Source organism: Streptosporangium sp. NPDC049248 (assembly GCF_040678965.1).
GTDB classification, from domain to species: Bacteria; Actinomycetota; Actinomycetes; order Streptosporangiales; family Streptosporangiaceae; genus Streptosporangium; species Streptosporangium fukuiense.
The window spans coordinates 1-53,101 of sequence record NZ_JBFAQY010000034.1 but is presented as its reverse complement, the minus strand read 5'-3'; the positions used below and the strand labels follow the sequence as shown (position 1 = coordinate 53,101).

At 69.3% G+C, this 53,101-nt stretch carries 65 protein-coding genes and 2 pseudogenes (1 of these 67 cut by a window edge); 40 read left to right on the top strand and 27 right to left on the bottom strand.

Going from position 1 to position 53,101, the window contains the following annotated elements:
• Window positions 1-191, bottom strand: the 5' portion of a protein-coding gene (locus AB0K21_RS38770; protein WP_343982597.1) for a hypothetical protein. Its footprint begins 7 nt before the window's first position; 191 of the gene's 198 nt are visible here — the first part of the coding sequence; the start codon lies at window positions 189-191; its stop codon lies beyond the left edge, outside the window.
• Between the two features lie 10 nt (window positions 192-201).
• On the opposite strand from AB0K21_RS38770, the gene AB0K21_RS38765 reads away from it, so the two are divergent.
• Entirely contained in the window at window positions 202-843 is a 642-nt protein-coding gene (locus tag AB0K21_RS38765; RefSeq protein ID WP_343982595.1) for a MarR family transcriptional regulator, read from the top strand.
• Window positions 844-943: 100 nt separating this feature from the next.
• Window positions 944-1,099 (top strand): annotated as a pseudogene (locus AB0K21_RS38760) (WD40 repeat domain-containing protein); the annotation flags it as partial.
• A 114-nt stretch (window positions 1,100-1,213) separates the two neighbouring features.
• Here the strand turns inward: AB0K21_RS38760 and AB0K21_RS38755 are convergent.
• Together AB0K21_RS38755 and groL are read right to left on the bottom strand one after the other, a co-directional pair.
• A complete protein-coding gene (locus AB0K21_RS38755; RefSeq protein ID WP_343982593.1) occupies window positions 1,214-2,263 on the bottom strand; it encodes a hypothetical protein in 1,050 nt (349 codons plus the stop codon).
• A 53-nt stretch (window positions 2,264-2,316) separates the two neighbouring features.
• The gene (gene groL, locus AB0K21_RS38750; protein WP_343982591.1) at window positions 2,317-3,942 is read right to left on the bottom strand and encodes a chaperonin GroEL; all 1,626 of its coding nucleotides are present in this window, start codon (window positions 3,940-3,942) and stop codon (window positions 2,317-2,319) included.
• 218 nt (window positions 3,943-4,160) lie between these two features.
• On the opposite strand from groL, the gene AB0K21_RS38745 reads away from it, so the two are divergent.
• The 9 genes from AB0K21_RS38745 (at window position 4,161) to AB0K21_RS38705 (ending at window position 10,181) form a co-directional block, all read left to right on the top strand.
• Window positions 4,161-4,766 (top strand): TetR family transcriptional regulator, encoded by a 606-nt coding sequence (locus AB0K21_RS38745; protein ID WP_343982588.1) that lies wholly within the window; start codon window positions 4,161-4,163, stop codon window positions 4,764-4,766.
• Window positions 4,767-5,212: 446 nt separating this feature from the next.
• Window positions 5,213-5,539 (top strand): PadR family transcriptional regulator, encoded by a 327-nt coding sequence (locus AB0K21_RS38740; RefSeq protein WP_155350237.1) that lies wholly within the window; start codon window positions 5,213-5,215, stop codon window positions 5,537-5,539.
• Window positions 5,536-5,892 (top strand): DUF1048 domain-containing protein, encoded by a 357-nt coding sequence (locus tag AB0K21_RS38735; RefSeq protein WP_343982577.1) that lies wholly within the window; start codon window positions 5,536-5,538, stop codon window positions 5,890-5,892. The genes AB0K21_RS38740 and AB0K21_RS38735 overlap by 4 nt, the downstream gene beginning before the upstream one ends.
• A 1-nt stretch (window position 5,893) precedes the next feature.
• Window positions 5,894-6,220, top strand: coding sequence for a DUF1048 domain-containing protein (locus tag AB0K21_RS38730; RefSeq protein WP_343982574.1), 327 nt, complete (start codon window positions 5,894-5,896; stop codon window positions 6,218-6,220).
• Window positions 6,221-6,656: 436 nt separating this feature from the next.
• Window positions 6,657-6,992 carry a PadR family transcriptional regulator gene (locus AB0K21_RS38725; RefSeq protein ID WP_343982571.1) on the top strand — a complete coding sequence of 112 codons (336 nt, stop codon included), beginning with the start codon at window positions 6,657-6,659 and terminating at the stop codon, window positions 6,990-6,992.
• Window positions 6,989-7,402 carry a DUF1048 domain-containing protein gene (locus AB0K21_RS38720; protein ID WP_343982567.1) on the top strand — a complete coding sequence of 138 codons (414 nt, stop codon included), beginning with the start codon at window positions 6,989-6,991 and terminating at the stop codon, window positions 7,400-7,402. The genes AB0K21_RS38725 and AB0K21_RS38720 overlap by 4 nt, the downstream gene beginning before the upstream one ends.
• Window positions 7,402-8,166 carry an ATP-binding cassette domain-containing protein gene (locus tag AB0K21_RS38715; RefSeq protein WP_343982563.1) on the top strand — a complete coding sequence of 255 codons (765 nt, stop codon included), beginning with the start codon at window positions 7,402-7,404 and terminating at the stop codon, window positions 8,164-8,166. The genes AB0K21_RS38720 and AB0K21_RS38715 overlap by 1 nt, the downstream gene beginning before the upstream one ends.
• Before the next feature lie 9 nt (window positions 8,167-8,175).
• Entirely contained in the window at window positions 8,176-8,937 is a 762-nt protein-coding gene (locus AB0K21_RS38710; protein ID WP_343982560.1) for an ABC transporter permease, read from the top strand.
• Between the two features lie 35 nt (window positions 8,938-8,972).
• The gene (locus tag AB0K21_RS38705; RefSeq protein ID WP_364157256.1) at window positions 8,973-10,181 is read left to right on the top strand and encodes a cytochrome P450; all 1,209 of its coding nucleotides are present in this window, start codon (window positions 8,973-8,975) and stop codon (window positions 10,179-10,181) included.
• Between the two features lie 276 nt (window positions 10,182-10,457).
• On the opposite strand, the gene AB0K21_RS38700 is transcribed toward AB0K21_RS38705, so the two are convergent.
• A complete protein-coding gene (locus AB0K21_RS38700; RefSeq protein ID WP_343973923.1) occupies window positions 10,458-11,444 on the bottom strand; it encodes an AraC family transcriptional regulator in 987 nt (328 codons plus the stop codon).
• Window positions 11,445-11,574: 130 nt separating this feature from the next.
• Here AB0K21_RS38700 and AB0K21_RS38695 point away from each other — a divergent pair, with 130 nt between their 5' ends.
• Window positions 11,575-13,329, top strand: coding sequence for an NmrA family NAD(P)-binding protein (locus tag AB0K21_RS38695; protein ID WP_364157253.1), 1,755 nt, complete (start codon window positions 11,575-11,577; stop codon window positions 13,327-13,329).
• A gap of 249 nt (window positions 13,330-13,578) precedes the next feature.
• Window positions 13,579-14,181 carry a TetR/AcrR family transcriptional regulator gene (locus AB0K21_RS38690; protein WP_343973929.1) on the top strand — a complete coding sequence of 201 codons (603 nt, stop codon included), beginning with the start codon at window positions 13,579-13,581 and terminating at the stop codon, window positions 14,179-14,181.
• A gap of 16 nt (window positions 14,182-14,197) precedes the next feature.
• Here AB0K21_RS38690 and AB0K21_RS38685 read toward each other — a convergent pair whose 3' ends face one another.
• Window positions 14,198-14,338, bottom strand: coding sequence for a hypothetical protein (locus AB0K21_RS38685; RefSeq protein WP_364157250.1), 141 nt, complete (start codon window positions 14,336-14,338; stop codon window positions 14,198-14,200).
• Window positions 14,339-14,491: 153 nt separating this feature from the next.
• Here AB0K21_RS38685 and AB0K21_RS38680 point away from each other — a divergent pair, with 153 nt between their 5' ends.
• Window positions 14,492-15,262, top strand: coding sequence for a hypothetical protein (locus AB0K21_RS38680; RefSeq protein ID WP_364157247.1), 771 nt, complete (start codon window positions 14,492-14,494; stop codon window positions 15,260-15,262).
• A 197-nt stretch (window positions 15,263-15,459) separates the two neighbouring features.
• Here AB0K21_RS38680 and AB0K21_RS38675 read toward each other — a convergent pair whose 3' ends face one another.
• From AB0K21_RS38675 to AB0K21_RS38665, 3 genes are all read right to left on the bottom strand, one after another.
• Window positions 15,460-15,609, bottom strand: a complete 150-nt coding sequence (locus AB0K21_RS38675) for a hypothetical protein (protein WP_343973938.1) — start codon at window positions 15,607-15,609, stop codon at window positions 15,460-15,462.
• Complete coding sequence (locus tag AB0K21_RS38670; protein WP_343974031.1) at window positions 15,606-15,932, bottom strand: hypothetical protein; 327 nt, start codon at window positions 15,930-15,932, stop codon at window positions 15,606-15,608. The genes AB0K21_RS38675 and AB0K21_RS38670 overlap by 4 nt, the downstream gene beginning before the upstream one ends.
• A gap of 690 nt (window positions 15,933-16,622) precedes the next feature.
• Window positions 16,623-17,966, bottom strand: coding sequence for a HAMP domain-containing sensor histidine kinase (locus AB0K21_RS38665; RefSeq protein ID WP_343974025.1), 1,344 nt, complete (start codon window positions 17,964-17,966; stop codon window positions 16,623-16,625).
• A 484-nt stretch (window positions 17,967-18,450) separates the two neighbouring features.
• Here AB0K21_RS38665 and AB0K21_RS38660 point away from each other — a divergent pair, with 484 nt between their 5' ends.
• On the top strand, window positions 18,451-18,834 hold the full coding sequence (locus tag AB0K21_RS38660) for a VOC family protein (RefSeq protein ID WP_364157244.1): 384 nt from the start codon (window positions 18,451-18,453) through the stop codon (window positions 18,832-18,834).
• Between the two features lie 86 nt (window positions 18,835-18,920).
• On the opposite strand, the gene AB0K21_RS38655 is transcribed toward AB0K21_RS38660, so the two are convergent.
• On the bottom strand, window positions 18,921-19,379 hold the full coding sequence (locus AB0K21_RS38655; protein WP_343973946.1) for a MarR family transcriptional regulator: 459 nt from the start codon (window positions 19,377-19,379) through the stop codon (window positions 18,921-18,923).
• Between the two features lie 297 nt (window positions 19,380-19,676).
• Here AB0K21_RS38655 and AB0K21_RS38650 point away from each other — a divergent pair, with 297 nt between their 5' ends.
• The 4 genes from AB0K21_RS38650 (at window position 19,677) to AB0K21_RS38635 (ending at window position 23,331) form a co-directional block, all read left to right on the top strand.
• Window positions 19,677-20,120: a hypothetical protein gene (locus AB0K21_RS38650; RefSeq protein ID WP_364157240.1), complete on the top strand. Its 444-nt coding sequence runs from the start codon at window positions 19,677-19,679 to the stop codon at window positions 20,118-20,120.
• 18 nt (window positions 20,121-20,138) lie between these two features.
• Complete coding sequence (locus AB0K21_RS38645; RefSeq protein ID WP_343973952.1) at window positions 20,139-21,284, top strand: FAD-dependent oxidoreductase; 1,146 nt, start codon at window positions 20,139-20,141, stop codon at window positions 21,282-21,284.
• 354 nt (window positions 21,285-21,638) lie between these two features.
• A complete protein-coding gene (locus AB0K21_RS38640; protein ID WP_343973955.1) occupies window positions 21,639-22,559 on the top strand; it encodes an ABC transporter ATP-binding protein in 921 nt (306 codons plus the stop codon).
• Window positions 22,552-23,331: an ABC transporter permease gene (locus AB0K21_RS38635; RefSeq protein ID WP_343973958.1), complete on the top strand. Its 780-nt coding sequence runs from the start codon at window positions 22,552-22,554 to the stop codon at window positions 23,329-23,331. Before AB0K21_RS38640 ends, AB0K21_RS38635 begins: the two co-directional genes overlap by 8 nt.
• A 163-nt stretch (window positions 23,332-23,494) precedes the next feature.
• On the opposite strand, the gene AB0K21_RS38630 is transcribed toward AB0K21_RS38635, so the two are convergent.
• Window positions 23,495-23,620, bottom strand: coding sequence for a hypothetical protein (locus tag AB0K21_RS38630; RefSeq protein WP_343973960.1), 126 nt, complete (start codon window positions 23,618-23,620; stop codon window positions 23,495-23,497).
• 90 nt (window positions 23,621-23,710) lie between these two features.
• On the opposite strand from AB0K21_RS38630, the gene AB0K21_RS38625 reads away from it, so the two are divergent.
• Together AB0K21_RS38625 and AB0K21_RS38620 are read left to right on the top strand one after the other, a co-directional pair.
• The gene (locus tag AB0K21_RS38625) at window positions 23,711-24,868 is read left to right on the top strand and encodes an erythromycin esterase family protein (RefSeq protein WP_364157235.1); all 1,158 of its coding nucleotides are present in this window, start codon (window positions 23,711-23,713) and stop codon (window positions 24,866-24,868) included.
• Window positions 24,869-24,914: 46 nt separating this feature from the next.
• Window positions 24,915-25,106, top strand: a complete 192-nt coding sequence (locus AB0K21_RS38620) for a hypothetical protein (RefSeq protein ID WP_343973965.1) — start codon at window positions 24,915-24,917, stop codon at window positions 25,104-25,106.
• Here the strand turns inward: AB0K21_RS38620 and AB0K21_RS38615 are convergent.
• A complete protein-coding gene (locus AB0K21_RS38615) occupies window positions 25,093-25,563 on the bottom strand; it encodes a GNAT family N-acetyltransferase (protein ID WP_364157232.1) in 471 nt (156 codons plus the stop codon). The two genes, AB0K21_RS38620 and AB0K21_RS38615, sit on opposite strands and share 14 nt — an antisense overlap.
• A 651-nt stretch (window positions 25,564-26,214) precedes the next feature.
• Here AB0K21_RS38615 and AB0K21_RS38610 point away from each other — a divergent pair.
• Window positions 26,215-26,883 carry a HEAT repeat domain-containing protein gene (locus AB0K21_RS38610; protein ID WP_343973971.1) on the top strand — a complete coding sequence of 223 codons (669 nt, stop codon included), beginning with the start codon at window positions 26,215-26,217 and terminating at the stop codon, window positions 26,881-26,883.
• A 6-nt stretch (window positions 26,884-26,889) separates the two neighbouring features.
• A complete protein-coding gene (locus tag AB0K21_RS38605) occupies window positions 26,890-27,894 on the top strand; it encodes a MerR family transcriptional regulator (RefSeq protein ID WP_343973974.1) in 1,005 nt (334 codons plus the stop codon).
• A 132-nt stretch (window positions 27,895-28,026) separates the two neighbouring features.
• Here AB0K21_RS38605 and AB0K21_RS38600 read toward each other — a convergent pair whose 3' ends face one another.
• Entirely contained in the window at window positions 28,027-28,470 is a 444-nt protein-coding gene (locus AB0K21_RS38600) for a hypothetical protein (RefSeq protein ID WP_343973977.1), read from the bottom strand.
• 92 nt (window positions 28,471-28,562) lie between these two features.
• Here AB0K21_RS38600 and AB0K21_RS38595 point away from each other — a divergent pair, with 92 nt between their 5' ends.
• Window positions 28,563-28,928, top strand: coding sequence for a MerR family transcriptional regulator (locus AB0K21_RS38595; protein WP_343973980.1), 366 nt, complete (start codon window positions 28,563-28,565; stop codon window positions 28,926-28,928).
• A gap of 409 nt (window positions 28,929-29,337) precedes the next feature.
• Window positions 29,338-29,511, top strand: a complete 174-nt coding sequence (locus AB0K21_RS38590; protein ID WP_343973983.1) for a hypothetical protein — start codon at window positions 29,338-29,340, stop codon at window positions 29,509-29,511.
• 134 nt (window positions 29,512-29,645) lie between these two features.
• Here AB0K21_RS38590 and AB0K21_RS38585 read toward each other — a convergent pair whose 3' ends face one another.
• On the bottom strand, window positions 29,646-31,286 hold the full coding sequence (locus tag AB0K21_RS38585) for a family 43 glycosylhydrolase (RefSeq protein WP_343973986.1): 1,641 nt from the start codon (window positions 31,284-31,286) through the stop codon (window positions 29,646-29,648).
• Window positions 31,287-31,578: 292 nt separating this feature from the next.
• The gene (locus tag AB0K21_RS38580; protein ID WP_364157225.1) at window positions 31,579-32,016 is read right to left on the bottom strand and encodes a MarR family transcriptional regulator; all 438 of its coding nucleotides are present in this window, start codon (window positions 32,014-32,016) and stop codon (window positions 31,579-31,581) included.
• A 175-nt stretch (window positions 32,017-32,191) separates the two neighbouring features.
• On the opposite strand from AB0K21_RS38580, the gene AB0K21_RS38575 reads away from it, so the two are divergent.
• From AB0K21_RS38575 to AB0K21_RS38560, 4 genes are all read left to right on the top strand, one after another.
• On the top strand, window positions 32,192-32,629 hold the full coding sequence (locus tag AB0K21_RS38575) for a PPOX class F420-dependent oxidoreductase (protein ID WP_364157222.1): 438 nt from the start codon (window positions 32,192-32,194) through the stop codon (window positions 32,627-32,629).
• 101 nt (window positions 32,630-32,730) lie between these two features.
• On the top strand, window positions 32,731-33,366 hold the full coding sequence (locus AB0K21_RS38570) for an NAD(P)H-dependent oxidoreductase (RefSeq protein WP_343973995.1): 636 nt from the start codon (window positions 32,731-32,733) through the stop codon (window positions 33,364-33,366).
• A gap of 71 nt (window positions 33,367-33,437) precedes the next feature.
• Window positions 33,438-33,902 carry a nitroreductase/quinone reductase family protein gene (locus AB0K21_RS38565; protein WP_343973998.1) on the top strand — a complete coding sequence of 155 codons (465 nt, stop codon included), beginning with the start codon at window positions 33,438-33,440 and terminating at the stop codon, window positions 33,900-33,902.
• 66 nt (window positions 33,903-33,968) lie between these two features.
• Window positions 33,969-34,136: a DUF6069 family protein gene (locus AB0K21_RS38560; RefSeq protein WP_364157218.1), complete on the top strand. Its 168-nt coding sequence runs from the start codon at window positions 33,969-33,971 to the stop codon at window positions 34,134-34,136.
• Here AB0K21_RS38560 and AB0K21_RS38555 read toward each other — a convergent pair.
• Window positions 34,102-34,446: a hypothetical protein gene (locus tag AB0K21_RS38555; protein ID WP_364157215.1), complete on the bottom strand. Its 345-nt coding sequence runs from the start codon at window positions 34,444-34,446 to the stop codon at window positions 34,102-34,104. The genes AB0K21_RS38560 and AB0K21_RS38555 overlap by 35 nt on opposite strands.
• A gap of 579 nt (window positions 34,447-35,025) precedes the next feature.
• On the opposite strand from AB0K21_RS38555, the gene AB0K21_RS38550 reads away from it, so the two are divergent.
• The 3 genes from AB0K21_RS38550 (at window position 35,026) to AB0K21_RS38540 (ending at window position 37,088) form a co-directional block, all read left to right on the top strand.
• Window positions 35,026-35,460 (top strand): nuclear transport factor 2 family protein, encoded by a 435-nt coding sequence (locus AB0K21_RS38550; protein ID WP_343974007.1) that lies wholly within the window; start codon window positions 35,026-35,028, stop codon window positions 35,458-35,460.
• Between the two features lie 212 nt (window positions 35,461-35,672).
• Window positions 35,673-36,068 carry a hypothetical protein gene (locus tag AB0K21_RS38545; RefSeq protein WP_343974010.1) on the top strand — a complete coding sequence of 132 codons (396 nt, stop codon included), beginning with the start codon at window positions 35,673-35,675 and terminating at the stop codon, window positions 36,066-36,068.
• Between the two features lie 867 nt (window positions 36,069-36,935).
• Window positions 36,936-37,088, top strand: a complete 153-nt coding sequence (locus AB0K21_RS38540; protein ID WP_343974028.1) for a hypothetical protein — start codon at window positions 36,936-36,938, stop codon at window positions 37,086-37,088.
• A gap of 232 nt (window positions 37,089-37,320) precedes the next feature.
• Here AB0K21_RS38540 and rox read toward each other — a convergent pair whose 3' ends face one another.
• Window positions 37,321-38,748, bottom strand: a complete 1,428-nt coding sequence (gene rox, locus AB0K21_RS38535) for a rifampin monooxygenase (protein WP_343974013.1) — start codon at window positions 38,746-38,748, stop codon at window positions 37,321-37,323.
• A 489-nt stretch (window positions 38,749-39,237) separates the two neighbouring features.
• Between rox and AB0K21_RS38530 the strand changes: the two genes are divergently transcribed.
• Entirely contained in the window at window positions 39,238-39,885 is a 648-nt protein-coding gene (locus AB0K21_RS38530; protein ID WP_364157211.1) for a hypothetical protein, read from the top strand.
• A gap of 100 nt (window positions 39,886-39,985) precedes the next feature.
• On the opposite strand, the gene AB0K21_RS38525 is transcribed toward AB0K21_RS38530, so the two are convergent.
• Window positions 39,986-40,756 carry a hypothetical protein gene (locus AB0K21_RS38525; protein WP_343974019.1) on the bottom strand — a complete coding sequence of 257 codons (771 nt, stop codon included), beginning with the start codon at window positions 40,754-40,756 and terminating at the stop codon, window positions 39,986-39,988.
• 574 nt (window positions 40,757-41,330) lie between these two features.
• On the opposite strand from AB0K21_RS38525, the gene AB0K21_RS38520 reads away from it, so the two are divergent.
• Window positions 41,331-42,125, top strand: a complete 795-nt coding sequence (locus AB0K21_RS38520) for an MOSC N-terminal beta barrel domain-containing protein (protein ID WP_343974022.1) — start codon at window positions 41,331-41,333, stop codon at window positions 42,123-42,125.
• A 66-nt stretch (window positions 42,126-42,191) separates the two neighbouring features.
• Here the strand turns inward: AB0K21_RS38520 and AB0K21_RS38515 are convergent, their stop codons facing one another.
• Together AB0K21_RS38515 and AB0K21_RS38510 are read right to left on the bottom strand one after the other, a co-directional pair.
• Window positions 42,192-43,112, bottom strand: a complete 921-nt coding sequence (locus AB0K21_RS38515) for an aminoglycoside phosphotransferase family protein (RefSeq protein WP_364157207.1) — start codon at window positions 43,110-43,112, stop codon at window positions 42,192-42,194.
• Between the two features lie 79 nt (window positions 43,113-43,191).
• On the bottom strand, window positions 43,192-43,899 hold the full coding sequence (locus tag AB0K21_RS38510; RefSeq protein WP_364157204.1) for a MerR family transcriptional regulator: 708 nt from the start codon (window positions 43,897-43,899) through the stop codon (window positions 43,192-43,194).
• An 87-nt stretch (window positions 43,900-43,986) separates the two neighbouring features.
• Between AB0K21_RS38510 and AB0K21_RS38505 the strand changes: the two genes are divergently transcribed.
• Window positions 43,987-44,463: a DUF6194 family protein gene (locus tag AB0K21_RS38505; protein ID WP_364157201.1), complete on the top strand. Its 477-nt coding sequence runs from the start codon at window positions 43,987-43,989 to the stop codon at window positions 44,461-44,463.
• 159 nt (window positions 44,464-44,622) lie between these two features.
• On the opposite strand, the pseudogene AB0K21_RS38500 reads toward AB0K21_RS38505, so the two are convergent.
• A pseudogene (locus AB0K21_RS38500) lies at window positions 44,623-45,570 on the bottom strand (WYL domain-containing protein); the annotation flags it as partial.
• Window positions 45,571-45,733: 163 nt separating this feature from the next.
• Window positions 45,734-45,985 carry a hypothetical protein gene (locus tag AB0K21_RS38495; protein WP_343981540.1) on the bottom strand — a complete coding sequence of 84 codons (252 nt, stop codon included), beginning with the start codon at window positions 45,983-45,985 and terminating at the stop codon, window positions 45,734-45,736.
• Window positions 45,986-46,008: 23 nt separating this feature from the next.
• On the opposite strand from AB0K21_RS38495, the gene AB0K21_RS38490 reads away from it, so the two are divergent.
• Window positions 46,009-46,194, top strand: a complete 186-nt coding sequence (locus tag AB0K21_RS38490) for a hypothetical protein (protein WP_343981537.1) — start codon at window positions 46,009-46,011, stop codon at window positions 46,192-46,194.
• A 244-nt stretch (window positions 46,195-46,438) separates the two neighbouring features.
• Here the strand turns inward: AB0K21_RS38490 and AB0K21_RS38485 are convergent, their stop codons facing one another.
• The 3 genes from AB0K21_RS38485 to AB0K21_RS38475 form a co-directional block, all read right to left on the bottom strand.
• On the bottom strand, window positions 46,439-46,921 hold the full coding sequence (locus tag AB0K21_RS38485; RefSeq protein WP_343981534.1) for an ArsI/CadI family heavy metal resistance metalloenzyme: 483 nt from the start codon (window positions 46,919-46,921) through the stop codon (window positions 46,439-46,441).
• 60 nt (window positions 46,922-46,981) lie between these two features.
• Window positions 46,982-47,920, bottom strand: a complete 939-nt coding sequence (locus AB0K21_RS38480; protein WP_364157196.1) for an EamA family transporter — start codon at window positions 47,918-47,920, stop codon at window positions 46,982-46,984.
• 252 nt (window positions 47,921-48,172) lie between these two features.
• The gene (locus AB0K21_RS38475; RefSeq protein WP_343981528.1) at window positions 48,173-48,718 is read right to left on the bottom strand and encodes a LysR family substrate-binding domain-containing protein; all 546 of its coding nucleotides are present in this window, start codon (window positions 48,716-48,718) and stop codon (window positions 48,173-48,175) included.
• 22 nt (window positions 48,719-48,740) lie between these two features.
• Between AB0K21_RS38475 and AB0K21_RS38470 the strand changes: the two genes are divergently transcribed.
• On the top strand, window positions 48,741-49,634 hold the full coding sequence (locus AB0K21_RS38470; RefSeq protein ID WP_343981524.1) for an MBL fold metallo-hydrolase: 894 nt from the start codon (window positions 48,741-48,743) through the stop codon (window positions 49,632-49,634).
• 215 nt (window positions 49,635-49,849) lie between these two features.
• Here the strand turns inward: AB0K21_RS38470 and AB0K21_RS38465 are convergent, their stop codons facing one another.
• Window positions 49,850-50,239 carry a RidA family protein gene (locus AB0K21_RS38465; RefSeq protein ID WP_343981521.1) on the bottom strand — a complete coding sequence of 130 codons (390 nt, stop codon included), beginning with the start codon at window positions 50,237-50,239 and terminating at the stop codon, window positions 49,850-49,852.
• Between the two features lie 68 nt (window positions 50,240-50,307).
• On the opposite strand from AB0K21_RS38465, the gene AB0K21_RS38460 reads away from it, so the two are divergent.
• On the top strand, window positions 50,308-50,910 hold the full coding sequence (locus AB0K21_RS38460; RefSeq protein ID WP_343981519.1) for a CGNR zinc finger domain-containing protein: 603 nt from the start codon (window positions 50,308-50,310) through the stop codon (window positions 50,908-50,910).
• Window positions 50,911-51,252: 342 nt separating this feature from the next.
• Here AB0K21_RS38460 and AB0K21_RS38455 read toward each other — a convergent pair whose 3' ends face one another.
• Complete coding sequence (locus tag AB0K21_RS38455; protein ID WP_343981517.1) at window positions 51,253-51,471, bottom strand: hypothetical protein; 219 nt, start codon at window positions 51,469-51,471, stop codon at window positions 51,253-51,255.
• A gap of 48 nt (window positions 51,472-51,519) precedes the next feature.
• Entirely contained in the window at window positions 51,520-52,206 is a 687-nt protein-coding gene (locus AB0K21_RS38450; RefSeq protein WP_364157189.1) for a TioE family transcriptional regulator, read from the bottom strand.
• A gap of 276 nt (window positions 52,207-52,482) precedes the next feature.
• Between AB0K21_RS38450 and AB0K21_RS38445 the strand changes: the two genes are divergently transcribed.
• Complete coding sequence (locus AB0K21_RS38445) at window positions 52,483-52,932, top strand: helix-turn-helix transcriptional regulator (RefSeq protein ID WP_343981511.1); 450 nt, start codon at window positions 52,483-52,485, stop codon at window positions 52,930-52,932.
• 5 nt (window positions 52,933-52,937) lie between these two features.
• Window positions 52,938-53,101: VOC family protein (locus tag AB0K21_RS38440; RefSeq protein ID WP_364157348.1), on the top strand; the 164-nt coding region annotated here is incomplete at its 3' end.

The window sequence follows — 53,101 nt, the reverse complement described above, 5'->3', positions numbered from 1 at the left end:
CTGCGGGCGACGATGTCGCCATAGGCGGTGGTCGCGTGGATGTCGAGCTGGGCGGCGGCGCCTTCGGTGTTCTTGAGCGCGTTGCGGATCCGGCCGTAGGAGGTGCCGGCGTCCAGGGAGGCCGAGACTCCGGTGGCGGCGCCGACCGACACCTCGCCGGCCTCGGTGCGCAGCACGACCGTGCCGCGCACGGCCTCGGCGATGCGGATGTCGCCCTTGCCGGTGCTGATCTCCGCCTACCGCGCCGACCTGGCCCACCGCGCCACCGAACGCCGCACCCACCGGCGCAGGCAGGCCGCGCCCCCGGGGCAGGGGGCGCCCTCTCAGCCCTACGGACGCGACGCCGAGGCCGTGCGCGAGTACGAAGAGACGTTCACCACCGTCCTCATGCAATCGGGCCTGCCCAAGATGATGTCCCGGGTGCTGGGCTGCCTCTACACCACCGACGCCGGCAGCCTCACCACGGCCGAACTCGTCCAGCGCCTCCAGGTAAGCCCGGCGTCCATTTCCAAGGCGATCGCGTTCCTGGAGAGCCAGGACCTCGTGCGCCGGGAACGCGACGAACGCCGCCGCGAGCGCTACGTCGTCGACGACGAACTCTGGTACCAGGCGATGATCGCCAGCGCCCGATCCAACGCCCAGCTCGTCGAGACCGCACGGCAGGGCGTCGGCATCCTCGGTCCTGACACCCCGGCCGCCACCCGCCTCGAAAATATCGCTCGCTTCCTCGACTTCGTCGGCGAGAGCCTCACCCGCGCCGCGGAGCAGGCTCGCGAGGTCCTCCATACCAAGCCCGAAGCGACCTCGGGCGGCACCGTCAAGCCAGGTCCGGATCGCGGATAGACGGCCGTCTCGATGGTCACAGCCATTCCCGCCAGACAGCCGTCTACAGCCAATCTCTCCCCGGCGATCCGGTGACCTCAGCGCGGCTTGCCGCGGCGGCGTGGGCCGTCTCCCCGATCGACGATGCGCGAGCGAGCATGGCCGACCTGCTCAGCCGGCCCGCACGTGCTGTTTGACCGGGCACGACGGTCCGGTGAACTCGGTGGCCCTCAGCCAGGACGGCTCACGTCTGGCCTCAGGCACCTACCAGACGGTGCGGTTGTGGAATGTGGCCTTGCCACATGATCTCCCGCGAGCGGTCTGTGGCATCGCGCGCCGAGGATTCACTTCCCAGGAATCGACAAAGCTGCCCCCAGTAGGAATGCCACGTTCACGTCATGGTCCTCTTTTCGGTCTCGGCCGTCCTGGCGCGTCCGTATTCGGCCAGGGTGTGGAAGGCGGCTTTGGGTTCCCACGGCAGCCCCGGATAGGTCGTCCCTGTGCGGCCGTGCTCCAGGATCTTGACGATGCCGAAGCTGGCGGTGTCGAAGTCCCGTCCGGGCTCGGAGGCCGTCGGCAGGTCACGGCGGGCGAACGTGTTGACGAACACCGTGTCCGTGCCCTCCTCGTCGTAGATGTCGAGGAGTTCGCGCACGTATTCGGCTTGTTCTTCTTCGTCCCGCATGACGGTTGTGATCAGGCGAGGGCGGGCGTGTTCGTCCCATTCGACGATGGAGTCGCCGCGTGCGCCCAGTTCGGCGGCTCCGCGGTGGGTGGTGCAGCCGAACTCGGTGACGGCGAACGGCTTGCTCTGCGAGGTCTGCGCACGCAGGCCCTCACGGAAACCGTGCGCGGTGGTCGCGTCGCGATATCCGGCGTCGGTGGCGACGATGTCGAACGGAGCCCAGTCCACGCCTTCGAAGGGCAGGGAGGCGTAGCTGATCGGACCGCCGAACCGTTCGCGCACCGCCGCGGCGGCTCGGGTGAGGAAGGTGTTGACCCGGGCGGGCACTTCGGGGAGTGCGGCGCGCAGCCGCGCGGGCTCGGCCATCAGACCAAGCCGCTCCTTCAGGCTGTCACCGGGCAGAAATCCACTGGTGAACAGGCTGATCTCGGAGCCGGTGAGGAATACGACGGGAGTTTCCTCCTGGCGTAGGCGTTCGGCCCGTTCGGCACCGTCGACGATGAACGTCATCAGCTCCTCTTGGGTGAGGCCGTTGGTGAACGGCGAATACCAGACCTCCAAGCCCGCGCGGGCGGCATGGCGTGCGGCGGTCTCAAGACGGTCCGGGTCTCCTCCGGTGATGCGGACCGCGTCGCAGTGCAGCTCATCACGGATGATCTGCATCTCGCGGCGTACCGCGTCAGGGTCGAAGGGCTCGTGGGTGGTGGTTCCGGCAGATAGGAAGCCGGTGTCGTAGGTGACACCGTAGGCACGCATCAGGAGCCTCCGTGTGTGTTCGTGCGGGTGAGGAGATACGAGAAAGAGACGGGCTAGAAGTCCATGTCCCCGCCGGGCATGCCGGCGGGGGCGGCCGGGGTCCTCTCCGGCTTCTCGGCGATGACGGCCTCGGTGGTGAGGAAGAGCGCCGCGATGGAGGCGGCGTTCCGCAGCGCCGAGCGCGTCACCTTGGCCGGGTCGATGATGCCCGCCTCGAACAGATTGACGTACTCACCCGTGGCCGCGTTGAGGCCCTCCCCCGGGGGCAGGTTGCGGACCCGCTCCACCACGACGCCGCCCTCGAGGCCGGCGTTGACCGCGATCTGCTTGAGCGGTTCCTCCAGAGCCTTGCGCACGATGGCGGCGCCGGTGGCCTCGTCGCCGACGAGTTCGAGCTTGTCGAAGGATTTGGCGCCGGCCTGCAGCAGGGCCACGCCACCGCCGGGGACGACGCCCTCCTCGACGGCCGCCTTCGCGTTGCGAACGGCGTCCTCGATGCGGTGCTTGCGTTCCTTGAGCTCGACCTCGGTCGCCGCGCCCGTCTTGATGACGGCCACGCCACCGGCGAGCTTGGCCAGGCGCTCCTGGAGCTTCTCGCGGTCGTAGTCGGAGTCGGTACGCTCGATCTCGGCGCGGATCTCGCCGACCCGGCCGGAGATGGCCTCGGCGTCACCCGCGCCGTCGACGATCGTGGTCTCGTCCTTGGTCACCACAACCTTGCGGGCCCGGCCCAGCAGGTCGAGAGTGGTGTTCTCCAGCTTGAGACCGACCTCCTCGGCGATGACCTGACCACCGGTCAGGATGGCGATGTCGCCCAGCATGGCCCTGCGGCGGTCACCGAAGCCCGGAGCCTTGACCGCCACCGACCGGAAGACTGCCTTCATCTTGTTGACGATCAAGGTGGCCAGGGCCTCGCCCTCGACGTCCTCGGCGATGACCAGCAGTGGCCTGCCGGACTGCACGACCTTGTCGAGCAGGGGCACCACGTCCCTGTTGGCGGAGACCTTGCCGCTCACGATCAGGACGTATGGATCGTCCAGGACCGCTTCGAGCCGGTCGGAGTCGGTGATGAAGAGCGGGGCGATGTAGCCCTTGTCGAAGCGCATGCCCTCGGTGAGCTCGAGCTCCAGGCCGAAGGTGTTGCTCTCCTCGACGGTGATGACGCCTTCCTTGCCGACCTTGTCCATCGCCTCGGCGATGAGCGCGCCGATCTCAGGGTCGGCGGCGGAGATGGAGGCGGTGGAGGCGATCTGCTCCTTGGTCTCCACTTCCTTGGCGAGCTTGGAGAGCTCCTCGCTGACCTGCTCGACGGCGGCCTCGATGCCCTTCTTCAGGGACATCGGGTTGGCGCCGGCGGCGACGTTGCGCAGGCCCTCGCGTACCAGTGCCTGGGCGAGCACGGTGGCGGTGGTGGTGCCGTCACCGGCGACGTCGTCGGTCCTCTTGGCGACCTCCTTGACCAGCTCGGCGCCGATCTTCTCCCACGGGTCCTGGAGCTCGATCTCCTTGGCGATGGACACGCCGTCGTTGGTGATCGTGGGAGCTCCCCACTTCTTCTCCAGCACGACGTTGCGGCCCTTGGGACCCAGGGTCACCTTGACGGCGTCGGCGAGCTGGTTCATGCCGCGCTCGAGAGCGCGTCGGGCGTCCTCGTCGAACGCGATCATCTTCGAAGTCATTCCTGCTCCTGCTCTTGGTAGGGGGCTGTCCGGGACGGCGCCCGCGACGGACGGTCTGGCGGCGGGCGGCCAACCCGCCGACGGACCTCGCCGCCCCGGCACACACCTTGTGGTCGGCACTCTCCAGGCGTGCGTGCCAGGTGCTCCGTCGCACTCTATCCACAACTTGCGCGTCACGCATATAGTGCGTGGCGCGCAGCGTTGGATAGAGTTGACCCATGAACGACGACGCCATGAACCTCCGGGCACGCAACAGCCAGGCCACCCGAGAGGCGATCAGCCACGCCGCACTGCGCCTGGCCATCGAGCAGGGCCCCAGCGGGCTGGCCCTGGTGCGTGTCCACGACATCGCCACGGCCGCGGGCGTCTCACCTCGCACCTACAACAACTACTTCTCCAGCAGGGCGGAGGCGATCTGCGCCTTCCAGGCCGACCAGTCCAGGCGCGCGGGGCAGGCGCTGCGCTCCCGGCCCGCCGGCGAACCACTCGATCAGGCCGTCATCGCGGCCGTGATCGAGCTCTACACCGACCCCGAACCCGACAAGGCCGGCCTACGCATGATCATGTCAACGCCCGAGTTGGAAGGCGAGGCGCTGAAGGCGTTCAGCATGGCGGAGGGCCCGCTCGCCGAGGCGATCGCGGCCCGCACCGGCACCGACCCCCAGCGCGACCTGTTCCCCGCCGTCACGGCCGCCGCGATCACCGGCGCCATCCGCGTGGCGGGGCGGCACTGGCTCGAACCCGGCAACCCCGAATCCTTCGCCACCACCCTGCGCCGCGCCCTGACCTGTATCTTTCCCGCCGAGTCATCCAAAGAGGAGTAGCGGTAAGAAACGTGTCGTAAGCCCCAGGCAGCGTTGATCTTGTGGCTCATTGATCCAGGACCGCCGGACTGTCCGATCTCGGCGCCGGCGGGCATCGCGGATTTCGGCGTCTGCGATCTTGTCATCGAGCAGCACGTGCAGCCGTGCGGTCTCGGTGGAGGCGCGGCCGGGGCGGCCGCCGATGGCCTCGACGGCGCCACGGTGGAGCCGGTGATGACCGGTGACCAAGTGCGGGAGAAAAGTGCTTGGGGTCGGCCGGCCAGACCACGACGTCCACGAAGGAGCCGACGCCGCCGGGCCAGATGGCGATGTCGAGCATCCGGTCGCGGGCCGGTGATTCGAATCGCTTCCGCGGTCTGCGCTCGCCGGACATTGGTTCACTACTCCGTGATACCGTGTAGTGGTACTCGGTAGTACAAAGTACCAGGAGATCGAAGAGGACCACGATGGACGACCTGACGGAGATGCTGAAGGGCACCCTTGAGGGCTGCGTGCTTGAAATCATCGGCAGCGAGGAGACCTACGGGTACGCCATCACGCGCCGGCTGAACGAACTCGGCTTCGCCGACGTCGTCGAGGGGACGGTTTACACCATCCTGCTGCGGCTGGAGAAGAACGGGCTCGTCCAGGCGACGAAACGACCGTCCGGGCTGGGCCCCCCGCGCAAGTTCTATGCGCTCAACGACGCGGGGCGCGAAGAACTCGCAACGTTCTGGGCTAAATGGGAGTACATCACATCACGGATCGACAAGCTCAAGGAGGGCGGGAGATGAACTTCTGGGAGAGCATGACAGGCAGCGATCTCACCAGGGAATGGAAGGCATTCGAAGCCCGGGCCGAGGCATTGCCGGCCGACTACCGGGCGGCATGGGAAGAGATCAAGGGTCATCTTTCTCCCTACTCGGACTTCACAGGTCGAAACCTGATGCCGATTCTCGACAATGCTCTGGGGCTGCTCGAAGAGACGGCCTCCGATGGGCAGAGCATTCACGAGGTGCTGGGTGACGACATCGAGGGCTTCTGCGCGGCGCTGGCCGGCGGAGAAGGGGCCCGGAGCCATCGTGACCGGTGGCGCGAGCAGTTGAACAGGAACGTCGCAAAGAAATTGGGCCGGTTAGGAGGCTGACGTGGGCATCCAGGACATCATCGAGGGCAAGAGGCAGTGGCGGGCGCACATGACGCGAGTCAAGGCGCTCCCACCGGACTATCAGATCGTCTACAAGGAGATTCAGAGGTACGTCTTCAAGGTTGGACCGGTCGACTTGCTTGACGGGCCCCTGCTCTCAGGGATCCTCGATTTCTTCGAGGAGGGCGTCGCGGCCGGCAAGGGAGTCCTAGAACTCATCGGCGACGATGTCGCCACCTTCTGCGACGACCTGATCAAGGACTCGCGCACCTACGCGGACATCCATCAGGAGTCCATCAGCAGGAAACCCGGCACGGCCGAGAAGTAACCCCCGTCGACTCCGACCGTGCACAGGGCGTTGGAGTCGACCTGGCAGCAGCCGAGGAAGAAGACGGCTCCGCGTGCGTCGCCGCCGGATCTCCTCAAGCCGGTGATCGATGCGATCCGGTCGAGGCCGCCGACGACAGACGGCTCAACAAGACCACCGCCCGCTGCGGCCGCGTCGACCTGCTCCGCATCGACGAAGCGGGATCCGTCGTCGATCGCGTGGCCGAGGATCTCGCTCAGACTCTCCAGTGAGCCGACGGAGCCCGTCTTCGCCTAAGGGGTGACGGACTCGCTCACGAACAGCGATCAGGCCACCCGCACCCACACGCTCAAGCTTTCGCTTCGCACCTCAGCTATTCGGTGTTGCTAAGTACAGGTAGTCAGCGTTACTTTGTACTGGTAGTCAGCAACACCAAGTAGCTGAAAGGAGGCGTCCCATGGGCAAGCTCGTGACGGAGATGCTCAAGGGAACGCTGGAGGGCATCGTCCTGGCGATCCTGTCCGGCCGCCCCGCGTACGGCTACGAGATCACGGCACAGCTGCGGGATCAGGGCTTCTCCGACATCGCCGAGGGCACCATCTACGCGCTGCTGGTCAGGATCGAGCAGCGCGGCCTGGTCGACGTGGAGAAGGTCCCGTCGGAGAAGGGGCCGCCGCGCAAGGTGTACTCCCTCAACGACCAGGGGCGGGAGTACCTCGAAGAGTTCTGGCGAACCTGGAGCTTCCTGGCCGACCGGCTCGAACAGCTCCGCAAGGGAGGCAAGCAGACATGACCACAGGATCGAACGAGTCGAAGAGCCGCTACCTGCAGTACCTGGAGATCGTCACCGGATCGCTGGAGGAGAAGAAGCGCTACCGGCAGTACAAGGCACGCATCAAGCGGCTGCCCGAGAACTACCGCATCGCGGTCGAAGCCTTGGAGCGCTACCTGATGCACTTCGGGCCGGCCGACGGCGTCGGCGCGATGGCGATGTACGAGGACCTCGCCGACCTGTTCGAGCAGAGCGCGGCCGACGCCACCCCGATCCGCGACCTCTTCGGCGACGACCCCATCGAGTTCGTCGAGACGTTCATGGCCAACTACCCCCTCGGCCAGTACCGGGCCCGCGAACGCAACCGCTTCACCAGCGCCATCGCCCGTGCCGCCGGCGACACCACCCCACCACGAGACAGGACAGAGTGATGACACCCCAGCAAGCCCCGGCGATCCAGGTGCTCGGCCTGGAGAAGTCGTACAAGGAGCTGCGCGTGCTGCGTGGTGTGAACTTCGAGGTGGCGCGGGGCAGCATCTTCGCCCTGCTCGGTTCCAACGGAGCGGGCAAGACCACCGCCGTGAAGATCCTGTCCACGCTGCTCAAGGCCGACGCGGGCACCGCCCGCGTCAACGGCTTCGACGTCGCCACGCAGGCCGCGAACGTGCGCGAGTCGATCAGCCTCACCGGGCAGTTCGCCGCCGTGGACGAGATCCTCAGCGGGCGGGAGAACCTCGTACTGGTCGCTCGGCTGCGGCACCTCAAGAACCCAGGCGAGATCGCCGACGACCTGCTGGAGCGGTTCTCACTGACCGACGCGGGCGGGCGGAAGGCGGCGACGTACTCGGGAGGCATGCGCCGCCGCCTCGATATCGCAATGAGCCTGATCGGCGATCCGCCGGTCATCTTCCTCGACGAGCCGACGACCGGCCTGGACCCCCAGGCCCGCATCGAGGTGTGGCAGGCCGTCAGGGAACTCGCCGACCGGGGCACGACGGTGCTGCTCACCACGCAGTACCTGGACGAGGCCGAACAACTCGCCGACCGGATCGCGATCCTCCACGAGGGCCGGATCATCGTCGACGGCACCCTGGCCGAGCTCAAGCAACTGCTCCCGCCCGCCAGGGTCGAATACGTCGAGAAGCAGCCGACGCTCGAGGACGTCTTCCTCACCCTCGTCGGCACGAAGGCATAAGGAACCACGATGAGCAAGCATTTCTTCGGCGACACCGCCGTCCTGCTGGGACGGTCCCTGCGCCACATCACGCGCAGCCCGGACACCATCATCACGACCGCGATCATGCCGATCGCCATGATGCTGATGTTCGTCTACGTGTTCGGCGGCGCGATCAGAACGGGGTCGGACTCGTATGTGAACTACATGCTGCCCGGCATCCTGCTCATCACGGTCGCCTCGGGCATCGCCTACACCGCGTACCGGCTGTTCATGGACATGAAGGGCGGCATCTTCGAGCGCTTCCAGTCGATGCCGACCGCGCGGTCGTCGGTGCTGTGGGCGCACGTGCTGACCTCGCTGGTCGCCAATCTGATCTCGCTCGTGGTCGTGATGCTCGTGGCCCTGCTCATGGGCTTCCGCTCGGGGGCGGGAGTGCCGGCGTGGCTGTCGGTGGCGGGCATCCTGATCCTGTTCACCCTGGCGTTGACCTGGATCGCCGTCATCCCCGGTCTGTCCGCCAAGACCATGGAAGGTGCGAGCGCGTTCTCCTACCCGCTCATCTTCCTGCCCTTCCTCAGCTCGGCGTTCGTGCCCACCGACACCATGCCCGGCCCGGTGCGCGCCTTCGCCGAGCACCAGCCGGTGACCTCCATCGTCAACGCCATCCGCGCCCTGTTCACCGGGCAGCCGGTCGGCACCGACATCTGGGTCGCCCTCGCCTGGTGTGCCGGCATCCTCGCCGTCGCGTACGTCTTCGCCATGAGGACCTACCGCCGCAAGATCTCCTAGGCCGGCCGCGTGCCTGCACATCGAAAGGAAAGGTCATGAACGATTTTGTCCACACCTTCACGGCGATGCCGACGGCGCGCCCGCCCGGCTGCCCCTTCGACCCGCCCAAGGAACTGCTCGACGCCCGCGAGCACGGCCCGATCAGCCGCTACACCTTCCCCAGCGGTCACCAGGGCCGGCTGGTCACCGGTTACGACCTGGTCAGGTCGATCCTGGCCGACCCTCGGTTCAGCTCCCGCAGGGAGCTGATGCGCCACCACCCGCTGGTCGACTACGGCGACATCGAGGTGCCCCCGGCGCCGCCCGGCGAGTTCCTGCTGATGGACGAGCCACAGCACAGCCGCTACCGCAAACCGCTGGTGGGCAGGTTCACCGTACGGCGGATGCGGCAGCTCACCGAACGCGTCGAGCAGATCACCGCCGAGCACCTGGACGCCATGGAGCAGGCCGGCCCGACGGCCGACCTGGTGACCGCGTTCGCCAAGCCCATCCCCTCCGTCATCATCTGTGAGCTGCTGGGCGTGCCCTACGAGGACCGGGGCCGCTTCCAGGAGAACATCGACACGTTCCTCGGCGGGGAGGCCGGCGACGAGGAAATGTTCGCGGCCTACACCGCGACCCAGGACTACCTCGCCGAACTGGTGGCCGCCAAGCGCGCCGACCCCACCGACGACGTGCTCAGCGACCTGCTCGACAGCGACCTGACCGACGAGGAGCTGAAGGGCATGGCCCTGATCCTGCTCTCAGCCGGGTTCGACACCACCGCGAACATGCTGGCGCTGGGCACCTTCGCGCTGCTGCGGAACCCGGAGCAGTTGGCCGCGCTGCGCGCCGACCCCACGCTCACCGACCGGGCCGTGGAGGAACTGCTGCGGTATCTGAGCGTCGCCAAGCAGTTCCTGAGGGTCGCACTGGAGGACGTCGAGCTGGGCGGCCAGACCATCGAGGCCGGCACGACGGTCATCCTGTCGTACAACACCGCCAACCGCGACCCCGAGCGCTTCGCCGACCCCCACGTGCTCGACCTTGGCAGGCAGGATGGCGGGCACCTGGCCTTCGGCCACGGCATCCACCAGTGCCTGGGCCAGCAACTGGCCCGCGTCGAGATGCGGGTCGCGCTCCCCGCGCTGCTCGACCGCTTCCCCACGCTGCGCCTGGCCGTACCGGCCGAGGAGGTCGCCCTGCGCCCGGAGACCGCGGACATCTACGGGGTGAAGAGCCTCCCGGTCACCTGGGACGTGTAACCACTGATCCGGCCGCACCGCTGTGGCTATTCGCCTGGCACCCGACCGAAGCCGCAAAGCCGGACGCTTCACCGCCTACGCATCACACGCGCGCTGCTGAAAGGTGCAGAGCCCGCTCGGCGGCAGCACACCGGGATACGGTCCAGGCAATGCCGGAAATATGCCCGGACCTCGAGGTCCGCCGAACCGCCTTTGGTCCCTTACGCCGACAGCGCAAGCACTTCGGACATCCGTGCAGGCTACGGGGGTTGAGGAAGAACAGAGCGAAAACCGGCGCTAGGCCATTACGTCGAGTTCACCGCCCTGGGTTTCCGCTCGGCTCTGTCGTCGGTACTTGCCGGGTGCGATGCCGTACTCCCGTTTGAAGGCGGTGGCGAAGGCGAACTCCGAGGTGTAGCCGATCCGGGGGGCCACCTCGCCGAGCGGGGCGTCGGACTCGCGGAGAAGCCGGGCTGCAGTGGTCATACGCCACCAGGTCAGATAGGTGAGGGGCGGCTGGCCGATCAGGGTGGTGAAGCGCCGGGAGAAAGCCGCCCTGGACAGTCCCGCCCGGGTGCCGAGTGTCTCAACCGTCCAGGGGAGTGCGGGGTCACGGTGCAGGGCGTGCAGTGCGGCGCTGATCGCCGGATCGCCCAGTGCCGCCGCCCAACCGGCGGTCGCGCCGCGTTCGGACTGTTCGTCGAACCAGGCGCGCAGGATGTAGAGCAGCAGCATGTCGAGCAGGGCGGGCACGACGGTGTCGGCGCCGAGGCGGGGGTTGTCGAGTTCGCCGCCGAGTAGGTCGACCGCGGCGCGCAGCTCGGGGCGGTGCCCGAGGCGGGCGGGCAGGTGAACGATCTCGGGCAGATCGGCCAGGAGCGGATGGGCTCGGCTGGGGTCGAGCCGGTATCCACCGCAGAGGGTCACGGTGACCGCCTGCGAGCCGTCCTGCCCGGTCTTCCCCACGATCGCGGAGGCATAGCGGTCTTCGAATCGAGGGTCGTTCAGTGGGTCGCAGACGGGTTCGGTCAACGGGGTGCCAGGGCTGTCGGCCAGCGCGTAACCGCTTCCGTGGGGCAGGAACACCACATCGCCGACGTTCAGCGCGATGGGGGCGCCGCCGTCCGGGGGGATCAGCCGGCACGATCCCTGCAGGACCACCTGAAAGCCGGCGGAGCCGCGCACCGTGGGGAACCGCTGCCCCCAGGGGGCGTACCACTGGACGCGCGCCGAGCGAGGTTCCCCGGCGCGCATCGCGGCGATCACATCGCTGAGCACATCCATAGGGAGAGTCTATCTCGACGGCGCTAAGAAGACGTATACATATAAATATTAGATTTTCACACATTGGATGTCTCTTCTCATCCCCATACGGTTAAGTGCACACGAAGTGATCAACCGTTGGGAGTCTTTCATGCCGGGGCAACGCAGGATTCTGGTGACCGGGGCGACCGGCACGGTCGGCCGGCAGGTCGTCGCGCAATTGCTGGAGGCGGGGGCCGGGGTTCGCGCGCTGGCCCGCGATCTTGAAGCGGCCTGCCTACCGGACGGCGTCGAGGTCGTGCGTGGCGACCTGGCCGATCCGGACACCTTGCACGCGCCCCTGGACGGGGTCGAGGCCGTGTTTCTCCTCTGGCCGTTCGCTACGGCCGAAAGCATGCCCGCGGTTCTGGACGTGGTCGCCACGCATGCCCGCCGCGTCGTCTACCTGTCTTCGGCGGCCGTACGCGGCTACGAACAACAGATCGAGCAGCTGGTCGAGCGGTCCGGGCTGGAATGGACGTTCCTTCGGCCGCACGCCTTCGCGGCCAACGCCCTGCGGTGGGCCGGGCAGATCCGCGCCGAGGCAGTCGCGCGCGGGCCTTACGGCACGGCCGCCATGCCCCCGCTGCACGAGCGGGACCTCGCGGCGGTCGCGGTGCGCACACTCGTCGACGACGGGCACAACGGCGCGATCTACGAGCTGACCGGGCCCGAGATACTGACCCAGGCCGAACAGGCGAGCATCATCGGGGAGGTGATCGGCCGCCCGGTGCACTGGGAGGAGACCTCGCCGCAGGTCGCGCGGCAGCAGATGCTCACCCAGGGCTGGCCTCCCGCGGCCGTGAACGGCATCCTCCAGGCCCAGGCCGAGATGGTGACCGCACCAAGAGCGGCCACGACCACGGTGGCAGAGGTCACCGGAGCCCCGGCCCGCACGTTCCGTACCTGGGTGACCGACCACGCGGGCGAGTTTCGCGACACCATGAAGGCCGCCCGCATCCATGAGTACGGCGATGCCTCCGTCATCCGATACGAAGAAGTACCGCGACCCGCCGCCGGGCCGGGCGAGGTCCTGATCCGGGTCGCTGCCACCTCGTTCAATCCTTCGGAAACGGCGCTGCGGTCCGGGGTACTACGAGCCGTGCTGCCGGTGGACCTGCCCTGCGTCCTCGGCTGGGACGTCTCCGGCACGATCGCCGAGGTCGGCGACGACGTGGAGGGCTTGGCCGTGGGCGACCGGGTCATCGGCCGTCTCGACGCGGGCGGCGCCGCGGCCGAGTACGTCGCCGCCCCGGCCGACGTGCTGGCCAAGGCGCCTGCCACCGTCCCCCTCACCGACGCGGCCGCGATCCCCGTCGCCGCGCTCACCGCCTGGCAGGCGCTGTTCGAGCACGCCCACATCACCGCGGGCCGGCGCGTGCTCATCAACGGCGCCGGCGGCGGTGTGGGAATGTTCGCCGTCCAGCTCGCCAGGCACGCCGGTGCGACAGTGGCCGCCACGGCCAGCGGCCGCAGCGCCGCGGCGGTCCGCAGGTACGGTGCCGACCAGATCATCGACTACACGACCACCGCTCTCGCAGATGCGCTGGACGGCCCGGTCGATGCCGTCGTCAACCTCGCTCCGGTCTCCCCCGAGGCCGCGGTGATCCTGGTCTCCCTCCTGCGGCCGGGCGGCGTCATCGCCTCCGTCACCACCCTCGTCGAACTCCCCGCCGACGCCGATGTCACCGCCCTGCACATGGTCGCCCGCAACGACACCAAGCAACTGAGCGAGATCGTCGAACTCCTCGACGCCGGCGTGCTCGTCGTCGACGTCGCCGAATCCCACCCGCTGTCCAACCTCACGCTGGTCCACCGCAGGAGCGAGGCGGGCCGGACCCATGGCAAGATCACCATCTTGCCGTGAACGCAGGTATCCCGGCCCCGGGTGCCGCGGCGTCGGGAGCACGCGGCCAGGGCACGACGGGGAGGCCGTGGCCCGCCGGGTACACGACATCGCCACCAAGCGCCGGCACACCGAGTTCGGGCTGGCGAACCTCAAAGGTTTCGACCTGCCGCATCTGGATGAGGTGATGCCGTACAAGACGGTACGTCTCGTCGAAGTGCGATATCGAGACGGAACGTATCGTCTTGTTAGTGTGGCATGCTCCGGGACATGGCCAAGCAGCCCAATCCCGCCCGCCGCAACGAGCGTTCCCGGCAGGCCATCCTCACCGCCGCCCGCGACCTGGTCTCCGAGGTGGGATACGCCAAGCTGACCATCGAGGCCATCGCGGCCCGGGCCGGCGTCGGGAAACAGACCATCTACCGCTGGTGGCCCTCCAAGGGCGCAGTGATCTTCGACGCCTTCCTCGCGCTCAGCGAGGCAGGCCCGGAGCAGGGCATCGCGTTGCCCGACACCGGCGACCTGGAGGCCGACCTCAAGATGGTGATGCGGGCGACGGCGGCCGAGTTCGCCGACCCTGCGTCCGAGGCGCCGATCCGCGCGCTCAACATCGAGATGATCAACGATCCCGGCCTGGCCGCCCAGTATCGCGAGAAGCTGGCCGATCCGGTGAACGAGGCGAAAAAGGCGCGGCTGCGTAGCGCGCAGCGGGCCGGGCAACTCGCCGCGGACGCCGACCTCGACCTGGCGCTGGAGCTGCTGTACGCGCCCCTCTACCAGCGATGGCTGCTCCGCTCCGGCCCGCTCACCCCGGAATACGCCGACACCCTCGTCGAGGTCTTCCTCAAAGCCATGCGTCCGGAACCCGCGTAGCGACGAACGGCAGACATCAACCCCTCGGGAGTTCAAGCACGAAGGGCTGCTCCGGGCCGGTGCCGGCGTACAGCCCGGTGATGGCGCGGAAGCCGTAGCCGGCGTGGCAGGCGGCTTCCAAGCGACGCAGGACGATGAGCGGTTCCTTAGTCAGCACGAAATACCGGCATGCCTCTCATGTGTGGAGCGGCCCCATCATTACGCGCCAACTCAAAGAAGTTCAGCGGTGCGCTCCATCTCAGCGGCCGACGCCCCGGCCCGCTTGACGAACCCGCTCCGGAATGACGGGCCTGGCCTATACGGTCCCGGCATGAGATCCGCTTCTGCGAACATTTCGGGCCCGTGGCTAGAACAGCTGACCGGCGCCTTTGAGATCCTGCTCGGCCGTCCGCTGGCGAGTTTCGACGCCGACGCCGTCTATGCGACGTTCTTCGGCGGCAACCTCATCAACGAGCTCGGCTTTGCGCAGGACACCGCCTGGGTGAACCCGGCCGCCCTCCGCGGCGCCGAGCCGGTCGTCTGGGACTGCCCGATCTTCGACCTGGAGGAGCCGCTGCTGGAGTTCGACGCGAGCCGGTCGATCTTCGAGTTCGACAAGGCCGGGCTGCCGCCGGAGTTCGAGGCGGATCTCGTGGCGGCGTGCTTCGCGGGCCGGCTCGTCCTGGGCTGCGACCTGGCTCCCCTGCTGGCACGGTACGACCTCGCCGCATCCGATCTGCGCGGCACCTGGACCGTCTGCCACCCGCGGCTGGTCTCGGACGGCACGCTCTTCGACGCGATGCGGGTCGCCACCGCGCTCGGCACGGGCCCCGAAAGCCTCCTTCCCCTCGAGGCGGAGGCGGCCGAGGATTGGCAGGAGGCGCTGGCCGACCTCACGCCGCCCGAGCTGTTCGCCCACCTGAGTTTCTTCTGCACCGAAGGCGAGGAGGGGCTGATGTACCTGCGAACCGAGCGGTCGGGCGGCGACCTGCTCGCCGACGAGGGCTGCACACTGATCGCCAACTGGGAGGAGGGCCAGGGCCAGGTCGAGTTCGCGGTCGTCCAGGCCGGCGAGCTCGTGGCAGGGCCGCGCGCGTCCTGAGAGTCGAGGGCCGGCCCGCCCAACGGAACAGCCGTGACGATGAGCATGACAGGGGCTCCCGGGAGGGTGGCGAGCGGGGTTCCGCAGGGAGGCCGGCTCAGGCGGACGGCGTGGCGGGCGCTACGGGCTTGTCGGCCGACGCGCACGCCCCCGCCAGGCACCGTTCGCCTGCCCCGTCGCAAGACGAGCCGGGTCGTTCAGGGCCTGCGGCCGTGAAAGGTGCGGCGCAGGACGAAGGTGAGGCCGACCGGGGCCTGCACGACCGGGGTGCGGTCGTGGGCGAGGGCCCAGGGGTAGCGGTTGGCGTTGGCGTAGTAACGCATGGATGTGGCGATGGAGTTGTTCACCCAGTAGATCGTGCGTGGGTGAGCAGGTCGTCCTTGGTGAAGACGGACTCGACGTCGCCGCCGTTGTCTCTCCAGGCGTTCCAGCGCTCCAGCAGCCAGGCGAGCAGTCCGGCGGGTGAGTCGCTCAGCCCGTGGGCCAGGGGGGCGCCGTCGAGCATGTGCACGGCGAGGTGGGCCGCCGAGCGGTGGTCCAGCTCGACGATCCGGGCGCGGACGTCGGCGGGCTGGTCGTCGGTGAGGGGCCGATTCCGGGCGAAGTCCCAGGCCCGGGGGCCGGTGAAGAAGTCGAGCGGCAGCCCGGAGCCGATGTGGATGCCGTACAACTCGTCGGCGTATTTGTGGCCGAGCTGACTGGAGACGATCCCGCCGATGTCGCAGCCCCCGGCGGCATACTTCTCATACCCAGGGTCTCGGTCATCAGGGTGTGCCAGAGGTCGGAGACCTTCCAGAAGTTGACGTCCGAAAAGCCGGTGAGCGGGCCGGGGAAACCGAAGCCGGGCCGGGACGGCACGATGACGTCGAACGCGTCGGCGAGGTCACCGCCGAACGCGGCCGGGTCGGCGAGCGGATCGATCACCTTCGACCAGTGCCAGAACGTCCACGGCCAGCCGTGGGTGAGGATCAACGGAATCGGGCGAGGGCCACGGCCGGGCTTGTGCATGAAGTGCACTGGAATACCGGCGACGCTCACCTGGTAGTGCTCGTAGGCAGCGACGCGGCGAGCGCCTGCCGGTCGTGCGGGTCGAGCTGGCCGGCCAGGCGACCGATGCGCTAACCAGGGTCGGTGTGGACCGAATCGCCCCGGCCCGCGAACGTCGGCGCCGAACCGGTCGGACACGTCCGCCTGGGGTACGCGCGCACTTCGACCGCCCGGCAGTCCTTTCGTCGAGGTCGTGAACTCGATCTGGCTTTGTGCCCACCGCAGTAAATCGGCTGCTTGCCACAGCATGGCAGGCTTCCGGCATACCCCCCCTTTTTTTTCCGGGCGCGTTGCCAGTCGCCGGTTCCCGAGGTCACACCTCCGTCGGCAGATGCGCCTGATCCGCGGGGGATGCGGCATGACCGGGCAGGCGCAGCACGAACCGCGCGCCGCGGGGGCTGTCTTCGATGGTGAGGGTGCCGCCGTGGGTTTCGGCGATCTGCCGGGCGATCGGCAGGCCGAGCCCGGTACCGCCGGCGTCCCTGCTGCGGGAGGCCTCCAGGCGGGCGAACCGCTGGAAGATGACCTCCTGCTGGTCGGGGGCGATGCCCTCGCCGTCGTCGCACACCTCCAGCGCCGCCGTACCCGCCTTCAGAGTGAGGCTGATGGTGATGGTGGAGTCGGCGTGGCGTTCGGCGTTGTCCAGCAGGTTGTTCAGCAGCCGGGCCAGGCCGATCCGCTCCCCCTTGATCACCACGCCGGGGGTGAGGTGGCGGATCACCGTGACCCGGCGGGGGCGCCGGTCCAGCTCGGCCGCCACCAGGCCGGTCAGGTCGATGGGATCGTGTCGGCCGCTGATGCCCGCATCCAGCCGGGCGATCTGCAACAGGTCGGCGACCAGGTCCTGAAGCCGTTCCATACTGTCCAGCAGCGCGTTCGCCGTTCGCGGCCAGTCGGTCTCCCGCGGGTAGGCGAGCGCCTCGTCGATCTGCAGGCGCATCGCGGCCAGCGGGCTGCGCAGATCGTGGGAGGCGTCCGAGGCGAACCGCAACTGCTGCTCGACCGCCGACTGTGCCCGGTCCAGGGTCTTGTTCGCGATCTCGGCGAGGTCGCGCAGCTCGCCTTGGTACTTCGGTACCGGCACCCGGTGGCCGAGGTCACTCGCAGTGATCTGGGCGAGTTTGCCGCTGATCGCACGCACCGGCTCCAGGGTCTTGCCCACGGTCCGGTAGGTGCCCGCCGTGGTCGCCCCGACCAGCAGGAGCCAGCCGGCGGCGAGCGGGATCAGCAGCCGGGGGCCCACGTACCAGGGAACATCGGCGACGGCCATGTTGAGCGACCAGACGCCGTCGGCCTTGTGCACAGGGTAGGAGATCACGATCTTGCACTGGCCGGGGAACGCACGCAGATCACACAACCGCGCGATCGTGTAGGAGTCGACATCGGGGCGAAGGTTGGTTATCGGCGGCTCACGCGCCCCGAAGCCCGGGGTGGCGGCGACCGGCGTGCCGGCCGGGTCGAACACCTGAACCGCCTCATTGTGCCCGTCCGACAGCAGGTTGGGGGATACACCGCTGTGGCGTATCTTCTTGGCCATCTCCACGGCGTGGGTGGTGAGCCATTTCGTCCGGTCCTCGACGGCGGCGTCCCGTACCTCCAACAGGGCGAGCACCGCGACAACGGTACAGATCAGCGCCATGACGGCGCCTGCCACCACGGTCAAGCGGATCCTGATGGAACACCGATGCCACGCGCTCACTTGAGCCTCCCCTCACGACCAGACGCACCCCCCATAACGACTCCTTACCGCTCCTGGGAAGACTCACGACCAAAGCCGCGTAAACGTCAGCTGGAACGCGCGGAATGCCCATGTCATGGTGAAAGAGGCAAGCGGCGGCCGCTGTCGCCACCGCGCTGACCGGACGGGCGGTGACCGGCCGGGAGCCCGACACCCGGAGTCGCTCGATTGTCGTGGGCTCGGCGGTGGCGGTGCAGCACTGCGCCAGGTCGCCAACCGGCTCGTCGGCATCTGCACGAGTGCCTCAAAACCGGCACCCTCTACGAGGAGACCACCGCTTGACCACACCACAACGAAACCATTGCCTGACACCTGAGGCCCTGGGACGCCCTTGCGACTCGGCGCAGCTTCGGGAGAACCCGGCCTTCCCGTTGATCACCCTGATCTACGTATAGTGACGGCCATGGCATGCCGAATCAGCGAACTGGTCATCGACGCCGCGGCCCCCGACCGGCTGGCCGCATTCTGGAGCGACGTCCTCGGCTACGTCGAACTCGAGCGGGAGGCCGACGGAAGCATCGAGATCGGTCCGCCCGACGCCGGTTTCGGCGGCCCGCAGCCCACTCTCGTCTTCAGCCCGACCGATACCCCCCGGACGGGAAGGCTTCGGCTGCACATCGATGTCAACGCCACCGACCGCGACCAGGATGCCGAGCTGGAACGACTGCTCGCTCTCGGCGCCAGGCCCGTCGACATCGGCCAGACCGGCACCGAAAGCTGGCACGTCCTGGCCGACCCCGAGGGCAACGAGTTCTGCCTTCTGCGCGCCCGGCTCAAGCCCCTGTGACGATTGCCCTCGTCCCGCTCACCGGCGTGCTCTACATCGAGACCGCGGGCTGAGCTCGGCTACCGCTTCTTGGGTCTTGGGCTGGGTCAGCGGGCCTGCTGGTGCCAGCGGTGCAGCAGGGCAGGGAGCTCGCCGAGCAGGAACTCGTAGAAGGCGTGCATCTGTGCCAGGCGCTGACGGGCGGGATCGCCCTCGTCAGTGGCGGCGATCCCGGCGACCGCGGCCTGGAGCATGGCCTGAATGACGGTGTTCTGGCTGGTGAACAAGGTGGACCAGGCGTCGTCGCGGAGCCGGTAGTGCTCGCGCCGGCTACCGGGCGATGGCAGGCGTTCGATCAGTCCGACCGTCGCCAGGGATTTGATCGCGCCCGAGACCGAGCCTGCGCTGGCCTCCAGCCGGTTGGCGATCTCGCCGGCGGTGACACTGTCCTGGTCGCTGAACAGGAAGACTGCCAGGGTGCGCGCGGCCATGCGCTGCAATCCGCCCTCAATCAGCGTCAGGGCCAGTCGTTCCGCCGCCTGCCACCGCTCATACCGGTCATTCACGCGCTCGCCTCCTTAAGGAGAATAAGGATACCGAACACCTCGACACTTCAGAAATTTCTGAAAAATCGGTATATTCCTCGTATCGGCCTCGCGAGAGGTTCGATGGTGTGCCGGGAAGCCTGGTCGGCGATGTGACCTCTCATCAGCGTCGACAGAAAGGTGACCGGCCATGACCCTGCTCAGCCGGTTGTACGGCGTGCGCCCCGCCCTGCGTCACCGGGTGCGCGTCCGGCGGAACGTGGAGATCCCGGCCGCCGATGGTGCGCGGCCGCCGGCCACGCGGCCGCCGAGGCGCCGTTGCAGTACCTCGACGTCCGCGACCTGGCCGCCTGGATGCTTAAAGCCGCCGACCGCGGCCTGGGCGATGCCTTCACCGTGACCGGCCCACCCGGCGCGATCACCCTCGGCGACCTGCTCACCACGGCACAGCAGGTCACCGGCTTCGACACCGAACTGGTGTGGGCGCCGCCGGAACTGCTGCTGCGGCACGGTCTGCCGCTCGGCATGGAGTTCGGGCTGCGGCTGCCCGACGGCAGCGCGCCACGCGGCATGCACGACGCCGACGTCGGCGCCGCCCTGGCCGAAGGGCTCACCACGCGCCCGCTGCGCGAGACCCTCGCCGACACCTGGGCCTGGCTCCAGGCCGAAGGCGACCCGGCGCCCCACGCCGACGCACCCTCCCCCGACACCTGGCTGGATGCCGCCGCAGAACAGCGGCTGCTCGACCAGCTCTCCCACTAAAGGAAGCACCACCTCACCATGCGCGCCATCATCATCGGAGCCGGCATCGCCGGCCTGGCCACCGCCCTGCGCCTGCACCAGATCGGCTGGGACACCCTCATCGTCGAACGCGCGCCAGAACGCCGCGGCGGCGGCTACGCGGTCACCTTCGGCGGCATCGGCTACGACGCCGCCGAACGCATGGGCCTCCTGCCCGACCTGCGAGCCAGTGCCTTCGACACTCAAGAGCTCGTCTACCACAAGAGCGATGGCTCCCGCCGCTTCGCCCTCGACCGCACCACCATCGCCGCCACCACCGGACCCCGCTCGATCACCATCCTGCGCGGCGACCTCGAAACCGCACTGTACGACAAGGTCGAGGGCCACACCGAGATCCGCTTCGGCGCCACCCTCACCGCCATCGACCAGGACGACCACGCCGTCCGCGTCACCCTGAGCGACGACACCATCGAGGAGGCCGACCTGCTGATCGGCGCCGACGGCCTGCACTCGGCCACCCGCGCCCTGCTGTTCGGCCCAGAGGAGGACTTCCTGCTCGACCTGGAGCACAAGGTCGCCGTCTTCATGCTTGATCGGCGGCCCGCAGCCATCGCGCCCGGCGCGACCGGCACCCTGTCATCGCGCGGCCGCACCGCAGCGATCATCAGCGTCGGCGACGGCCGCAACGTCGCCTTCTTCGGCTACCGCGCCGACCACGCCCGCCCAGACGAGGACGTCACCACCCAGCTGGAACGCGTCTACGGCGACCTCGGCTGGGTCATCCCCGAAGCCCTAGCCGGGCTGGCGCGGGCCGATTCGGTCTACTTCGACACCATCAGCCAGGTCGTGGCATCGCGTTGGAGCAGCGGCCGCGTGCTACTGCTCGGCGATGCCGCCTGGTGCGTCACCCTGTTCGCCGGGTACGGCTCCGCGCTGGCCGTCGGCGGCGCCGACCGGCTCGGCACCGAACTGGCCGCCCACCCCGGCGACATCCCCGCAGCACTGACCGCGTGGGAGGCCGCCATCCGTCCCGAAGCCGAACGCAAACAGAAGCTCGGCCGCCGGGTCAAAGGCGTCTACGCCCCCGCCAACCCCGCACTGCTGTGGCTGAGCCTGCTACCGCTGCGGCTGGCCTCCCTGCCGCCTGTGCGCTGGTATATGACCCGCCGCTTCATCAAGGGCTGAACGTCGTGTGACACCTAGCCGAGCGGGCGGCCAGGTGTTACATTCCAGGCGTCGTAGGAGCGCGCCCCAGCCGGGGCGCGAACGTCGGTGAGCCGGGAAGCCTGGTCGGCCCGCGATCTTCCGGTCGCGGAGCTAGGAGGCTTGCTCCCGATGCGCCCGACCACAACCCTGCTCGGCTGCGGCATCGCCGCCGGCGCCGGACCGCGAGCCTCCACCACCCGTCACACCGACCAAGACCATGCCATACGCCATCCAGGCGTATCCCCGGCCGGCCCGGCACGACATCCTCCTGCAGGACGCGCTGCCCATCTGGGCACTGTTCATGCTCATCACCCAGCAATGAAGGAGCACCTGATGGGCAACGCAGGGGCCCCGGTCATCGAGGTGACCGGCCTGACCAAGCACTACACCGGCGCCCTGGCCGTCGACGACGTCGGCCTGAGTGTGGAAGCGGGCCAGATCTACGCCCTGCTCGGACTCAACGGCGCCGGCAAGACCACGCTGATCCGCATGCTGCTCGGCATGATCGCCCCCACCGCCGGATCGGCACGGGTGCTCGGCGCGGCCGTCTCGGCCGGACAGCGTTCAGCCTGGTCCCGCACCGGCTACCTGGTCGAGGCCCCGGCCGCCTACCCCGAGCTGACAGTGCGCGAAAACCTCCAACTGTACGCCCGCCTGCGCCGGCTGAAACACCCCGGCCGGCACGTGGAAGACATCGTCGAACGGCTGGCCCTGGCCCCCTACGCCGGGCGGCGCGCCCGCACCCTGTCGATGGGCAACCTGCAGCGCCTGGCCCTGGCCAAAGCCCTCATCCACCGCCCCGACCTGCTCATCCTCGACGAGCCCGTCAACGGCCTGGATCCCGCCGGCGTGGTGGAGATCCGTACTCTGCTGACCGGCCTGGCCCGCGAGCACGGCACCACCGTGCTGATCTCCAGCCACCTGCTAGCCGAAGTCGCCCGTCTGAACGGCCGCATCGCCATCCTGCACCAGGGCCGACTGCTGGCCGAACACGACGCCACCAGCCTGGACCGACACCGGCGCCGCCACGTGAACGTTTCCACCCGCGACGACACGACAGCCGACCGGGTACTGCGCGATCACGGCTACCACCCCGACCCCGGCCTGCAACTGAGCGACGAACGCGCCCTGACCCGGCCCGAGGAGGTGGCCACCATCCTGGTCGAGGCCGGCGTGCCACCCACCGAACTCCACCTGGTGGAAGAAGACCTGGAAGCCTACTTCCTGCGCATCGTCGGAGCCGACCATGCGTGAAGCGCTGCGGAGCGAACTGCTCAAGGCACGACGCAGCCGCCTGCCCTGGCTCACCGCGTTCGCCTTCACCATCGTCACCCTCGTCTGCGGCCTGTTCATGTTCATCCTGGCCGACCCCGCCCGCGCCCGCGCGATGGGACTGCTCGGCGACAAGGCACAGTTGTCCGGCGCAAGCGCCGACTGGCCCGGCTACCTGGCCCTGCTGGCTCAAGCGGTCGCCGTCGGTGGCCTGCTCGTCTACAGCATGATCGCCATCTGGCTGTTCGGCCGCGAGTTCAGCGACCGTACCGCCAAAGACCTGCTCGCATTGCCGACGTCCCGCACCACCATCGTGGCCGCCAAGTTCACCCTATCCGCCGGCTGGGCCCTGCTGCTCGCCACTGGCACGACCATACTTGGCCTGCTGCTCGGCGCGCTGCTGGCACTACCCGGCTGGTCGGCGCAGGCGACCGCGGCCGGGGCCGTGAAGATTCTGGTCGCCGCCGCGCTGTCGGCCGCCCTCACCACGCCGCTGGCGCTGGCCGCCAGCATCGGCCGCGGCTACCTGGCCGCGGTCGGCGTGCTGTTCGTGCTGGCCTTCACCGCCCAGATCATCGCCGCGCTCGGCTTCGGCGCCTGGTTCCCCTACTCGATACCCGGCCTGTACGCAGGCATCGCCGGCCCCGGCCACGACCCGCCAGGACCGATCAGCGTCCTGCTCGTCCTGACCACCGGCGCAGCCGGCATGGCAGCAACTCTCGCGTGGTGGCGCAACGCCGACCACGACCGCTGACCCCGAGCCGATGCTGCTGCCAGCCATCTGGTGCCGACGTCCAGGGCAGTCTGCGCCTCACCCGAGACGACCAACTCGCCACCTGTGAAGACGCCCCTTTCGGCGAACCGCCCTGGTGGCGTTGGCCGGGGGCCAGGGGCAGGACCCTGCAAGGTCGGGAAGGTCAGCAGCTCTGCCCCGCCCCGGCAGCGACCCGGATGAAAGCCGCCGACATCGCCCCGTTCGGAGTGGCGATCCCGCTCGCCTGGGTGGACAGGCCATGCTCGCGCACCGGGTCCACTGGCCTCATGGATACATCACCGATTGAAGGCTATCGCGACAAGAGCAGGCATTTCCCTTAAAAAGTTTACACCGAACGTTCAACGATACCGTTAAAGGTATGGATATCAAGGACACAGCCCGTCCGCTGAACGGCGCGAGCGTCTCGGCGTTCCTCCGGTCACTGCCCGCCAAGCCCCTGCTGCTCGGCCTGGGCGAGGCCAGGCACTTCGTGGAGGCGCTGGGCGAGTTGCGCAACGAGATCTTCCAGCACCTGGTCGAGCATGAGGGCTACCGGTCGTTCGCCATCGAAAGCGACTGCCTCATGGGACTCGTGGTGGACGACTACATCACAACGGGCGCGGGCACACTCGACGACGTCATGGAACGCGGCTTCAGCCACAGCTTCGGCGCGTTCCCGGCCAACCGCGAGCTCGTGCGCTGGATGCGCGCGTACAACGAGGCGCATGACGAAAAGCTCCGATTCCACGGCTTCGACGGCCCGCTGGAGTATTGGGCCGCAAGCCCGCGCCAGGCGCTCACCGGCCTGCACCGCCTCCTCGACGGCCCGCTCCCGTGCACGATGGAAACCCTCGACACGCTACTCGGCCCAGACGACCGGTGGACGAACGAGACCACGGTCATGGACCCCTCCCAGTCGATCGGCCAGTCCGCCGACGCCCAGCGGCTGCGACTGCTCGCCGACGACCTGGTGGCTCTGCTCGACACGCAGGCGCCGCGGCTGAGCGCGGAGGACAGAGAAAGAGCGGCACTGTACGGACGCACCGCCGTCGGCCTGCTCCGCTACCACCACTGGATGGCCGACACCTCCCCGGCCCGGATAGCCAGACTGTCGGGTCTGCGGGACGCGATGATGGCCGCCAACCTGCACGCCGTCGCCGAGCACGGTCCGGCCCTGGTCTTCGCCCACAACCTCCACCTGCAGCGGAACAAAAGCTTCATGCCACTCGGCGACCAGCAGTTGGAGTGGTGGAGCGCGGGCGCGATCACCGAAGCACACCTGGGCGACCGGTACGCCTTCCTGGCCTCGGCCCTCGGCACGGTGGGCGAGCACGCCCCACCCCCGGACACCGTCGAGGGCCTGCTGTCCACACTCCCGTGGAACCACTCCCTCATCGACGCCCGCCGCCTGGCCGAGGCCACCACGAAGCCCGCCCCACGCATCTCCCACGATTTCGCCTACTTCCCGCTGGACCCGGCCCAGCTCAACATGATCGACGGCATCGTCTTCCTCAAGCAGACCGTCAAACTGGGTTGACACACAGCAGGACGCCGATCGGCAACCCGTCTCGACCTCGGCGGCGGTGACCACGCTGCGCCGCTTGGTCGACGACGGCGTCTCGGCCACCGAGGCCGCCCGCACGCTCAAGATCGACCGCTCCACCGCCTACACAGCACTCGCGCAACGCTTAGCAGGTGTCTTCGGCCTCCCGTCGGGGGAAATCGCGCTTCAGAGCGAGGCGCACTCCCGCCTGATCCCCGTCAGACGGCGGTGAAAGAAATCCACACATCCGGGGGAACGTCGGGCCGGTCCGAGTCGGGCGCGCGTTCCTCCGTCCACGCGTCACCGGCGATCTCGGTGGCGACGCGCCGCCAAAATGCGCCGGCCGCCATGTTCGAGTCCTGGAAGGCGATCCTCCAGGGGCCGGGGTGCCGGTAGATCACCTCCCGAACGACTCTCATCCCGATCCCGGACCGGCGTGCGCCGCGTACCACGAAGAAGCTGTTCAGCACTCGCGCCGGGCCGGATAGCGCGCGCACAAAGGAGAACCCGACAGGCCGATCCCCGCCGGCGAACAGGTAGGTCGCCCAGTCCTCGTCCTCGAACACCGCGCGGAGCCGGTCGCTGTGATAGGTGGCATCGGGGCTGGGGAGCCCGCCCTGGAATTCCGCCATGTCGTGACGGAACATGAGCCAGAGCCGCTCGACAGTGGGACGGTCCGCGGCACTCACAGGCCGCACGGTTACCTGAAAAGTGGTCACACAAACACCTTTGCAGCACTTGCGCGACGTTGACCAGCAGTTGCCCCACCCGTACGCCAGCCGGTGGCCCACAAGGTCGCGAGCCGTCCCGCACGAACAGCACACGACACCATCGGTTGTCGGCATCCAGCCCTCAGCGGATCGGCCTGACACCGCAGAGGCTCCCGCGGACCGCACCGATGATCTGATCGCCAGAGGTCAGTCCCCCAACCTGCCTTGTGTTTGCAGGTGATGTGTCTTCAGTCCGCTGTAAATGATCTTCAAGCCGAGCGAACGCCTTTACAATGTAGATTTATACGAGATCGCGGCCATAACGATGAGATGACCAGATCTCCCGGATATCCAGCAGCTGATCCTGTACCGACGTGTTGCGCAAGGACATCCGGACCGCGGCCGAGCACACGATCTGCTGAAGATCCCCTCGACCGGGCAAGCCGTCCTGGATCCGATGGCGTGCGCCACTCCCCCGGTCGGTGACCTCATCGGTATGGAGCACCACTCGCCCACGCTGCTGTTCAACCTGGCGCGCGAGTGCCCGGGGGCCTGATGATCTCGCGGCGCGCCCCCGCTTGACCTTGACACGGTGACAAGGTCTTCACTGTTGCCAAGGAGGTGGTCCCGATGACCGCGCAGAGACAGGACACGGATACGATTCGAGCTTTCCAGGGGCTGGAGGACAGCCGCTCGTCAGTGCGGCTGCGGGCGGCGATGGCGGTCGGCACGGCCCCTGACCCGCGATTCATCGACAAGCTCATCGAGCGATGCGCGATCGAACCCGAATTCTATGTGCGCGATATGCTGACGTGGGCACTCACCCGCCACTCAGCATCCATGACGGTTCCAGAGCTTCTCAGGGAACTCCACTCGGAGCGTGCGCAGGCACGAAGCCAGGCGCTGCACACGCTGTCCAAGATCGGGGATCCGCAAGCCTGGCCGGCGATCACACAGGCGCTTCTGTCCGACGCCGACGATGAGGTGGCGCGGAGCGCTTGGCGGGCAGCGGTCGTGCTCGTGCCCGAAGGCGAGGAGCCAGAGCTGGCCGCGACGTTGTCGAGACAGCTCGGGCGCGGCGAACGTGAGACGCGGCTGAGCCTCAGCCGGGCGCTGGTCGCGCTCGGTGAGGTGATCGTGCCCACGCTGCGCGCCGCGATGACGGACCCCGACCCGCGCGTACGCGCGCATGCGATCGCCACGGAACGGCTGTTGCGCGACCCGGATGCCGGATTCGAGTTCGCGATCGAGGAGGCCAAGCGCGCCGTAGCCCTCGGTAGCACCGGCAAGGAGGAGTGACAGGCAGTGTTGATCGGTGATGTGGCACGACGGTCCGGGGTCAGCGCCCGCATGCTCAGGCATTACGACTCGCTTGGCCTGGTGCGGCCAACGGGTCGTAGCGGCGCCGGCTATCGGGAGTACTCCAGCGAGGACGTTCGGCGGATCTTCCATATCGAGAGCCTGCGGTCCTTGGGGTTGTCGCTGCGTGACGTCAGGCGCGCGCTCGATGATCCCGACTTCACACCTTCGGAGCTCGTCGACGACCTCATCCGCCAGACGCGAGAGCGCATTGCGGCTGAGACGGAGTTGCTCACGCGACTGCGTCGGATCGACGCCGTAGAACCCGCCGGCTGGGAGGACGTTCTCCAGGTCGTCGCACTCCTGCAGGCGTTGCGCTCAAAGAGCGCCGGTAAGCGCCAGCGCGCGGCCCTGTCCTCGGTCGAAGAGGTTCCGGTGCCGGTGGAAGCACTGGTCGAGGCAGCGCTGAGCGAAACGGACCCGAACGTCGCCGGAGCCCTTCGCTGGGCTTTGGCGCAATCGGGCGGTAAGGGCCTGGCGCTGCTGGCGGAGGGTCTCGGCTCACCGGTAGCCGAGGTACGCAAACGTGCCGTCCAGTCCATCGCCGAGATTCCGAACGGTGAGGCGACCACACTGCTGAAGGACGCCCTCGCGAACCCCGACATCGTGGTCCGCAGGTATGCGGCTCTGGCACTCGGAGCGCGTGCAGTGGTCGACGCGATCCCGACGCTCATCGACATCGTCGTCGAGGGGACGAATGACGTCGATGCGGCCGACGCCCTGAGCGCGCTGGCGATTCGTCCCGCGTTGGCTGATCAGATCGCTACCAGGCTCGTTGATCGTCTCGCCCCCGGCAGCGTTGAATCGTCTGCACGCCGACGGCTGACACAGGCGCTCGCGGATATCCCGGGAACCACGGCGTCACGGGCCCTCGTAGATCTGTCACATGACGAGGACCGTGCCGTTGCGCTTACCGCGACATACATTCTCGGGATACGCGACGTACGATGACGGGTCTTTCCTGGGGTGTGGCGCAGGACGTGCGCGCTGGTGAGGGCGTCGAGATCGGCCGTCTGAGCGATCGCGGCGATGATGCCGCCGGCGGCGCGGGCGGTCAACGGCAGGGCCGACCTCTGTGGGCGATCAGGACAGGCCGGCGGGGAGTGGCTGAGGACGTCGGCTGCGCCACCACGGCACAAGCTGGACGACGCCGAACGCGACCTCGACGATGAGGAACAGCCATAGCAGCCGCGTGGCGCCTTGGGCCAGTGCGTATGCCTGCCATGCCGCGAACAGCGTGCGCGCGGCGCCGTCGAACAGTCCGTGCACCGGTATTGGCCTGACGATGCGCAGGAGGGCCCAGACGACGACGACCGAGCCCATCAGATTCGCGTACAGGGTCTGCATCGGGTCGAGTGCCGGCAGGGTGCCCAGGCCGAACGCGCCACTCAACGACGACAGCGCACCGTGCAGCAGCGCGTACGTCCACGGCGTGGCGAATCCCGCCGTGACCACGAGGTCGTACCAGGCGCTGGCGCGTACGGCGCGAAGATAGGCGGGGCGGGAAGGGGCGAAACCAGGGATCACGATGAGCCTCCTGCTGTTCTCACGGCAACGACGCCTCACGGTAAAGGGTGGAGTACGCTCCAAGGTCAAGCCCCGGAATCCGACGGAGGATCATGCGCATCGGAGAACTGGCCGCGCAGGCGGGTATGACCAGGGACACCATCCGGTTCTACGAGAAGGTCGGCCTTGTCACAGGTCGACGGCTGGCCAATGGTTACCGCGACTTTCCTCCCGAGGCGGTGGCCTGGCTGCACTACGTCCGCACGGCGCAGACGCTCGGATTCTCACTGGCGGAGATCGCACGGCATGGCGAGGAACTGCACGACGCGCCGGACGCCGCGAAAGCGTTGTCCGCGTTGTTCGAGGAGAAGATCCAGGTCGTTGACGCGCGCATGGCCGAACTCGCCGCCCTGCGGGCCGAGCTCACCGCGCGCGTCGGCACCGGATGCCCATTGCGGGCGGCCGACCAGGCCGACTGAGCACCCGGCAGAGTCCAGCGGGTCCGGCTCCACCCGTCGCACCTGCGTCATCGCCCGGTGCGTCCATTCCGGGATCGGCATGCACACCCCGCCGTCGGTGCACGACGACTCCACCGTCGAGGCTCAGGCCGGCCTCCGGGGAGGATCGGACCGGATTTTGGCGCCGCGTAGCGCGTGGTAAGGATCATATCGTGAGGCCCAATTCGCGTTGATCTTGTTCTCAGAAATGAGTAGTTCTCAAGCTCGAGTCGGTTCTCCGCTCCCAAACGTGTCCCCAGCCGTCAGGTGGCCTCCCCGCCGGAGTCCACAGGCCTCGCGCGCCCGCGCGTAGACCCCTCGCGAAACTCTGAAAACTCAACGACTCGGCTGGGCACTCCAGCGAGCGCTCCTGGAGGTGACGCGACTGGAAATGGCGACCGCCCTGCAACTGCGCAATCTGCGCGAGGCCGAACCGCAGCACGGCTCACCGGTGAGCCTCGCTGGCTCCGTCGGCGAGGGTGATGGCGAGGACCGAAACGGTGGTCGGCTAGAGGTCCTCGACGCACCAGGCGGCGATCTCGGCGCGGCGCAAGACCGGTGTTGAGATCGCTCACAGCCGCTCCCGCTACCGAGGTTGAGGGCTACCACCGTGCTGGCAAGGGGGCCGCATGGTGCGGCTGGCTGATCTCGGCCGTCGTGGCGTGCAGGTGTTCACCCTCGGCGGAGTGGGTGCCGCTGTCATACCGTGACGAGGGTTCGGGCGCGGTGGAAATCCGCGGGCAGGGCGCTGCCGGTCAGGTCCCAGACCCATAGGCCGAAGAAGGCTCCGGTAAAGCCCAGGGTGCGCAGGCCGCCTGCGTCGATGTCTTCGGCGTGCTCGTCGGAGACCACGGTGGCGTCCAAGGGCTGTCCGAACTCCTGCCAGGTGCCCTCCAGCCGGACGCGGGTGCGCAGCAGCGGGCCTTGGAGATCCAGGGCGAGGCTGATCGGGGCGGTGTCGCTATCAGGCAGGGGCAGGCCGCCGTCCTCATCGACGGTGGTGACGCCGCGGTCGCAGGTGGCGCGGTGGAGCACGGCCTGCCCGGTGTCGTCTGCGGTGATGTGGAGGAAGTGCCAGTTGCGGGTGTTGTAGTAGAGGGTCACGCCGGCCAGGTGCTGGAAGCCGAGGGGGCGGAACTCGATGTCGGCTTCGAAGGTGGACCGCGGGGCGGGGACGCGGCGGGCGACGAGGCTGGGGCCGATGAGGCTCTGGGGTGAGCGGCCGCCCCGGATGCGCAGGTGGGAGGGGCGTTCGGTCAGCGAGAGCCAGTCGGGGGCGGCGTGGCGCCGCAAAGTGGACCACTGCGGGCCGAGGTTCGGGGCGTCGAAGTCGTCGTCCTCGGCGGGCGGCCAGGCGGGGGTGAGGGTGGTGTCCTTCGTTGTGGGGCGGACCTGGTCGTGTCCGACGGGAACGGTGATGGCCGGACGCCCGCCGGGAACGCGGGGCCAGCCGTCGTCGGTCCATTCCACCGGGGCGATGGCGGTCTCGCGGCCGAGGATGCACGGGCCGCGCCGACCCGTGGGGCGGGCGGCGAGGTAGGCGATCCAGGTGCGGCCGTCCGGCATGGTGAACAGGCTGCCGTGCCCGGCTTTCTGGAGTGGAAGGTCGGGGTCGTGGAGCGAGGTGAGCAGCGGCCCGGCGGGGTCGGTGACGTACGGGCCGGTCAGGCGGCGGGAGCGGGCGACGGTGACCCGGTGTTCCCATCCGGTGCCACCGTCGGCGGTGGTCAGATAGTACCAAGGGCCGCGGCGCAACAGGTTCGGTCCCTCGATCCAGCCCGCCCTGGGCGGGAGCTGGATGCGGACCGGGTCGCCGGTCAGGCGGCGGGCGGTGCGGTCGTAGCGGACGACTTCCAGGCCGGCGCTGCCGCCATGGCCGGGGCGCCAGTCGTGGACGAGGTTGAGCAGCCAGCTGTCAGGCCCGTCATGGAAGAGCGACGGGTCGAACCCGCGCGAATGCAGGGGGGCGGGGTCCGACCAGGGACCGATGGGGTCGGCCGCGGTGGTCAGCAGGTTGGGGCAGTCGGTGAAGCCGCCCGCGTAGGTGGACACGTTGCTGTAGACGAGGTGGAACAGGCCGTCCGCCCAGGTCAGGCTGGGAGCCCAGACGCCGCCGGAGTCCGGTGTGCCCTCCAGTCGCAGCAGCCGGTCCGCGCCGAGCGCGCCGCCGAGCGGGTCCCAGCGCACGAGGTCGCGGGAGCGGTGGATGCGGACGCCCGGACTCCACTCGAAGGTCGAGGTCGCCACGTAGACCCAGCCGTCGACGACCACGGCCGACGGGTCGGGGTGCGATCCCGGCAGTACCGGGTTGTGTATGGCCGGTGCCGGCGGTTGTGTCATGCGGTCCTTTCTGTCGGCGGCCCGCAGGTCTGCCAGGCCGTGGCACGGATGATCTTTGCGGGTTCCGCGATCGATGGACGGTGCGCCGCGGGATCGTCTCCACCGGGTCCCCCGGGTCGCGGGCGAAGCCCGGCTCGACCGCGGCCCACCAGCGGCTTCGGCGAGTGAAGCGCCCTACCGCCGTTTCTCGCCGGATGCCGTGCCGGTTTCACCGGCTTGCGGCGTGGGCCGCCCGTCACGTGGTCGTCCTGACCACCCGCGCCCACCGATCGGGAAGGCGCACCAGAGGAGTTCAGCGGCAGTCGGCCGGGCCCGCGCCGAATGCCGCGCGGTGCTGCTGGATGATCCCGGTCATCGTGGCGCGCAGGTGTTCGCCGTCGGCGAGGTCGAGGTCGGCGGTGAGCTGGGCGAGTTGCCCGGTGATCTCGGCGTGGAAGGCGGCGGCGGCCTCGCGGCCGGTGTCGGTGAGGGTGGCCTGCAAGGCGCGGCGGTCGCCGGGGACGGGGTCGCGGCGGGCCAGGCCTCGTTTCTCGGCGCGGTCCATGAGACCGGTGAGGGCGGCGCGTTCAACGCCGAAGATCTGGGCGAGGTCGGCCATGCCGCGGGGCCCTTCCAGCAGGACGCACAGGAGCTTGGCCTGGACAGGGGTCAGGTCGTGGCGTTCGGAGACCCGTGCGTAGATCCCCTGGACCAGGCCGGTGAGCTGGATCAGCGCGGTGGCGACGTCCATCGGCTCGCTGGCGGGGCCGGCAGCGGTACAGGGGTGACCTGAGGGGATGGCCGTTTCGGTGACTGTTTGCGCTGTCGTGTCCACAGGAATAATGTACACCATACATATAGTTAATGCCATGTACAGTACGCTGCATTAACCAAATGGCCGGTGAGGGCGGGCAAAGGAGGATCACATGTCGTTCAGCGAGCAAGAGATCGCGTATCTGAGGTCCCAGCGGCTGGCGCGGATCGCCACCGTCGGCGCGGACGGCCAGCCGGACGTGGCGCCGGTGGGATTCGAGTTCGACGGGACCCATCTGCTGGTGGGCGGGTTCAACCCGGCCCGCACCCGCAAGTTCCGCAACGTGGCGGCCGGCAACGCCAAAATCGCGATCGTGATCGACGACCTGCCGTCCGTCCAGCCATGGACGCCCCGCTACCTGCGCGTCTACGGCGACGCCCAGATCGTGCAGCGGCAGGGGCCCCGCGGACCCGCCCCGGTCATGCGGATCATGCCGCGGGTGTCGTGGTCCTACAACCTGGACGGCCTGCCGTTCAGCCACGACCGCGAGGTGAGTGTCCGCCGCACCGTCCACACCACCGGTCCGGCGGACGGCCCGCCACAGGACTGACCGGCCCCGCCTGGGAGCGGCCCGCCCGCACGGGGTCCGCACCCGCACCGCCGCTGTGCGCGGCATATCCCCGCACACGCCTGTCAAAGGAGAGAACAATCATGTCGAAACTGCTGGTGATCGTGGGCAGCACCCGTCCGGGACGGGCCGCCGACCAGGTGGTGCCCTGGGTCCTCGAGCACGCCGCCGCGCACGAGGGATTCGAGGTCGAGGTCGCCGACCTGCGCGACTGGCCGCTGCCGATCTTCACCGAGCACTTCGGGACCGTCGGCGACATCAACGACCCGACCTATTCCGAGCCGCTCGTGCGGGCGTGGAACAAGAAGGTCAAGGAGCACGACGCGTTCCTGTTCATCACGCCGGAATACAACCACAGCGTGCCGGGCGCGCTGAAGAACGCGATCGACTCGATCTGGCTGTCGTTCGGGTTCCGCAACAAGCCCGTCGCGGTCGTCGGCTACAGCAACGGCATCGGCGGCGGCATCCGCGCCATCGAGCACCTGGCCCAGATGATGGTCGAGGCCGAAGCCGTCCCGCTGCGCAACGCCACCGTGCTGCCGTTCGTCGGCGACGCCTTCGACGCACACGGCGCGCCGAAGAACCCGATGACCGGCATCAGCCTGCAGGTCATGTTCGACGACCTCGCCTGGTGGGCCTCCGCCCTGGACAAGGCCCGCGCCGACGGCGAGCTCGTCCCCGGCATGTTCCGCGCCCGCGCCGCCGCAGCCCAGAACTGACCCGCGCTTTCGTCGCCCGGCCGCCCCGCCACGGGGCGGCTTTCCACCTCCGATCACGAACGGGAGCAACGATGAGCTTCACCACCCGCCGCGGCACCCGCGGCGCCCGCCAGCCCAAGGCCAACCGGTTCTTCACCTGGGTGAACACCTGGGCGATGAAGCGGATCCGCACCAAGGGCGGCCAGGTCATGGGCATGAGCGCCCTGGTCCTGACCACCATCGGCGCCAAGACCGGGATCAGGCGCAGCACCCCTGTCGCCTGGTTTCCCGGCCCTGACGGCTCCTGGCTGATCGTGGCCTCGGCCGCCGGCGCCGCCGGCAATCCCGCCTGGTACCACAACATCGCCGCTTACCCCGACCAGGTCGAGATCGACGTCGACGGCGCCACCGTCTCGGTCACCGCCACCCAGTTGCACGGCCCCGGCCGCGACACCGCGTGGGCTCAGATCGCGAAGGCATCGGCCAGATTCGCCGGCTATCAGGACAAGACCGACCGGGAACTGCCCATCATCCGACTGACCCGCCGCCCGGCCTGACCCACGCCGAGCCCAAACACCCGAACTTCGAGGATCGTCCTCGCGCTGGCCCGTCGACGCCCCGCCGTGCGCACGTGGGCCTCCTGGGGCGGGCTCGCTCTGGCGCTGGTCTCAGCCGCGACGCCGTTCACGGTCTCCAGCGACACCCTCACCAGCCTTGCACTGGCCGCCATGCACCTGGTCGTCGGCGCCGCCTGGGTCACCAGCATGCGCACTGGCCCCGACCACCGCTGACCCCTGCGGTCACCACCATGCTCGCCCAGCTCAACCGCTCATCGCGTGGAGCCAAGCCCGCGCACCACTTCCTACCGCCCAGCTGGTCGAGGTCTGACCGGCACGGCTCTGTGAGAAAGGCCCGCACATGACCCTCACCGGAGCGGAACTGGCCGGCCAGGACGCTGTCGTCATAGGAGGCACCGGCAACGTCGGCGCCTTCCTGGTCGACGCCTTCGTCCGCGCCGACGCCCGGGTGCCGGTTCTCTCCCGCTCCCAGGACAAGATCGACCGTCTCCTCGCCCGGCTCGGCCCGGACAAGGCCAGTCACGTCGGCGCCTTGATCGGCGACATCGGGTCTGCGGCGGGTGCCGTCGCGGCGGCACCCGCCGGCTGGCACCAGACACCCTCGATGCTCCAAGCCGGATTCGACGACTTCAAGGCCGTCATCGAAAACAGCCTGTTCCCGCACTACCTGGCCGCGCAGACCTTCCTGCCACTGCCCCCGGCGGCTCCTACACCAGCATCAACGGCCCCGTGGGGTTCATCGGACCGCCTCAGCCCGGGATCGGGCCGATGGCGGTGGTCTCGGTCGCGCAAAACAAGCTCATGCAGGCCTTCGCGGTGGAGACCGCCGGCACACCCCGGGTCAACGACGTGGTCATGATGGCCTTCATCGGCCCTCACGGCACCCGCCCGGGCTCACCTCTCACCGGAGAACAGGTCGGCGACTACGTCGGCGCCCTGGCCTCACCGGCAGGCAGGACGGTGCACAACCAGACGCTGCACCTGCGCGACCCGCGCCAGGTCGCCGCGGCGTTGGCCGGCGACTTCACCGGCCCCGAGACCACTCCACCCCACGGGCCCGCTGAGCACCCATCCGGCACCTCAGGGCAAGGACCAGCACACCATGAACGACACCCACAGCACCCACGGCACCGGCAACGCGGTCACAGCCGTCGCCGACGCCTACTTCGGCGCCTGGCAAGCCAACCAGCCCTCCCAGCTGGCCGATGTGCTCGCCCCCGACGTTCGCGTCAACGGGCCCCTGGGGCAGATAGACGGCGCCGCGCAGTACCAGGCCTCGCTGGCCCGCATCTTCGCCATCACCAGCGAGCTCGTCTTCCACAAGCGGTGGGTCGACGGCGACGACGTCATGACCTGGTTCGATCTGCACCCCCGCGGCGCCGGGGAACCTTTCCCCGTAGCCAGCTGGCTGCAGATCGAAGGTGGCCGCATCACCCGCGTCCGGGTCACCTTCGACCTCGGCAAGCTCCTGCAGGCCGGCGACCCGCGCCGTGCTTCCACCGGCCAAGAAGAGCCCGGCCCGGCGGCTCGTCCCTGAATCGCTGAACGGCGCAGTCAGCTGCGGCGAGTACTTCGCCATTGGCTGCCCCCGGCCAACACCCATCGCACGAGGTGCGCGCGACGGCTGCCGCCTGTCGGCGTACGCCTCTGTGTGCAGAGGCGTACGCCGACATCGAGGATCGCGAGGGCCTTCGCCAGCGCGGTTCGTGAGGACCCCTGGTGTCGTCCGCCGTATTGAAGGTCGTCGCCGTGACTGGCGACCTGTTCCAGCACATCGGCTCTGGCACGTTGGATCTCCTCGTCCGTGGCGTGGCGCAGTTCAGCGATGCCCGGGGCCGGTACTACGCCTCGCCCGCACTGGCCAGGCTGTTGGACTCGGCGCCGCGCGAGCAACTCTCCGACCGCTTCCCCGGCACTCGCGCCGGGTTGATCGGCCAGGCCGCGCTGTCCGGGCCCGACGAGCTGGCCAGCGCGCCGAGCAGCGCGCTGGCCGGCCTCGCGCTCTTCCAGGCGGTACGGCCCGCGCTCGCCGGGGTGCGGATCACCGATTCCCGCTTCTTCCCCGAGCTGATCGTCCCGCACTCCTGGCGGTACGCGGCCGTGCTCGTCTGCGTGCCGGTCGTCGCGGCGTGCGTCGCGCTGTAATCGCTGCGCCGAGTGCGGATCTCACCGCTCGGCGCGGCCAGGAAGGCCGCGTCGCCCCCGCCGCGGGGTTGGCGGGTGATCCCGCTGCTGGCCGGGCTGGGGTTGTTCGCGGGCCCGGTGTACCGAAACGGCAAGGAGCCCGACGCCCTGCTGTCCGGCGCGGAGCTCGCCCTGATCATGGTCGGGCCCTGGCTGACGATGCGGGCCGCGCGCCTGGCAGCCCGGCTGACCCGGAGCGCGGCGACACTGCCGGCCGCGCAGCGGATGGCCGCGGACCCCAGAGCCGCCTTCCGCGCGGTAAGCGGGCTCGTGCTGGCGGTGTTCATCGGCACGGCGATAGCGGGCCTCGTGCCCGCCGTGCTCTCCGGTCAGCAGGCCGTGGCCGGCGGCGCGCTGAACCACGTGCTGCGCGCCCAGTTCGCCCGGCCCGGCGTCACGGGCCTACCCCAGCAGACACAGGCGGACCTGCTCGCCCGCCTGCGCGGCTCCCCGGGCGTGGATGTGCTGCCGATCTACGCCAAGCAAGCCGGGAGACCCCGAATTCAGCCCCTGGCGGGTGCCGTTCGACCCCGCGCATCCACTGACCACCCCTCGGGGGCTCAAGCACGACAGTCCGGCGGCGCGGCAAGCCCTGGCCGATGCCGTGCACTTCTTCCAGGCCAACCGCATCCCCCTGACGCTCACCCCGGGCCAGGCGCAGCGCTACTCCTCGATCCCGCTTCCCGGCTGTACCGAGGGCGAGGGCTGTTTCGACAGGGTGCGTATGAGCGGCCCGCTCGGCACCGACGGGCACTACCCGGAGGTGGACACCGGCTCCAGCTTCATGATGGCCGTCGAGCTCGGCCCTGACGGCCCCGTTCCCGCACCATCCTCACCTACTCCCTCTCCGCCGATCCCACCTCGGCCCACCACACCGACCAGACGGTCCTGTTCTCGCGCGGCCAGTGGGTCACCGGGCGCTTCACCGGAGCCGAGATCGCCGCCGATCCGCAGCTGAGGACCACCACGGTGCGTGGGTGAGGTACGCGACGTCAAGCAACCGGAGTTGACCGGCATCGACCGGTCAACTCCGATCTCCAGCATGGCCTGGTGGGTTCGGAACGTCCTTACCTGCGGATCGGGAATCCCGACAAGACTGATCTCGCTAGGGTCGTCGTACTTCGCGAGGGTTTCGAGCCGGCGGGGTACGGCACCGACCGCGCCGAACGCGGCCGGAGACAGGCCCCCGCCCTTTCGAGCCACAACCGCGCGCTCAGCTGACGGCAGCGCCGAACCACTTGGGCAGCCGGCCGAGCAGCCCTTGCTGGTCTTCACCGACCCACGCCACGTGGCCGTCCGGCCGCAGCAGCACCGCGGGCACGTTCAGTTCCTCGCTGACGTCGACGACGTGGTCGACCCGATCCGCCCAACCCGCCACCGAGAGCCGGCCGGTCTGGTCGAGCAGCAGCCCGCGGCCGCCGTGCATCCGCTCGTAGAGGCGTCCCCGTTTCAGCTCCATGTCCCGCATCCGCCGGCCGAGCAGTTCATGCCCCTCGCCGAAGTCGTAGCGGACCCCGATCGCGATGATCTTCTCGATCAGGTACCGGTTCACCTCCTCGAAGTCCATCAGTTCCGACAGCAGCCGGCGCACTGACCGGGGGCCCGGCTCAAAAGAGAGCAGCTCCATCTGCGCGCGGGTGTTGTTCAGTACGTCGGCGGCCACCGGGTGCCGTTCGGTGTGATAACTGTCCAGCAGCCCCTCCGGCGCCCAGCCTCCGACCTCGGCGGCCAGTTTCCAGCCGAGGTTGAACGCGTCCTGGATACCGAGGTTGAGCCCCTGCCCGCCGGTCGGCGGGTGGATGTGCGCCGCGTCGCCGGCCAGCAGCACCCGGCCGACCCGGTAGCGCTCGGCCAACCGGGTGGCGTCGCCGAAACGGGAGAGCCAGCGCGGTGAGTGCACGCCGAAGTCGGTGCCGGCGAAGGCCCGCAGCCGCTGTTTGAACTCCTCCAAGGTCGGCGGAACCGTGCGGTCCTCGGCCACCCCCTCGGCGGGCACGACGACGCGGTACACCCCGTCCCCGAGGGGCCCGGCGCCGAACCTCAGTTGGGTCCTGCGGACCTGTGCGACGATGGCGGCGACCGTCGCCGGATCCTCGGTCACCTTCATCTCGCCCAGCAGCGTCTCGACCCTGCTGGGCTCGCCGGGGAAGCCGACGCCGAGCAGCTTGCGCACCGTGCTGCGGCCGCCGTCGCAGCCGACGAGGTAGCGCGAGCGCAGCCGCGTGCCATCGGCCAGCTCGACGGTCACCCCGTGTTCGTCCTGGTCGAGCCCGACCAGCTCGCACCCGCGCCGGATCTCCGCGCCGACCTCGGTGGCGTGCTCGGCCAGCAGGCGATCGGTGGTGGTCTGCGGAATGCCGAGAACGTAGGGATGCGTGGTGTCCAGCCGGTCGGGCGAGGGCTTGTCGATGCCGGCGAAGAAACCGCCGACCGGGTACTTCTTGCCGTGCACGAGGAACCGCTCCAGCAGTCCGCGCTGGTCCATCACCTCGATGCTGCGCACGTGCAGGCCGAGCGCGCGGACATACCTGGCCGGCTCCGCCTCCTTCTCCAGCACGAGCGTGTGCACGCCATGCAGCCGCAGCTCGCCGGCCAGCATCATGCCGGTCGGTCCGCCGCCGGCAACGATCACGTCAATCATGAACCCCCCATTCGACAAGGTCGCATTTCGGCCGGCCGCTCCATGCGGTCCGGTGACTCGCACACCCGTGTCCTCGCGCCGAGTTTCCGTAACCGCACCGCGACTCCCACCGGCGGTTCGACGTCCCGCGAAACCCACACGTCGACAAAAGAACACGTATTCCGCGAATCCCTGATTTCCGCAGGTTCTGGCCTCGGCCGACGATTCTGCGGCACGACCCGGGTCTTGCCGCAAGCCCCCCGGTGCGCTATACGTTGAGAGTGGCAAGGAGTGGATGACCTCCTTGCCTTTGCCTTTTGTCGCCCGGCTGTGGACGGACAGGCTCCTCCCGAAGCGGTGACGCGCCGCGTACGGCGATACCACCGCCGGCTGGGACGAGGACGACCCCGACGCCTCCGTCGAGGAGCACCTGATCGTCGTCTCCCCCGGCCGTCGCCCGTGGCGGCGAGGTCCGGCGCGCGCGACGGGCCGGTCGTCCCCACCGTCCAGGTGACCGTCTCGAGCTACGTCACCCCGGCCCCGAAGCCATCGCCGCCGGCACCGGCCGTGGCCGCTTCGACCTACCTGTACTGGCCCGCCAAGGAAGACCTCATCCTCGGGCTGCTCGCCCGTGAACTGCTGACCTTCCTGAATGAGATCGTCGCCCGCATCACCGCCGATCCCGCCATCGTGCTGCCGCGCCATCTGGCCCCGCTGCTGATCCGCACCGGACTGCGGCTGCCCCTGGCTCGCCGCGTGCAGAGCGGCGACGCCGGCCTGCTGCGACTGCTCACCCAGCAGGTCGGCGACCGCGAACTGTTCGCCCGCACCACGCCCAGCGCCCTGTGCGAGACGGGCCTGCCGATCTGTCACCGCCACGGCCTGATCCGCCACGATCGTCCCCTGCCCGACCTGACCTACGCCGTGCACGCCGTACTCACCGGGTTCGGCGCCGCCATGTCCGACCCGGCCACCGCATCCCTAGGCGTCGACGACCCTGCCGAGGTCCTCGCAGACACCGTGGCCCAGTTGCTCGAACCCCCCGTCGCCCCCGGCGAGCAGGCCATCGCCGCGGCCGCCGAGAAGACCATCATCGTCCTACGACAGATCAACGAGGCGTTGCTCGACCTCATCGAGCGCAGCCAGACCTTCCAGTAGTGAGCAGCTCCAAGTCTGCGCGGCTCCGCAGGAGACGTCTGAAGACGTTGCGTCCAAGCCCGTCGTAAGAACAGCGCCCGAACCGGACCGCTCCGCTTCGTCAGCCCGGTGATCTGCCATCGTCGGGGGCGCGCCCGACACGGCGGGCGTTGCCGGTTCCGCAGTCCAGGCACACCACCCAGTCCCGCAGCTCGCCGTCTTGCTCCCAGATCTCACCGGCGACATTGCTCTGATCTTCGCCGCAGAAGAAACAGTTCCCCTCGCGGCCCTTCAGGCGCCGCATCGCGTGCAACCGCTCGCCCTCATGGTGCTGGTAGCCCAGCCAGCCGCACCCGGAGCACTCCCACCACAGTTCGCGCCTGGGCTGTGGCTCCTGGCCGCCCCAGAGGCTGCGGCGACGCAGAACCTGCAGAGCCGTCAGCTTCCGCCGGCACCGTGCGCATTCCGGGCTCACGAGGTGAAGCCCGCGAGGTTCGTACAGTGCCATCACCGGGGTGCGGCCGGTGACGGTGAGGGAGTCACGCGCTTGGGAGATGAGCAGCGACATGCGGAACTCACCGGTCCTGGCCTCGATGTTGGTCGGCACTTCGGGAACGTCCCTCAGCACGGTGACGTCCCAACCGGCGGACACGAGCAGAAACCTGGCGCCCTGCACCGGATCGACACCCGGCTCACCGTTCATGGCGTGCTGGACGTGCACGGAATAGGAGAACCGCAGCGGTTCCTCCCAATAGGTGATAGCCGGCGCCTCCGGTAGCGCCACCTCCAGGTCCTGGTCTCCGGTCAGCTCCACGACGACCGACCGGACCTGGCCGCGCAGCCACCGAGCCGCCCGATCCAACTCTTCACGCGCGCCCGGGATCTTCGTCATCACCACGTCCCGGCATCGGAGCATTCGCCGCGCCTCACCGGCGAACCGTACATACTTCCAAGCCCGACGCCAAGGTCCGGTCTTGTTCGCGAGAGTCGACCGCGGACGAGGCCCGCCGGATCGGCGGCCGGGGACGGACCGTTGGGGAGTTCCTGGCGATCGAGCGGCCGCTGCGGCCCGGGGCGGCCACAGCGCGGGCAGTCCCGCTTGGCCGCCTCCTGCCGGGCTTCGCGACGGCGGTCCCGACACACCGTCACCCCTTTCGACCGGACCGGGTGGCCGCACTCCGGGCAGAGTCGCGAGCAGGTCACCCACTTGCCGGACTCGGCCTGCGAGGTCTTCTGGGCGATGCCGCCGGGCCCGCCCGAAGAGGAGGTGCCAGGCCGCGTCCTCCGACGGCACCCGCGATGAAAGTTTCGCCAGAAGCCGCTACGGGGCTTCCGACGAACGGACCCCGCCGCCTCATCGAAGAGCATGCGAAACCCACATCCCAGAGGGGCCCGGTGCCCCGCCCCGGACGCCCCGTGGACACGCTCCCATACCCCAGGAGAGCGCTTCCTCCTATCCTTGCCCAATGGAACTAGCGGAGATCCGCACCTACCCCATCAAATCCACCAGAGGCATCTCCCGCCCATCCGCCCAAGTACTCCCCTGGGGTCTGGAAGGCGACCGCCGCTGGGCCGTGGTGGACCCGCTGGGAGAACTGATCTGGGTAGGCGAACACCCCCGGCTTCTCTCAGTTTCGGCCGCCGAGACCCCCGAAGGCGGTCTTCACCTGTCGGCGAAGGCCATGGGCGAACTCAAGGTCCCCCCGGCCACCGGCGACACGATCTCGCTAGGTTGCTCCAACCTCGACCGAGCCGTGCTCGCCCACGCCGACGCCCACGAATGGTTCACCCGCCTGCTCGGCATGCCCGCTCGCCTCATCTGGCTGGACGACCCCGGACGCCGGACCATCACCGAGAAACAGGGCGGCCTCTGGGACGGGCCCCTCATGCTCGTCTCCAGGAGTTCGCTCCAGCGCCTGGACGACTGGATCGCCGAAGGTGCCATGGAACGCCAGGAGCACCCCCCGGCCCCCCTCGACGTCGCCCGCCTCCGGCCCAACGCCATCATCGACGGCGCGGAACCCTTCGCGGAGGACACCTGGACGTCGGTCCGCATCGGCGAGGTCGATTTCCGCGTCTCGGGGTTGTGCGACCGCTGCGCCGCCACCATCTGGGACCCGGTCACTCAGGACCGCGGCAAGGAACCCCTGAGAACCCTGGCCAAACACCGCCGCTGGGACGGAGAGACCTGGTTCGGTATCCGCCTGGTGCCCAGGAACCTCGGCGAGCTGAGGGTCGGCGACGAAGTCCGGCCAGGCTAGCCGGTCAGGCGATTCAGGGCCGCCTTCAGCACCGCGAGCCCGGCCCCGCCTCCGAATCCGAGACGATCAGCGGTGGGCCGTTGCGATGAGGCGTCGCAGTGCGGCGTGGGCGGGTGGGCCCCACGTAGCCTTGCCGCCTGGGCGGCCGCGGACGCCGGCCTCTCCGATGAGGATGCCGGCGAGGGCCTGCCCCACCGCCCATCCGCGGGCGCGGCGCAGGGTCGCGGCGTCCGGGGCCGGCTGGCAGGCGGCGTGGAAGAGGTCGGCGGCGCCGTCCGGCAGCAGGGTCCACGCGGCGGCGAGGTCGCAGGCCGGATCGCCGGCGCAGAGGTCGCCGAAGTCGATCACGCCACAGATCGTGCCGTCCGCGGTGAGGATGTTGGCCGGATGCAGGTCGCCGTGGAGCCACAGCGCCGGGCCTGCCCAGCCGGGCGCGGCGGCGGCGTCGTCCCAGACCGCGCGGACGGCGTCCGGGTCGGAGACGAGCCCCAGTTCGGTGGCCGAGGCGAGCTGTTCGGTAAACCCCTCAGAGCGGTCGGCCAGCGACCCTCCGCGGCCAAAGCGGCCCGCGGGCGCCTCATCGGGGGCGGGTTGGTGCAGAGCCGCCAGGAAAGCGGCCAGGACGTCGGCCGCCTCCGCGCCGCGCGTGACGGGGGCCCGGTCGGCAGGCTCGCCCGGCACCCAGGTGGTGACGATCCAAGGTCGTGGAAACAGAGTGGAGGGCTCGCCGAGGCGCCGCGGGACGGGAACCGGCAGAGGAAGGCGCGGGGCGAGGACGGGCAGCCAGGTGTGCTCCTTGCGCAGCAGCGCGTCCGCGGACCGCGTCGCCCAGGGCAACCGGACGGCGAGGTCGTCGCCGAGCCGCCAGAGCTGGTTGTCCCAGCCACGCGCGCCGAGCCGCACAGGGCGATCGGCCAGGTCGGGGTGCTGGTCGCGCAGCAGATCCCGGACCAGCTCCGCGCTGATCTCGATCTCGGTGTGAGTCATGCGGAGCAACAGTAGCCGGATGGCGGCCCGCCCGTTTCCTCACCGGTGCACGGCTCTCAGGACAGCGGATCCCAGGCTGTCAGCTGCCGCTCGGGGAGGTGGCAGGCGAGAGCACAGCACTGAGGGCGGCGGCACCGTCGAGGAGGGCTCTGGAGCGCGCCGCGAGACCGGCGTCTCTGGCGGCCAGCACCGAGGCGACGTCCTCCAGCCGGCGGGCGCGCCGTAGCTCCGGCATGAGGGCACGAAGGGGTGCGATGCGGTAACCGGCCCTGCGCAGTTGGTGAACGATCCGTGCGTCTCGCACTTGGTCGGGTGTGTATCGTCGCGTTCCTCGCGCGGGATCGCGGTCGGGGACGACAAGATCCTCGGCATCCCAGTGCCGCAGCGTCGAAGGACGCACGCCGAGGGCGGCGGCGAGTTCGGAGACGCCCATCGAGTCCGATGCGCGCACGTCTTCGATCGGCTCGCTGGAGATCGTCCGGGCGGCCTCCCTGGCCTGTTTCAGTTCTGTGCGCTCTGCGTGGAGCCGGGCGTGCGCCGCGTCGAGAAGGGCGAGCACCTGCGAGGCAGGGAACCGGTGGACGGCTCGAACGATCTTCTTGGCCTCGATCGGGCCCGCGCCCGCCGCGAGGGCCCGGTAGGCCAACGCGGACTGTAGATGTATCTCCCCATAGATCCGGTAGCCCACGGCCGTACGCGTCGCCGGCGGCAGCACACCGTCGCGTTCGAGATTGCGCACCTGTTGAACGGAGTACCCGGCACGCCGAGCGACGTCGACGGTACGCATGTCCCGCGATTTGAGACCTGACACCCTGAAGCCCCTTATCCTCAGCCCCAAAGTCTCCATAAGCACTTTAATGCCACGCTAGAGCACATGACCATAGACGAGATCATTGGCTTCATCGACGGCCTCGACGGCGTCTTGACCCTCAGGCCGGCACCCGGCGACGGCTCGCCGGAGATCAGCTGGGGCGACACGTTCTTCTACTACGCGCCTGATGGTGTCATCCCGGCAACGACCCAGCCCTTCGCGACGGTCGTGACCAAGAACTACCCCGGCGACGAGGCATCGCGCCTGGACCTGCCGGACACCTTCCGCGTGAACATCTCCGCCGGTAAAGAGGCGTTCATCCGGTGGACCGGTCACGCACCACGCGAATCAGCCACCACCGAGGTCGACCCCGGCGCTGTCGACACCGTGATCGCGCACCCCGTCTACGGCACCGTCGGCTGGCTGGCGGTGGTGAACCCGGGCTCGCGCACTGGAGCGGCAACCCGTGAGCTGCTGCGTACGGCCCATCACCTCGCACGCTCGCGCCATGAGCGACGCGCTGGATCCACGGCGCGCTGACGTGAGGTGGCCCTGGAGATCATGGAGTTTCAGGTGGCGGTCCCCACCCGAATCCAGCGCGTCCTGCCGGTTCCGACGTCGTTGCGCATCTCGAAGCCGGCGGCCTCCCCGGCTTCTTGTCAGCCGGCGGCAACGGTTCCGGGGCCGCCCGCCGACCTCTCAGCCGAGCGGGCGGCCGGAGTCGTCCGCATCGCCGAAGCCCTTACCCGTGGTTCCCGATGCCGCCCGGAGACGGTCGGCCATGACGCCGATCCGCCCGATCAGCTCCGGTGGTTCATGGACCTCGAACCCGATGTCCATCAGGGCGACCCACACGACGATCTCGTCGAGGTTGTTCGCACCGCACAGGAGGACACAGGTCTCCGCGTCGACGGGCTCCACCGCCCCCACCGTCGGCGGCATGTGCCCGGTCACGACCTCCGCCGGGGCGTGCATGGTGAGGCGCGCCTGGTAGCGGTACGGGGCACTGGAGATCACCCGGGACATGTAGGCGGCGAGGTCCTCGTCAGGCGGATCCCGAGGGACGAAGCGGGGCCCGTTCGGCGTCCTCAGGCGCAGCCGGTCGACCCGGTAGGTCCGCCAGTCCTCCTTGTCGATGTCCCAGCCCACGAGATACCACCGGCGCCCCGAATGCACGAGCCGATGGGGCTCGGCTGAACGGCGGCTCTCCTGCCCCTCGTGCGACCGGTAGTCGAACCGCAGTCCCTCGTGGTCCCGGCAGGCCGCGGCGATGGCGGTCAGCACCTCGGGGTCCACCGGCGCCGCGGCCCCCGGCATGGGCACGGTCATCGACTGCAGCGCGTGAACGCGATGCCGCAGCCGTGCGGGCAGCACTCGTTCGAGCTTCGCGAGCGCCCGCACGGATGTCTCCTCGATCCCGGCGACCGTTTCCCCGGCGGCCGTCCTCAGCCCCACCGCGACCGCGACCGCCTCGTCGTCATCGAGCAGCGACGGGGGCAGGTCGGACCCGGCGCCCAGCCGGTAACCCGGCGTGCCGGCCGTGGCGTGCACGGGATAGCCCAGTTCCCGCAGCCGGTCCACATCCCGCCGTACGGTCCGCGTCGTGATGCCGAGTCGCTCCGCGAGCTCCGCGCCGGACCAGTCTCGGACCGCTCACCGACCCGGCGGCGCACGGCGGCGACCGGTCCGACGCGTTCCACCTCGTCGCCCCGTCGATTCCCGGGTTCGGTTTCTCCGGTCCGACCACCGAGACCGGCTGGGACCTGCAGCGGGTCGCGCGGGCGTGGACGGAACCGATGGACCGGCTCGGCTACCTCGGTACGGCGCGCAGGGCGGCGACAGCGGCTCGGTCATCTCGCCGACGCTCGGCCGCATCGCGCCCCAGAACGTCGTCGGCGTACACGTCAACGGCGCGCTCGGGTTCCCGACCGGCGACCCGGCCGAGTTCGAGGGGCTGACCCGGGCGGAACTCGCCCGCCTCGGCCAGTACCAGGACCAGGACCGGGCCGGCTACGCGATAATCCAGGCGACCCGGCCGCAGACCCTCGCGTTCGGACTGCACGACTCGCCCGCGGCGCAGCTGGCGTGGATCGTGGAGAAGTTCACGGCGTCGCCGTCTTCCCCGGCGACGCCGGGGTCCGGCGGATCGCCGAGCGCGAACACGACATCGTGCACTGGTCGGAGTTCGACCGGGGCGGCCACTTCGCCGCGATGGAGGCACCGGACCTGCTGGTCACCGATGTCCGCGCGTTCTTCCGGCTGGTTCGCTGACCTCAGGTTCGCCTGACATCGAACGGAACCAGGGGCCATACCGAGGGATCCCTTTGGTCTGCCGTTGTGGCCCGTTCCGGTCGTGGCGATCCTGATCGCCTTCGTGCGGGGGCAGGGCTACTGCCGGATCGGCCCCCGCATCACACCTTCCGGCCGGGCGGGTCTTGGCCGTACCGCCCCTCGACCACGGGCGGTACGGCCAAGGCCCGCTGCGGGCCAACCCGGGATGATCTTCCTCAGGTCGTCAGCAGCAGCCGGTGTTCGCCGCGGTGCCGACCGGCCGGCCGGGGGCCTGGTCCCCGTCCGGGCCACAGGCGCAGGGCGTCGCCGGGCCCTGGGCGGCGGACTTGCCCAGGACGTCGGCGTCGGCCTTGACCACGTACACCTCCCATGGCTCGGCGCCGGGACCGGTCACCCACACCTTGTCCTGCAGGGCGTAACAGCAGGAGGTGTCGTTCTCCTCGAAGGTGGCCAGCCCGGCGTCCTTCAGCCGCCGGGTGGCCGCGGTGACCTGGTCGGTGTCGGTCACTTCGACGCCGAGGTGGTCCAGGCGGGTGTCGTGGCCGGCCTCGCCTTCCAGGAGCACCGGCTTCAGCGGGGGCTCGGCGATGGCGAAGTTGGCGTAGCCGGGGCGACGTTTGGCGGGTTCGGTACCGAACAGTTTGGAGTAGAAGGCGATCGAGCCTTCCAGGTCGGAGACGCGAAAGGCGAGCTGAACACGGGACATGCGAGTCCTCCTTCTCGCCGCACGGCGTCTACCCGCGAACCGCCGAAGGATCCGGCCGTTTCAAGGACCGGTGCCCGGTTCTGAAACGGCGAGGGCGGAGCCGGTGGCGGTCTGGGCGAGCAGGGCGCCGGACAACACGATCAGCCCGCCCACGATCTGGAACGCACCGAGCGTCTCGCCGACCAGCGCCCAGGCCACGATCGCGCCGCCGATGACCTCCAGCGACGCCACGGTGGCGCCCACCGCGGCCGAGAGCCGCCGCACGGCGTGCACCCCCAGGATGTACGCGACCACGGTCGCCACCAGCACCATCCACAGGTACGCCACCAGCACCGGCAACATCCGGCCGCCACCCGCGGCGGGCGTCGCGGAGACCATGAAGGCGTCCCACAGGATGTTCCAGGGCCGGGCGAACGGGGTCAGCACCACGGCCGCCCCCGTCATCCCCCAGGCGATGAGTCCAAGCGGGTCCACGTCGTCGCCAAAGCTATCGTTCATCAGGAAATATCCGGCAGAGCATGCTCCGGCCAGCAACCCCAGCAGCAGGCCCGGCACGTCCAGCCGTACCTCCTGCCAGACCTCGACGACGACCCCGAGGCCCACGACCGCGACGACCGCCCCGACGTACGCGGCCCGCGCGAGCCGTGCCTTTCGTACGAGCCGCACCCACGCCACCACCATCACCGGCGCCATGCACACCAGCAGCAACGCGATCCCCACCGGCAACCGGGTGATCGCGACAAAGTAGAGCAACTGCACCCCGGCCACCGCCATGACCGCGTACAGCCCGAAGAACGGCAACCTGGAGCGGGGTATCCGCAACGCCCGCGGCCTGGTCACGGCCAGCGCGGCCACCAGTAACAGCCCCGCCCCCGCCATCCGCGTCCACACCGCCTCGATCGGCGTCAGCCCGGCGGTGATGAGGTATTTGGCCATCGGCCCCGAGAACGCGAAACACCACGAGGACACGAACGCGAGCGCGAGCCCCGCATACCTCATTTCACACCACCTGTGTCGTAACTACCGTCCAGCGGGCTTGACGCTGACATGTTCGGCGCCCCAGGCGCAACGGGATAAAGATCTTCGCATGATCGCTGACGGCGGACGACGGCGGTGCGGGGACCTGGCCGTTCCGTACGGCGACGGACGATCGGCTTCCGGTCCGCACCGTCGAGGAGGAACATCGGCGGCCTGTCGGTGCCCTACAGCAGCGGAAACGGGTTTGCAGCGGCGCCGGTCGCACGGACTCGGCTACGTTTGCGCCGACCGGTACGCGTTAACGGCGATGTGGGCGAATGAGCGGATCAGGGGACTCTCATGCTCGGTCGCCCAGGCGACAACAAGAAGGCTCGGGGGCATGTCGGTCAGGGGCGCCCAGGTCAGCTCGTCGGGCAGGGCATGGGTGAGCGGCGCGATGCCGACCATGCCGTTCCAGAGGACGGCCTGCGTGCATTCGTTGACGGTGCGCACCACCGGGCCGGCAGGCCGCTCGCCGACGGGCGTCGCCCCGTTCCAGTAGGCGCGCCAGACCGGGTCCGTGCCCTCTGGCAACTGGAACCAGGGACGGCCGGCGAGGTCGGCCAGGCACAGGGTGTCGCGGCCGGCCAGCGGGTCGTCCGCGCGCAGGACGACCCCGACCGGGTCGGAACGCAGCACGCGCGTGCTGATGCCGATGTCGTCAAAGGGCAGTCGGGTGAGCGCCACATCGGCCAGGCCGTTGCGCAGTCCCGTGGTGGGGTCGGTGAAGTCCGCCTCGCGGATATCGGGATTGCGGAATCGGTGTTGGACGCCGGGCACGCGCCGGCGGCAGGGTCGGAGCATGTCTTCCGAACCCCTCACCCACGAGCCGATCGTCGAGATCTCCCAGGTCCGGGAACTCGCCCGCGACCTGGTGGTGATCCCGAACCGCGGGGCGGAGCTCGTGCCCAACATCGGCGTCATCGGCGGCGACCACTCTGTGCTGGTCGTCGAGACCGGCATGGGACCGCGCAACGGCGAGAAGGTGCTCGCCTTCGCAACCGAGTACGCCAAGGGCCGCAAGCTCTACCTGACCACGACGCACTTCCACCCTGAGCACGCGTTCGGCGCGCAAGCCTTCGCGGGCGAGGCGACGTACCTCGTCAACGGCGCGCAGGCAGCGGACCTGGCCGGCAAGGGGCCGGGCTACCTCGAGATGTTCCGCGGCCTCGGCGCGCCGATCGCGCGGCAGCTGGAAGACGTCGAGCCGGTCACACCGGACGCGGTCTACGACGGCGCGTACGAGCTCGACCTGGGCGGCCGGGTCGTGCGGCTGCGTGCCACGGGACGCGCCCACAGCAAGGGCGACCAGGTGGTGACCGTCCCTGACGCGGGTGTGCTGTTCACCGGTGACCTGGTCGACGCCGGACAGTTCTCGATCTTCCCGTGGTTCCCGCCGTACGACACCGACGTCTCGGGGTTGCGCTGGATCGAGGTGATGCGCGGCCTGGTCGCGACCGGCCCGAAGGTGGTGGTGCCCGGCCACGGCGACATCTCCGGCCCGCAGTTGCTGGTCGATGTCCGTGACTATCTCGAGCTGCTGCGCGACGAGACCTGGGTGCGGCGCGACTCGGCTATGACCCAGGAGACAATCGTCGCGGAGGTCAAGGCGCTGATGATCGAGCGGCACCCGGAGTGGGTCGGCCAGGAGTGGATCGAAAAGGGCGTTGGCTGCTTCTGCGCGGAGCACGCGTGACGCGCCGGTAGCGCGGCATCTCCGCCTGCGCGAGATCTTCGGCGTCCCGGAGGCGGACCTGCCCGCCATCTCGGCCGAACACGCGGGGCCGGTGTTCGTTGAGGAGGCGTCGCAGGCCGCGAGCACGGCGGCGCCGTCATCATCGACCTGCTGTGTCCCTTCCGCAGGCGGGAGAGGCGGCGGTACGGCGAGGCCGACAGCGGCGTCGAAGGGGGTCACACGACGGCGACGGCGTCGATCTCGACGAGGAAGCCGGGGCCCAGGCCGGCCACGACGTGGACCGTGATGGCCGGCGGCGGGTCGGCCCGGTTCCACACCTCCTGGAAGGCGGCCACCCCCTCGTCGAACGTGTGCCCGTCCACCACGGCGATGCGCCAGTGCACGATGTTCGCCAGGCTCGCCCCCTCGCTCTCCAGGATGGTCGTGAGGTTGCGGAACGCCTGCCTGGACTGCTCCCCGACCGTGGGACCGACGACCTTGCCGTCGGCGCCGACGCCGTTCTGCCCGCCGACGTAGATCGTCTTCGTCGGCTGTTCGACCACGACGGCCTGGCTGAAGGCCGGGCTGCGATGGAGTCCTTCGGGGTTGATATGCCGTACACCCATGTGTCGCTCTCCTCTTGACGATAACACCGGTCATACTGGTTTCGTTCGACACCAGTTATAGTAGTGTCATGCGAGCGAACGCAACCGGACGGGTGCTGCACGACCCCAAGGGCGGGTCGTTCCGGTTCGATGCCGGCGCCGTCTGCCTGGACTTCGCCCACACCGGCGGTGAGGGCCGATACGCGGTTTTCGAGACCCTGCACGAGCCTGCCGACCTCGGTGAATGGCTGGCCCAGCCGCCACTGGCCGCGGTCATGACGGTCCCCGTGACGGCCCGCGAGCTGACCGCGGCCAAGACCCTCCGCCAGGCGATCTGGGACGCGGCACACGCCCAGGCGGCGCGTCACCCCCTCCCCACCGGAACCGTCGCCACCATCAACCGGGCCGCGGCCGCGGCGCCGCTGATCCCCGCGCTCGCCGCCGACGGCACGACCGCGGGGTGGGCGCCGCCGGTGCGGGCAACGCAGGCACTGTCGACGCTGGCGCGGGAGATGATCGAACTGCTGTCCGGGCCGCTCGCCGAACGCATCCGCGAGTGCGCGAGCGACAACTGCCCGCTGGTGTTCGTCGACACCTCCCGCCCCGGCGCCCGGCGCTGGTGCGCGATGGAGCGCTGCGGCAACCGCCACAAGCTCCGGGCTCTCCGCGCCCGGCGGGCCACGGACCCGTGACACGGCCTCAGGCACGGCGAACCCAGCGTTATCCCAGACCGCCCACCGGACCCGGCCGGCGCCGTGAAGACGTGAAGACGTGAAGACGTGAAGACCAGGTGGTCGCGCCTGGACGTTGCTGTGGGACTTCCGTCCAGGGGTGAGCCGCGGCCATCGGTTCCCGTCAGGCGTCCGTCTTGATCCGGCCCAGGCGAGCTGCCGGCGATCTCCCGGCGCCGGGATGGTCGCGCCGCTGAATGCGATGCCCAGGCCGGTGCCGGCGAAGTAGACGACGATCGGCATGCTGGAGGACATGCCGGCGGCGAGGCGGGTCGGCGGCAAGCGGATCTGTCATCGAAGGCCTCAAAGGTCGAACCGATCGGTGCCATCCCTTGCGCGCCGGTTGCCGAAGGCTTGACGATCGCCCCTGCCCGCACCCGCGCCGCCATCGTCGAAGCGGTGGTCCCGATGCCGCACGAGCGCGGACCTGACGGCGTCGGCGACGGCGAGCCGTGCGCCCGCGCCGGCGTGCCCGAGGTCCGAACTTCCGCGGCCGCCCGGCACCGGGTCGAGGCCGGTCACCCACAAAGGAAACGTTCGTGCGACCACCTGTGAACTCGCCGTCAGGTGCTACGACGTCCCCAGATAGGTGTCGAGCGCGCCCGCGCCCGCCAGCATCGCCAAGCCCCGCGCCGTCAGCCGGTCGCGCCACTCCCGCAGCGTCGCCTGCAGCGGTTCCGCTCCGCCCGCCGCCCGCACCTGCTCCAGCACCCGCGCGATCTGCTCCAGCCCGTGCCCGCCCCGCCGCAACTGGTGTGCCAGCAGCACGTCACGCACGTCGGCGGAGGTGTAGACGCGGTAGCCGGTGCGCGGGTCGCGCCGGGGCACGATCAGCCCGGCCCGCTCCCATTTGCGCAACGTCGCCGGCCGGATACCGAGCCTGCGCGCCAGCGGCCCGATGAACGTCACACCCGGCTCCAGATCACGCGGCGGTGCCAGGTCGCCCAGTGCCCGTTCCACGGCCTCCAGCGTGCACCGGTCGCCGGCCAGTTGCGCGTGGCTCTCGTCGATCAGCCGCAGCGCCTCCTCGGCCGCGCCGCCGTTCACGGCCCGCATGATGGCCCCCGCGGCCGCGTGGCCGTGCGCGGGTATCAGCACCAGGAACGTCCGCAACGCCGCCGCGTGGCGCGGAGCGTAGACGCGGTAGCCGTGCGGCGAGCGCTCGGCCGGCGGCAGGATCCCCGCCTCCTCGTAGTTGCGCACCGCCTGCGTGGACAGGCCGTGCTCGCGCGCCAGATCGATGGGTCGCAACCGCATTTTGAAGGTAGGCTCTCGTCAACAGCGGGAAATAACGCCAAAGTTTACACCTATGGCGCAATGATACCGTTGAAGGTGTGACAGCCTTGGGTGGCAGGTCAGGCGGTGGCCAGGTCCTCGTTGCCCAGGCGCGTCTGCTTGCTCCTCGCCATGAACCGGCGCAGCCTTGGACTGCCGAAGATCACCCGCCGCGACCGCGGCTTACGGTTGCCGTCCACGGAGTGGGGTGGGACACCAGCGGCGCTGGGCGACTCCCGCGCGACGTACGATTCGCATGTGACCAGCAGACCCGCCACGGCGCAACACCTGCGCGACCTCGCGCGGCTGCGCCGTGTCCGCGACCGGATCGACCGGGAGTACGCGCAGCCGCTGGACGTCGAGGCGCTGGCCCGCGGCGTGCACATGTCGGCCGGGCACCTCAGCCGCGAGTTCCGGCGCGCCTACGGCGAGTCGCCCTACGGCTACCTGATGACGCGTCGTATCGAGCGCGCGATGGCGCTGCTGCGCCGCGGCGACCTCAGCGTCACCGAGGTCTGCTTCGCGGTCGGCTGCTCGTCGCTGGGCACCTTCAGCACCCGCTTCACCGAACTGGTCGGTGCGCCGCCCAGCGTCTACCGGCGCCAGGCGGCGGAGGCGACCGCGGGAATGCCGTCCTGCGTGGCGAAGCAGGTGACCAGACCGATCAGGAATCGAGAAGCGCCGGCCCCCGAGCCGCACCTAGCGTGACTGCCATGGACATCACCATTCACACGAGCTTCCTCCCACACGACGCCCCGGACGCCTCCCTGGCCTTCTACCGCGACACCCTCGGCTTCGAGGTACGCAACGACGTCGGACAGGGCAAGATGCGCTGGATCACGGTCGGCCCCGCCGGGCAGCCCGGCACGTCCATCCT

Bases quoted from the DNA above. Each gene is read 5' to 3' on its own strand.
- rox (WP_343974013.1), bottom strand. From the start codon at position 38,748: ATGATTGACGTGATCGTTGCCGGCGGCGGACCGACCGGCATGATGCTG.
- AB0K21_RS38570 (WP_343973995.1), top strand. From the start codon at position 32,731: ATGTCGAAACTGCTGGTGATCGTGGGCAGCACCCGTCCGGGACGGGCC.
- AB0K21_RS38645 (WP_343973952.1), top strand. From the start codon at position 20,139: ATGCGCGCCATCATCATCGGAGCCGGCATCGCCGGCCTGGCCACCGCC.
- AB0K21_RS38450 (WP_364157189.1), bottom strand. From the start codon at position 52,206: ATGCGGTTGCGACCCATCGATCTGGCGCGCGAGCACGGCCTGTCCACG.
- groL (WP_343982591.1), bottom strand. From the start codon at position 3,942: ATGACTTCGAAGATGATCGCGTTCGACGAGGACGCCCGACGCGCTCTC.
- AB0K21_RS38505 (WP_364157201.1), top strand. From the start codon at position 43,987: ATGACCATAGACGAGATCATTGGCTTCATCGACGGCCTCGACGGCGTC.
- AB0K21_RS38565 (WP_343973998.1), top strand. From the start codon at position 33,438: ATGAGCTTCACCACCCGCCGCGGCACCCGCGGCGCCCGCCAGCCCAAG.
- AB0K21_RS38765 (WP_343982595.1), top strand. From the start codon at position 202: ATGCGGATGTCGCCCTTGCCGGTGCTGATCTCCGCCTACCGCGCCGAC.
- AB0K21_RS38735 (WP_343982577.1), top strand. From the start codon at position 5,536: ATGAACTTCTGGGAGAGCATGACAGGCAGCGATCTCACCAGGGAATGG.
- AB0K21_RS38705 (WP_364157256.1), top strand. From the start codon at position 8,973: ATGAACGATTTTGTCCACACCTTCACGGCGATGCCGACGGCGCGCCCG.
- AB0K21_RS38585 (WP_343973986.1), bottom strand. From the start codon at position 31,286: ATGACACAACCGCCGGCACCGGCCATACACAACCCGGTACTGCCGGGA.
- AB0K21_RS38485 (WP_343981534.1), bottom strand. From the start codon at position 46,921: ATGTCCCGTGTTCAGCTCGCCTTTCGCGTCTCCGACCTGGAAGGCTCG.
- AB0K21_RS38725 (WP_343982571.1), top strand. From the start codon at position 6,657: ATGGGCAAGCTCGTGACGGAGATGCTCAAGGGAACGCTGGAGGGCATC.
- AB0K21_RS38640 (WP_343973955.1), top strand. From the start codon at position 21,639: ATGGGCAACGCAGGGGCCCCGGTCATCGAGGTGACCGGCCTGACCAAG.
- AB0K21_RS38470 (WP_343981524.1), top strand. From the start codon at position 48,741: ATGTCTTCCGAACCCCTCACCCACGAGCCGATCGTCGAGATCTCCCAG.
- AB0K21_RS38755 (WP_343982593.1), bottom strand. From the start codon at position 2,263: ATGCGTGCCTACGGTGTCACCTACGACACCGGCTTCCTATCTGCCGGA.
- AB0K21_RS38625 (WP_364157235.1), top strand. From the start codon at position 23,711: ATGGATATCAAGGACACAGCCCGTCCGCTGAACGGCGCGAGCGTCTCG.
- AB0K21_RS38480 (WP_364157196.1), bottom strand. From the start codon at position 47,920: ATGAGGTATGCGGGGCTCGCGCTCGCGTTCGTGTCCTCGTGGTGTTTC.
- AB0K21_RS38690 (WP_343973929.1), top strand. From the start codon at position 13,579: ATGGCCAAGCAGCCCAATCCCGCCCGCCGCAACGAGCGTTCCCGGCAG.
- AB0K21_RS38740 (WP_155350237.1), top strand. From the start codon at position 5,213: ATGGACGACCTGACGGAGATGCTGAAGGGCACCCTTGAGGGCTGCGTG.
- AB0K21_RS38515 (WP_364157207.1), bottom strand. From the start codon at position 43,112: ATGACTCACACCGAGATCGAGATCAGCGCGGAGCTGGTCCGGGATCTG.
- AB0K21_RS38695 (WP_364157253.1), top strand. From the start codon at position 11,575: ATGCCGGGGCAACGCAGGATTCTGGTGACCGGGGCGACCGGCACGGTC.
- AB0K21_RS38595 (WP_343973980.1), top strand. From the start codon at position 28,563: ATGCGCATCGGAGAACTGGCCGCGCAGGCGGGTATGACCAGGGACACC.
- AB0K21_RS38465 (WP_343981521.1), bottom strand. From the start codon at position 50,239: ATGGGTGTACGGCATATCAACCCCGAAGGACTCCATCGCAGCCCGGCC.
- AB0K21_RS38635 (WP_343973958.1), top strand. From the start codon at position 22,552: ATGCGTGAAGCGCTGCGGAGCGAACTGCTCAAGGCACGACGCAGCCGC.
- AB0K21_RS38510 (WP_364157204.1), bottom strand. From the start codon at position 43,899: ATGCGTACCGTCGACGTCGCTCGGCGTGCCGGGTACTCCGTTCAACAG.
- AB0K21_RS38720 (WP_343982567.1), top strand. From the start codon at position 6,989: ATGACCACAGGATCGAACGAGTCGAAGAGCCGCTACCTGCAGTACCTG.
- AB0K21_RS38680 (WP_364157247.1), top strand. From the start codon at position 14,492: ATGAGATCCGCTTCTGCGAACATTTCGGGCCCGTGGCTAGAACAGCTG.
- AB0K21_RS38575 (WP_364157222.1), top strand. From the start codon at position 32,192: ATGTCGTTCAGCGAGCAAGAGATCGCGTATCTGAGGTCCCAGCGGCTG.
- AB0K21_RS38590 (WP_343973983.1), top strand. From the start codon at position 29,338: ATGGCGACCGCCCTGCAACTGCGCAATCTGCGCGAGGCCGAACCGCAG.
- AB0K21_RS38525 (WP_343974019.1), bottom strand. From the start codon at position 40,756: ATGACGAAGATCCCGGGCGCGCGTGAAGAGTTGGATCGGGCGGCTCGG.
- AB0K21_RS38460 (WP_343981519.1), top strand. From the start codon at position 50,308: ATGCGAGCGAACGCAACCGGACGGGTGCTGCACGACCCCAAGGGCGGG.
- AB0K21_RS38610 (WP_343973971.1), top strand. From the start codon at position 26,215: ATGACCGCGCAGAGACAGGACACGGATACGATTCGAGCTTTCCAGGGG.
- AB0K21_RS38745 (WP_343982588.1), top strand. From the start codon at position 4,161: ATGAACGACGACGCCATGAACCTCCGGGCACGCAACAGCCAGGCCACC.
- AB0K21_RS38630 (WP_343973960.1), bottom strand. From the start codon at position 23,620: ATGAGGCCAGTGGACCCGGTGCGCGAGCATGGCCTGTCCACCCAGGCG.
- AB0K21_RS38700 (WP_343973923.1), bottom strand. From the start codon at position 11,444: ATGGATGTGCTCAGCGATGTGATCGCCGCGATGCGCGCCGGGGAACCT.
- AB0K21_RS38580 (WP_364157225.1), bottom strand. From the start codon at position 32,016: ATGGACGTCGCCACCGCGCTGATCCAGCTCACCGGCCTGGTCCAGGGG.
- AB0K21_RS38660 (WP_364157244.1), top strand. From the start codon at position 18,451: ATGGCATGCCGAATCAGCGAACTGGTCATCGACGCCGCGGCCCCCGAC.
- AB0K21_RS38550 (WP_343974007.1), top strand. From the start codon at position 35,026: ATGAACGACACCCACAGCACCCACGGCACCGGCAACGCGGTCACAGCC.
- AB0K21_RS38710 (WP_343982560.1), top strand. From the start codon at position 8,176: ATGAGCAAGCATTTCTTCGGCGACACCGCCGTCCTGCTGGGACGGTCC.
- AB0K21_RS38715 (WP_343982563.1), top strand. From the start codon at position 7,402: ATGACACCCCAGCAAGCCCCGGCGATCCAGGTGCTCGGCCTGGAGAAG.
- AB0K21_RS38520 (WP_343974022.1), top strand. From the start codon at position 41,331: ATGGAACTAGCGGAGATCCGCACCTACCCCATCAAATCCACCAGAGGC.